Source organism: Pseudomonas sp. PHC1, assembly GCF_046487845.1.
Lineage (GTDB): Bacteria > Pseudomonadota > Gammaproteobacteria > Pseudomonadales > Pseudomonadaceae > Aquipseudomonas > Aquipseudomonas sputi.
The window spans coordinates 1-55,119 of sequence record NZ_JBJXHJ010000021.1; the positions used below are offsets into that span (position 1 = coordinate 1).

Annotated in this window: 58 protein-coding genes (1 of these 58 only partly in view); 29 read left to right on the forward strand and 29 right to left on the reverse strand. The window is 59.4% G+C overall.

The window, feature by feature from the left end:
- Positions 1-165 precede the first annotated feature (165 nt).
- The 7 genes from ACKJSM_RS22250 to ACKJSM_RS22280 all read right to left on the reverse strand — a co-directional run bounded on the left by ACKJSM_RS22250 (position 166) and on the right by ACKJSM_RS22280 (position 2,821).
- Positions 166-444, reverse strand: a complete 279-nt coding sequence (locus ACKJSM_RS22250) for a YrhB domain-containing protein (protein WP_410238865.1) — start codon at positions 442-444, stop codon at positions 166-168.
- On the reverse strand, positions 444-794 hold the full coding sequence (locus tag ACKJSM_RS22255; RefSeq protein WP_410238866.1) for a toxin glutamine deamidase domain-containing protein: 351 nt from the start codon (positions 792-794) through the stop codon (positions 444-446). Before ACKJSM_RS22255 ends, ACKJSM_RS22250 begins: the two co-directional genes overlap by 1 nt.
- Before the next feature lie 11 nt (positions 795-805).
- Positions 806-1,165 carry a hypothetical protein gene (locus ACKJSM_RS22260; RefSeq protein WP_410238867.1) on the reverse strand — a complete coding sequence of 120 codons (360 nt, stop codon included), beginning with the start codon at positions 1,163-1,165 and terminating at the stop codon, positions 806-808.
- 72 nt (positions 1,166-1,237) lie between these two features.
- Positions 1,238-1,528 carry a hypothetical protein gene (locus tag ACKJSM_RS22265; protein WP_064597220.1) on the reverse strand — a complete coding sequence of 97 codons (291 nt, stop codon included), beginning with the start codon at positions 1,526-1,528 and terminating at the stop codon, positions 1,238-1,240.
- The gene (locus ACKJSM_RS22270) at positions 1,528-1,947 is read right to left on the reverse strand and encodes a hypothetical protein (protein ID WP_410238868.1); all 420 of its coding nucleotides are present in this window, start codon (positions 1,945-1,947) and stop codon (positions 1,528-1,530) included. Before ACKJSM_RS22270 ends, ACKJSM_RS22265 begins: the two co-directional genes overlap by 1 nt.
- Positions 1,944-2,327 carry a contact-dependent growth inhibition system immunity protein gene (locus ACKJSM_RS22275; protein WP_236182191.1) on the reverse strand — a complete coding sequence of 128 codons (384 nt, stop codon included), beginning with the start codon at positions 2,325-2,327 and terminating at the stop codon, positions 1,944-1,946. Before ACKJSM_RS22275 ends, ACKJSM_RS22270 begins: the two co-directional genes overlap by 4 nt.
- On the reverse strand, positions 2,324-2,821 hold the full coding sequence (locus tag ACKJSM_RS22280; RefSeq protein ID WP_236182190.1) for a hypothetical protein: 498 nt from the start codon (positions 2,819-2,821) through the stop codon (positions 2,324-2,326). The genes ACKJSM_RS22275 and ACKJSM_RS22280 overlap by 4 nt, the downstream gene beginning before the upstream one ends.
- A gap of 263 nt (positions 2,822-3,084) precedes the next feature.
- On the opposite strand from ACKJSM_RS22280, the gene ACKJSM_RS22285 reads away from it, so the two are divergent.
- From ACKJSM_RS22285 to ACKJSM_RS22295, 3 genes are read left to right on the forward strand one after another with little or no spacing between them, the layout of a single operon-like run.
- Complete coding sequence (locus tag ACKJSM_RS22285; RefSeq protein ID WP_410238870.1) at positions 3,085-4,329, forward strand: exonuclease SbcCD subunit D C-terminal domain-containing protein; 1,245 nt, start codon at positions 3,085-3,087, stop codon at positions 4,327-4,329.
- Positions 4,326-7,967, forward strand: a complete 3,642-nt coding sequence (locus tag ACKJSM_RS22290; protein ID WP_410238871.1) for an AAA family ATPase — start codon at positions 4,326-4,328, stop codon at positions 7,965-7,967. Before ACKJSM_RS22285 ends, ACKJSM_RS22290 begins: the two co-directional genes overlap by 4 nt.
- Entirely contained in the window at positions 7,964-8,548 is a 585-nt protein-coding gene (locus tag ACKJSM_RS22295; RefSeq protein WP_410238872.1) for a glutathione S-transferase, read from the forward strand. The genes ACKJSM_RS22290 and ACKJSM_RS22295 overlap by 4 nt, the downstream gene beginning before the upstream one ends.
- A gap of 5 nt (positions 8,549-8,553) precedes the next feature.
- Here ACKJSM_RS22295 and ACKJSM_RS22300 read toward each other — a convergent pair whose 3' ends face one another.
- From ACKJSM_RS22300 to ACKJSM_RS22335, 8 genes are all read right to left on the reverse strand, one after another.
- Positions 8,554-8,811 carry a hypothetical protein gene (locus ACKJSM_RS22300; protein WP_236182186.1) on the reverse strand — a complete coding sequence of 86 codons (258 nt, stop codon included), beginning with the start codon at positions 8,809-8,811 and terminating at the stop codon, positions 8,554-8,556.
- The gene (locus ACKJSM_RS22305; protein WP_410238874.1) at positions 8,808-9,020 is read right to left on the reverse strand and encodes a hypothetical protein; all 213 of its coding nucleotides are present in this window, start codon (positions 9,018-9,020) and stop codon (positions 8,808-8,810) included. Before ACKJSM_RS22305 ends, ACKJSM_RS22300 begins: the two co-directional genes overlap by 4 nt.
- A 255-nt stretch (positions 9,021-9,275) precedes the next feature.
- Positions 9,276-9,455, reverse strand: coding sequence for a hypothetical protein (locus ACKJSM_RS22310; protein WP_011334602.1), 180 nt, complete (start codon positions 9,453-9,455; stop codon positions 9,276-9,278).
- A 156-nt stretch (positions 9,456-9,611) separates the two neighbouring features.
- Positions 9,612-10,787 carry a lactonase family protein gene (locus ACKJSM_RS22315; protein ID WP_410238875.1) on the reverse strand — a complete coding sequence of 392 codons (1,176 nt, stop codon included), beginning with the start codon at positions 10,785-10,787 and terminating at the stop codon, positions 9,612-9,614.
- On the reverse strand, positions 10,784-11,092 hold the full coding sequence (locus tag ACKJSM_RS22320) for a DUF5629 family protein (protein WP_236182183.1): 309 nt from the start codon (positions 11,090-11,092) through the stop codon (positions 10,784-10,786). The genes ACKJSM_RS22315 and ACKJSM_RS22320 overlap by 4 nt, the downstream gene beginning before the upstream one ends.
- Positions 11,093-11,190: 98 nt before the next feature.
- The gene (locus ACKJSM_RS22325; protein ID WP_236182182.1) at positions 11,191-12,771 is read right to left on the reverse strand and encodes an aldehyde dehydrogenase (NADP(+)); all 1,581 of its coding nucleotides are present in this window, start codon (positions 12,769-12,771) and stop codon (positions 11,191-11,193) included.
- A gap of 9 nt (positions 12,772-12,780) precedes the next feature.
- Positions 12,781-13,773, reverse strand: a complete 993-nt coding sequence (gene araD1, locus ACKJSM_RS22330) for an AraD1 family protein (RefSeq protein WP_410238876.1) — start codon at positions 13,771-13,773, stop codon at positions 12,781-12,783.
- Positions 13,774-13,795: 22 nt separating this feature from the next.
- Entirely contained in the window at positions 13,796-15,118 is a 1,323-nt protein-coding gene (locus ACKJSM_RS22335; RefSeq protein ID WP_236182180.1) for an MFS transporter, read from the reverse strand.
- A gap of 193 nt (positions 15,119-15,311) precedes the next feature.
- Here ACKJSM_RS22335 and ACKJSM_RS22340 point away from each other — a divergent pair, with 193 nt between their 5' ends.
- Both ACKJSM_RS22340 and ACKJSM_RS22345 read left to right on the forward strand, forming a co-directional pair.
- Positions 15,312-17,048 carry an IlvD/Edd family dehydratase gene (locus tag ACKJSM_RS22340; protein ID WP_011334608.1) on the forward strand — a complete coding sequence of 579 codons (1,737 nt, stop codon included), beginning with the start codon at positions 15,312-15,314 and terminating at the stop codon, positions 17,046-17,048.
- A gap of 124 nt (positions 17,049-17,172) precedes the next feature.
- Positions 17,173-17,892, forward strand: a complete 720-nt coding sequence (locus tag ACKJSM_RS22345) for a FadR/GntR family transcriptional regulator (RefSeq protein WP_039766869.1) — start codon at positions 17,173-17,175, stop codon at positions 17,890-17,892.
- Positions 17,893-17,974: 82 nt separating this feature from the next.
- Here the strand turns inward: ACKJSM_RS22345 and ACKJSM_RS22350 are convergent, their stop codons facing one another.
- Positions 17,975-20,359 carry an efflux RND transporter permease subunit gene (locus ACKJSM_RS22350; RefSeq protein WP_236182179.1) on the reverse strand — a complete coding sequence of 795 codons (2,385 nt, stop codon included), beginning with the start codon at positions 20,357-20,359 and terminating at the stop codon, positions 17,975-17,977.
- Positions 20,360-20,387: 28 nt separating this feature from the next.
- Positions 20,388-21,416, reverse strand: a complete 1,029-nt coding sequence (locus ACKJSM_RS22355) for a WD40/YVTN/BNR-like repeat-containing protein (protein ID WP_236182178.1) — start codon at positions 21,414-21,416, stop codon at positions 20,388-20,390.
- Positions 21,417-21,740: 324 nt separating this feature from the next.
- Here ACKJSM_RS22355 and ACKJSM_RS22360 point away from each other — a divergent pair, with 324 nt between their 5' ends.
- Genes ACKJSM_RS22360 through ACKJSM_RS22390 form a run of 7 tightly spaced genes read left to right on the forward strand, consistent with a single transcriptional unit; the run spans position 21,741 to position 26,987 of the window.
- Positions 21,741-22,331, forward strand: coding sequence for an amino acid synthesis family protein (locus tag ACKJSM_RS22360; protein ID WP_410238877.1), 591 nt, complete (start codon positions 21,741-21,743; stop codon positions 22,329-22,331).
- Positions 22,332-22,364: 33 nt separating this feature from the next.
- Positions 22,365-23,198, forward strand: coding sequence for an alpha/beta fold hydrolase (locus ACKJSM_RS22365; protein WP_236182177.1), 834 nt, complete (start codon positions 22,365-22,367; stop codon positions 23,196-23,198).
- On the forward strand, positions 23,195-24,676 hold the full coding sequence (locus tag ACKJSM_RS22370; RefSeq protein WP_339487798.1) for an aldehyde dehydrogenase: 1,482 nt from the start codon (positions 23,195-23,197) through the stop codon (positions 24,674-24,676). The genes ACKJSM_RS22365 and ACKJSM_RS22370 overlap by 4 nt, the downstream gene beginning before the upstream one ends.
- 12 nt (positions 24,677-24,688) lie before the next feature.
- Positions 24,689-25,174 carry a flavin reductase family protein gene (locus ACKJSM_RS22375; protein ID WP_410238878.1) on the forward strand — a complete coding sequence of 162 codons (486 nt, stop codon included), beginning with the start codon at positions 24,689-24,691 and terminating at the stop codon, positions 25,172-25,174.
- A gap of 47 nt (positions 25,175-25,221) precedes the next feature.
- Positions 25,222-25,611, forward strand: a complete 390-nt coding sequence (locus ACKJSM_RS22380) for a carboxymuconolactone decarboxylase family protein (RefSeq protein ID WP_007968634.1) — start codon at positions 25,222-25,224, stop codon at positions 25,609-25,611.
- Between the two features lie 58 nt (positions 25,612-25,669).
- The gene (locus tag ACKJSM_RS22385) at positions 25,670-26,422 is read left to right on the forward strand and encodes a GntR family transcriptional regulator (protein ID WP_011334614.1); all 753 of its coding nucleotides are present in this window, start codon (positions 25,670-25,672) and stop codon (positions 26,420-26,422) included.
- A 1-nt stretch (position 26,423) separates the two neighbouring features.
- Entirely contained in the window at positions 26,424-26,987 is a 564-nt protein-coding gene (locus ACKJSM_RS22390) for an NUDIX hydrolase (RefSeq protein ID WP_007957402.1), read from the forward strand.
- A gap of 57 nt (positions 26,988-27,044) precedes the next feature.
- Here ACKJSM_RS22390 and ACKJSM_RS22395 read toward each other — a convergent pair whose 3' ends face one another.
- Together ACKJSM_RS22395 and ACKJSM_RS22400 are read right to left on the reverse strand one after the other, a co-directional pair.
- Complete coding sequence (locus tag ACKJSM_RS22395) at positions 27,045-27,530, reverse strand: hypothetical protein (protein ID WP_410238880.1); 486 nt, start codon at positions 27,528-27,530, stop codon at positions 27,045-27,047.
- 136 nt (positions 27,531-27,666) lie between these two features.
- The gene (locus ACKJSM_RS22400) at positions 27,667-27,960 is read right to left on the reverse strand and encodes a DUF1330 domain-containing protein (protein WP_410238882.1); all 294 of its coding nucleotides are present in this window, start codon (positions 27,958-27,960) and stop codon (positions 27,667-27,669) included.
- Positions 27,961-28,025: 65 nt separating this feature from the next.
- On the opposite strand from ACKJSM_RS22400, the gene ribBA reads away from it, so the two are divergent.
- From ribBA to ACKJSM_RS22425, 5 genes are all read left to right on the forward strand, one after another.
- Positions 28,026-29,135: a bifunctional 3,4-dihydroxy-2-butanone-4-phosphate synthase/GTP cyclohydrolase II gene (gene ribBA, locus ACKJSM_RS22405; protein ID WP_410238883.1), complete on the forward strand. Its 1,110-nt coding sequence runs from the start codon at positions 28,026-28,028 to the stop codon at positions 29,133-29,135.
- A gap of 166 nt (positions 29,136-29,301) precedes the next feature.
- Complete coding sequence (locus ACKJSM_RS22410; RefSeq protein WP_210710399.1) at positions 29,302-30,327, forward strand: ABC transporter substrate-binding protein; 1,026 nt, start codon at positions 29,302-29,304, stop codon at positions 30,325-30,327.
- Positions 30,324-31,271 carry an ABC transporter permease gene (locus tag ACKJSM_RS22415; RefSeq protein WP_410238954.1) on the forward strand — a complete coding sequence of 316 codons (948 nt, stop codon included), beginning with the start codon at positions 30,324-30,326 and terminating at the stop codon, positions 31,269-31,271. Before ACKJSM_RS22410 ends, ACKJSM_RS22415 begins: the two co-directional genes overlap by 4 nt.
- Positions 31,272-31,277: 6 nt before the next feature.
- On the forward strand, positions 31,278-32,087 hold the full coding sequence (locus ACKJSM_RS22420; protein WP_410238884.1) for an ABC transporter permease: 810 nt from the start codon (positions 31,278-31,280) through the stop codon (positions 32,085-32,087).
- Between the two features lie 17 nt (positions 32,088-32,104).
- Complete coding sequence (locus ACKJSM_RS22425) at positions 32,105-33,259, forward strand: ABC transporter ATP-binding protein (protein WP_410238885.1); 1,155 nt, start codon at positions 32,105-32,107, stop codon at positions 33,257-33,259.
- 80 nt (positions 33,260-33,339) lie between these two features.
- Here the strand turns inward: ACKJSM_RS22425 and map are convergent, their stop codons facing one another.
- Both map and ACKJSM_RS22435 read right to left on the reverse strand, forming a co-directional pair.
- Entirely contained in the window at positions 33,340-34,131 is a 792-nt protein-coding gene (map, locus tag ACKJSM_RS22430; protein WP_410238887.1) for a type I methionyl aminopeptidase, read from the reverse strand.
- Entirely contained in the window at positions 34,128-34,388 is a 261-nt protein-coding gene (locus tag ACKJSM_RS22435) for a ParD-like family protein (protein WP_236182169.1), read from the reverse strand. The genes map and ACKJSM_RS22435 overlap by 4 nt, the downstream gene beginning before the upstream one ends.
- A gap of 433 nt (positions 34,389-34,821) precedes the next feature.
- Here ACKJSM_RS22435 and ACKJSM_RS22440 point away from each other — a divergent pair, with 433 nt between their 5' ends.
- The 5 genes from ACKJSM_RS22440 (at position 34,822) to yecR (ending at position 39,355) form a co-directional block, all read left to right on the forward strand.
- Positions 34,822-36,198 (forward strand): pyridoxal-phosphate dependent enzyme, encoded by a 1,377-nt coding sequence (locus ACKJSM_RS22440; RefSeq protein WP_236182168.1) that lies wholly within the window; start codon positions 34,822-34,824, stop codon positions 36,196-36,198.
- Positions 36,195-37,373 (forward strand): cystathionine gamma-synthase, encoded by a 1,179-nt coding sequence (locus tag ACKJSM_RS22445; RefSeq protein WP_236182167.1) that lies wholly within the window; start codon positions 36,195-36,197, stop codon positions 37,371-37,373. The genes ACKJSM_RS22440 and ACKJSM_RS22445 overlap by 4 nt, the downstream gene beginning before the upstream one ends.
- Before the next feature lie 657 nt (positions 37,374-38,030).
- Positions 38,031-38,453 (forward strand): hypothetical protein, encoded by a 423-nt coding sequence (locus ACKJSM_RS22450; protein WP_410238889.1) that lies wholly within the window; start codon positions 38,031-38,033, stop codon positions 38,451-38,453.
- Positions 38,454-38,671: 218 nt separating this feature from the next.
- A complete protein-coding gene (locus tag ACKJSM_RS22455) occupies positions 38,672-38,986 on the forward strand; it encodes a hypothetical protein (protein ID WP_236182165.1) in 315 nt (104 codons plus the stop codon).
- A 60-nt stretch (positions 38,987-39,046) separates the two neighbouring features.
- A complete protein-coding gene (gene yecR, locus ACKJSM_RS22460; protein ID WP_011334629.1) occupies positions 39,047-39,355 on the forward strand; it encodes a YecR family lipoprotein in 309 nt (102 codons plus the stop codon).
- Here the strand turns inward: yecR and ACKJSM_RS22465 are convergent.
- Complete coding sequence (locus ACKJSM_RS22465) at positions 39,327-40,964, reverse strand: hybrid sensor histidine kinase/response regulator (protein ID WP_410238891.1); 1,638 nt, start codon at positions 40,962-40,964, stop codon at positions 39,327-39,329. The two genes, yecR and ACKJSM_RS22465, sit on opposite strands and share 29 nt — an antisense overlap.
- A gap of 112 nt (positions 40,965-41,076) precedes the next feature.
- Here ACKJSM_RS22465 and ACKJSM_RS22470 point away from each other — a divergent pair, with 112 nt between their 5' ends.
- On the forward strand, positions 41,077-41,682 hold the full coding sequence (locus ACKJSM_RS22470; protein WP_410238892.1) for a LuxR C-terminal-related transcriptional regulator: 606 nt from the start codon (positions 41,077-41,079) through the stop codon (positions 41,680-41,682).
- Between the two features lie 15 nt (positions 41,683-41,697).
- On the opposite strand, the gene ACKJSM_RS22475 is transcribed toward ACKJSM_RS22470, so the two are convergent.
- Complete coding sequence (locus tag ACKJSM_RS22475; protein WP_410238894.1) at positions 41,698-42,696, reverse strand: bile acid:sodium symporter family protein; 999 nt, start codon at positions 42,694-42,696, stop codon at positions 41,698-41,700.
- A gap of 84 nt (positions 42,697-42,780) precedes the next feature.
- Between ACKJSM_RS22475 and ACKJSM_RS22480 the strand changes: the two genes are divergently transcribed.
- The 4 genes from ACKJSM_RS22480 to ACKJSM_RS22495 all read left to right on the forward strand — a co-directional run bounded on the left by ACKJSM_RS22480 (position 42,781) and on the right by ACKJSM_RS22495 (position 47,583).
- The gene (locus ACKJSM_RS22480; protein ID WP_236182160.1) at positions 42,781-43,569 is read left to right on the forward strand and encodes an AraC family transcriptional regulator; all 789 of its coding nucleotides are present in this window, start codon (positions 42,781-42,783) and stop codon (positions 43,567-43,569) included.
- Between the two features lie 138 nt (positions 43,570-43,707).
- Positions 43,708-45,420 carry an amidase gene (locus ACKJSM_RS22485; protein WP_236182159.1) on the forward strand — a complete coding sequence of 571 codons (1,713 nt, stop codon included), beginning with the start codon at positions 43,708-43,710 and terminating at the stop codon, positions 45,418-45,420.
- 221 nt (positions 45,421-45,641) lie between these two features.
- The gene (locus ACKJSM_RS22490; RefSeq protein ID WP_410238895.1) at positions 45,642-46,115 is read left to right on the forward strand and encodes a hypothetical protein; all 474 of its coding nucleotides are present in this window, start codon (positions 45,642-45,644) and stop codon (positions 46,113-46,115) included.
- Positions 46,116-46,605: 490 nt separating this feature from the next.
- Entirely contained in the window at positions 46,606-47,583 is a 978-nt protein-coding gene (locus ACKJSM_RS22495) for a TerC family protein (protein ID WP_410238896.1), read from the forward strand.
- Positions 47,584-47,624: 41 nt separating this feature from the next.
- Here the strand turns inward: ACKJSM_RS22495 and ACKJSM_RS22500 are convergent, their stop codons facing one another.
- Together ACKJSM_RS22500 and ACKJSM_RS22505 are read right to left on the reverse strand one after the other, a co-directional pair.
- Entirely contained in the window at positions 47,625-48,725 is a 1,101-nt protein-coding gene (locus ACKJSM_RS22500; RefSeq protein WP_410238897.1) for a polyamine ABC transporter substrate-binding protein, read from the reverse strand.
- A 252-nt stretch (positions 48,726-48,977) separates the two neighbouring features.
- Positions 48,978-50,384 carry a purine-cytosine permease family protein gene (locus ACKJSM_RS22505; protein WP_410238898.1) on the reverse strand — a complete coding sequence of 469 codons (1,407 nt, stop codon included), beginning with the start codon at positions 50,382-50,384 and terminating at the stop codon, positions 48,978-48,980.
- Positions 50,385-50,709: 325 nt separating this feature from the next.
- Here ACKJSM_RS22505 and ACKJSM_RS22510 point away from each other — a divergent pair, with 325 nt between their 5' ends.
- Both ACKJSM_RS22510 and ACKJSM_RS22515 read left to right on the forward strand, forming a co-directional pair.
- A complete protein-coding gene (locus ACKJSM_RS22510) occupies positions 50,710-51,195 on the forward strand; it encodes a flavin reductase family protein (protein ID WP_007950450.1) in 486 nt (161 codons plus the stop codon).
- Positions 51,196-51,262: 67 nt separating this feature from the next.
- Positions 51,263-52,306 (forward strand): LLM class flavin-dependent oxidoreductase, encoded by a 1,044-nt coding sequence (locus ACKJSM_RS22515; RefSeq protein ID WP_236197008.1) that lies wholly within the window; start codon positions 51,263-51,265, stop codon positions 52,304-52,306.
- Positions 52,307-52,409: 103 nt separating this feature from the next.
- On the opposite strand, the gene ACKJSM_RS22520 is transcribed toward ACKJSM_RS22515, so the two are convergent.
- The 4 genes from ACKJSM_RS22520 to ACKJSM_RS22535 all read right to left on the reverse strand — a co-directional run.
- Complete coding sequence (locus tag ACKJSM_RS22520; RefSeq protein WP_139831640.1) at positions 52,410-52,718, reverse strand: hypothetical protein; 309 nt, start codon at positions 52,716-52,718, stop codon at positions 52,410-52,412.
- A gap of 465 nt (positions 52,719-53,183) precedes the next feature.
- Positions 53,184-53,822 carry a hypothetical protein gene (locus ACKJSM_RS22525; protein WP_410238900.1) on the reverse strand — a complete coding sequence of 213 codons (639 nt, stop codon included), beginning with the start codon at positions 53,820-53,822 and terminating at the stop codon, positions 53,184-53,186.
- Between the two features lie 112 nt (positions 53,823-53,934).
- Positions 53,935-54,573 (reverse strand): hypothetical protein, encoded by a 639-nt coding sequence (locus tag ACKJSM_RS22530; protein WP_064380470.1) that lies wholly within the window; start codon positions 54,571-54,573, stop codon positions 53,935-53,937.
- 235 nt (positions 54,574-54,808) lie between these two features.
- Positions 54,809-55,119 carry the 3' portion of a hypothetical protein gene (locus tag ACKJSM_RS22535; protein WP_410238902.1) on the reverse strand. It continues 142 nt past the right edge of the window, so the window shows 311 of its 453 coding nt (coding positions 143-453); the start codon falls outside the window, past its right edge; its stop codon occupies positions 54,809-54,811.

Consider the following 55,119-nt stretch of genomic DNA (forward strand, 5'->3'; position numbering starts at 1 on the left):
TGACTACGCCTTTTAGCCGTTTCCATTACGTCCTCCTGAAAATAGATCAGAAGGTGTAAACCTTATTCAGGACGGGAAAATTAATTCAAATAAATCCGTCCCCTTTTAACCCCGCCCCCTTTTACCCTTTTTTTGCTTGCCCACTTTTTGTTTCTTTTTGTGAAACTAAATCTTACGCCGCTTCTTTTCGGAATACTCTTCCAAGTACTCTTTCGGAGGACGCGCAGTTCCAAAAGAATGCAACTCACCTGTATCCCTATCGACTAACAACGGTCCATTACCCGCCAATTGCGCGGAAAACTCCCCCGTTTCAACATATTCTTTCGAATCAAAACAGAACATCCAACCATCTAAAAACTCTTCCGAATAGGTTATCGCTAGCGGAATATTAGACTTCCGCAAGTACTCATTCACAATCTCTAGAGACTTTTCATAAGTAATCATTAATTTGTCCTCAGAAGCTTGAATGATACGAACTTATCGAGTTTGGCAACCTTCCCGGTCTGTCCGTCTAAGAATTTAACTTCCCCATTCTGATTCATAACATTAAACACATGCCCTGGCTGCCCCGGGCCATAAGAGCCATAGACTATACCTCGCGCGCCCGCCCCCGCATCAAGCATTTTCTGAGTAATGCTTTCCGAAGATGGCACCCCTAAAAATCTTGCTCCGTACTGCGTCTCCAACACCGTGATTGAGACTCCATCTGTTGACAGTATGGGTAATGCCGAAGCTGGATTTCCTGCCAGGGTTGCGTCAGTAGCAATTGAGCAGTTGACACAGTTAGAATACAAAGGGGACAGATTTATTTAATCCTTTTATCGTAAACATAGTCGTCTGGTATTTCTTGCCACTCGGCTTCTCTGACCAGTGCATCGAAATCATCAAATATTCCTCTAAAAAAATTTGACAGATCCAAAAAACCCGTACGTGCCCTTCCCGCCGCCACACACAACTCAACGTCATCTTTATTTTTCAATGCTTGCGCGACTCTCGAAACATCGGACACAGCGTTACCCATCAATTCCGACAGTTCGTCATTCCAATTCAGCCTATAGTCGGCCGCCCAACTCTCAGCCTCGAAAGTGCCCCACTTTTCGGCAATCAAGTCAATCAACGTCTTTCGGAACACTTCTCCATCCTTCATCGCAACCCCTGCGGTCATTTATCGCCTTTTTCGCTTTTCGATCCTGAGCAACGAGTTTCCACTTTTATCTGGCTCATTGTCTGTTAGCACCTACTTCATAAACTCGCCAGGAACCGCCCTTCCCGTTTCGATATCAATCTCATACATACCACCATCCCATCTATAACCTTTAAGCCCCCTCTCATTGAGGATGATATTTGTGAAGGGACCCGCATGGGCGTCAAAGTCAGAAAAGACTTGCCAAACCCTACGACCGGCTTCATCTATTAAATAGATATTTCTCGAGCACTCAGCCTCATCGAAAAGTGATTCCTGCCCAAGTCGATCAATCAGCACAACACTCAAGGATTCTGCGACCTTAATTACTTTTGAAGTCTTCATCAGGCGCGATAAAGCTCTACATACACAGCCTCGACGATGGCGTCATCTTCTTCGAAGTCAGGCACGTAAAACTTCAAACCCATATCAACAACATCAAAACCCGAGTTGTTGAAAACCAGCGTTTGTCCTCGGCTTTTCAGAAACCGCTGTATCACCAGAGCGTCTTCACCGACCAGTTTCTGATCCCCCCAAACAAGCTCACTCCACTTTAAAAATTCAACACCAACGACAATGAAACTCTCATCAAAGTACATGTGAACGCCTAGATCATCATAAGCATCCGTCGGCACTGCCGAATCTTCAGTCTTGAAAAACTCATCAAACTTTCCACCAAGGGTCACTCGGGACTGGTCTCGCGTCATACCAGCGCGAATCAATCCCAGATCACCGCGACCCAACAAGCTAAAAACCATAGTCATCTCAAGCAACCTGTCAGGGCTGAAGCAGCCTTTAACAGCTCGGCGTCAGCATTCAAGCGATTCACTTCTGCCACAGCAATAACAGCCTTGCGGGATGCTTCGACATTCTCGTGCCAATACACAGTTCTCAAACCCGCCAGCGCAACCAGCAGTTCTCCGTCATATCTATCGCCTTCCAGAACGTCTTCGGTCAGTAAAGCGATGCCAATGGGCAGCAGTTCCCGCACATGCAAATCCTGCCTCAATGCACGACAGACATCTCCCACACTCAAGCAATCCAAGGGTGTATCGCGCACGGACAAATACCATTCATCCAACGACGAGAGCTTTCCCGGGGTCCCGTAAACATCCGGTCCTTGCTCCAGATCCCGAAACCTCATGCCTCGGCTCCCGGACTCAACGATTCAACCTGGTAGAAAGTAATATCCGGGCCATAGTTCTGCTCCGAGTTCGACACCTCTACACAAAACACCTTCTCTGGAAATTTTTCTTTCATCACCATGCGCCACGCAAAACCCATCACATTGCACAATTGAAGAAACACGTCATCCGAAACACCAGCAGCAACTTGGCCAAAAACGTCATAGATCCTCACAACATTCAATAACTTTTCAGTCTTTGAAATATCACCAGAGGCAAGGCCAGAGCACCTATCAAACACTTCAGTCGAGAAATTCCGCGCTAAAAATACGCCACCCTCTTTCACCACAAAATCCGGGAAGAGCATTTTTGAAAACAACAGAATATGTTCGGGCTGGCATTGATCGAAGATGTACGAATAAACGTCCAGGCCTTCCTGATTCGACCACTGTTTTTTCCAGGAAAAATACGCTGGATTGTCAGTAACGGAAGGTATCGAATTAACCCGTTTCATTGCGCTTGCTCCAGACTCAATGTCTCTGTGAGCTATCGTGGCGTGCAGGTTGAAGCACGACGAGTCGCCAGACCCCAAAAACGATATCAATATAGTGGCGCGATGGTAGGTAACCGGTGCCGAGTCGTCAATTAATGGGCTCACCGAGATCGCGGCCCCCGCCCCCGGACAAGCCTACCCGGCGCAATAATCTGTAAACTCTCCCCTCTTTCGCCGCCCGCTCATCCCGGCGGCCATCACCTCTTTATATTGCGGAGTCAGCCTTGCGTCTGTTTCACACCTCCGACTGGCACCTTGGGCAGAACCTGCACGGCCAGGAACGCGATTTCGAGCACGCCTGTTTTCTCGAGTGGCTGCTGCGCCAATTGAAGCTGGCGCAGCCGGACGTGCTGCTGATCGCCGGCGACATCTTTGACACGGTCAATCCGCCGGTCAAAGCCCAGGAACGCCTCTACGACTTCATCGTCAGCGCCCACGAACAGCAGCCGTCGCTGACCATCGTGATGATCGCCGGCAACCACGACTCCGGTTCGCGGATCGAACTGCCCGCGCCGTTGATGCGGCGTTTGCGCACCCATGCGCTGGGCCGGGTGTTGTGGCTGGATGACGGGCAGCTGGATGCGGAACGTCTGCTGTTGCCGCTGCCGAATGCGTCCGGCGAGATCGCCGCGTGGTGCCTGGCGCTGCCGTTCCTGCGGCCTGCCGAAGTGACCGGCGCGCATCTGGGCGACAACTATCTGCGCGGGATTGGCCAAGTGCATGAATGGTTGATCGAAGCGGCCAATGCCAAGCGTCAACCGGGTCAGGCGCTGGTCGCCATCAGCCATGCGCACATGGCCGGCGGCTCGGTGTCGGAAGACTCCGAGCGCAGCCTGATCATCGGCAACGCCGAAGCGCTGCCCGCCAGTCTGTTCGGGCCGAGCATCAGTTATGTCGCGCTCGGCCATTTGCACAAGCCGCAGAAGGTCAACGGTGAAGAGCGGATTCGCTACAGCGGCTCGCCGATTCCGTTGTCGTTCTCTGAAATCGCCTATCAACACCAGATTCTCGACATCGTTCTGGACGGCGAAACCCTGGTCAGCGTCGAGCCAATGCTGATCCCCCGCTCCGTCAATCTGCAGCGCCTCGGCCCTGCGCCACTGGCGGAAATCCTGCTGCAACTGGCCGACCTGCCGAACATCGACCTGCTGGCCGAAACCCAGCGCCAGCCTTGGCTGGAAGTGCGGGTGCGCCTCGACGAGCCACAACCGGATCTGCGCCATCAGGTCGAAAGCGCCCTGCAAGGCAAGGCTGTGCGACTGGTGCGAATCGCCGCCGAATACGCTGGCAACCGGGGCGCTGACGGCGCCGAGGACGGCAGCGCGCTGATCGAACTGGATCAGCTCACACCGCAGGAATTGTTCAGCCGCGCCTGGCTCGATAACTACGGCAGCGAGGTCGACGAGCAAACCCTCAAGGACTTCGCCGAACTGCTGCAAGACGTACAAATGGAGGGCGAGCAGCCATGAAGATTCTCGCCATTCGTTTGAAGAACCTCGCCTCGCTGGCCGGCCCGTTCGAAATCGACTTCACCGCCGAACCGCTGGCCAGCGCTGGCCTGTTCGCTATCACCGGCCCGACCGGCGCCGGCAAAAGTACTTTGCTCGATGCGCTGTGCCTGGCGTTGTTTGGCTCTGTGCCGCGTTTGAACAACACTAGCCGTGACGCCAAGGTGCCGGACGCCGACGGCGAAATCGCCACCGGTGACCCGCGCACCCTGCTACGTCGCGGTACGGGCGAAGGCTTTGCCGAAGTGGATTTTGTCGGCGTCGACGGCCGTCGCTACCGTGCGCGCTGGGAAGCCAACCGCGCCCGGGAAAAGGCCGGCGGCAAGTTGCAGGCCAGCCGTCAGAGCCTGCGCGACATCGATCAGGATCAACTGCTCGCCAGCCAGAAAGGCGAATACAAGACTCAGCTCGAAGCCGCGCTGGGCCTGAACTTCGAACAGTTCACCCGCGCCGTGCTGCTGGCCCAGAGCGAGTTCAGTGCCTTCCTCAAGGCCGATGACAACGACCGCAGCGAACTGCTGGAAAAACTCACCGACACCGCGCTCTACACCCGCCTCGGCCGTCGCGCGTTCGACAAGACCAAAGAGGCCCGCGAAGCCCACAAGCAGTTGCAGGATCAGGCCACCGGCGTGACCCCGCTGGCCCCCGAGGCCCGCGCGGAGCTGGACGAGCGCTTCAATGCCGCCCAGCAACAACTGAAGTTGCAGCAGGCGCAGCTCAAGCAGATCGAGCAGCAGCACGACTGGCTCAAGGAACTGCTGCGGCTGCAAGACTCGCAACACGCCGCCGCCGAACAACTGCGCAGCGCCGAGCACGAACGCGAGTCGCTGGCCGATGAGCGTCTGAAGCTCACCCGCCTGGAACAGCTCGCTCCGCAACGGCACCAATTCGCCCGCAAAACCGAACTGGATGCACTGCTGACGCCGCTGGCGGAACAGATCAACGCGCACACCCGGCAACAAGGCGAATTGGCTGAGCGCCAGACACGACTGGAACAGGATCTCGCCGCCGCGCAGATCGCCCTGACCCAGGCGCAAACGCAGCAAAGCGACAGCGCACCGCTGTTGCGCCAGGCCTTCGATGAGCAAAGCACCCTCGCCCGCCTCGCCAAGGAGGTCGCGTCCGGCACCGAAGCCAAGCAAGCCGCTGAGCAGGCCTGCACCCAAGGCCAAAGCACGATCCAGACCCTGCTCGATCAGCAAAAACAAGTCGCCGAACGTTTGCAGCGCATCGCCGCCGATCTCGAGCAAAGCGCTCATCTGGCACCGTTGAGTGAAGCCTGGAATGCCTACCGTGACCGCTTGCAGCAACTGATGCTGATCGGCAATCGGTTGAACAAGGGTCAAAGCGAACTGACTTCTCTCGAAGAGAACGCCACCCGCGCCACCGAAGCGCTCGCCACACAGAAGCAGCAGCTGGAAGTGTTGTTCAAAGAGGCTGGCGCCGAACCGGACGCCGTCGCCGAACAGATCGGCATCCTCGGCACTCTGTTGCAGGACAACCGCAAGCAACTGCGCGCCGTCGAAGACCTGACGCGCCTGTGGGCCAGTCAGCAGGAGGTGGACAAACGCAGTTCCGAGCTGCAACAGCGCCAGCTCGATGCGCAACAGGAGCGCGAGCGCCTGACCCAGGACGGGGTGAAAACCAAGTCCGAGCTGACCGTTGCCGAGCAAACCCTCAACATCACCCGTGAATTGCTCGAGCGTCAGCGTCTGGCGCGCAGTGCCAGTGTCGAAGAGCTGCGTGCGCAATTGCAGGACGACCAGCCGTGTCCGGTCTGTGGCAGCAACGAGCATCCGTATCACCAGCCGGAAGCCCTGCTGCAAAGCCTCGGCCGCCACGATGAAAGCGAGCAGGCCAGCGCGCAGCACGCGGTCGATCAACTGAAAGAAAAGCTCACCGAGCTGCGCGCCAGCGTCGGTGGCGTGATTGCCCAACAGAAAGAGTTGCTGCAACAGCAGGAACAACTGGCCGCTCAGCAACAATCGCTGACGCCGAGCATCGAGGCGCATCCGCTCGCGGCATCGTTGCTGAATCAGGACAGTGACAAGCGCGCCGCGTGGCTCACCCGCCAGAACGATCAACTCAATCAAAGCATCACTCAGGACGAACAGCGCCAGACCGTCCTGCTCACGCTGCAACAGGACGCGGCGCGTCTGACCCAGCAATTGCGTCAGGCCGAGACGGCGCACCAGCAAGCGGCGCAGCACCTGAGCAATCAGCAACGCGAACTGAGCGCCGACCGCCAGCGCCTGGACGAAGAGCTGGCAGCCTTCGCCACGCTGTTGCCGAGCGACACACTCGATGCCTTGCGCGCTGAACCGGCTGCGACCTTCATGCAACTTGACCGGCAGATCGCCGAACGTCTGGCGCAAGTCGATCAGCAGAAGGAAGAACTGGCCGAGCAGCAACAACGCCAGCAGACGCTTGAGAAGGAACAGGATCGCCAACAGGGTCGTGTGCAGCAGCTGCAAAACGCTGAACAGCAACTCAACACGCTGACCGAACAGCAACTCGCCAGCCAGCAGAAGCTTGCGCAATTGTTGGGCGATCACAGCGGCGCCGAGCATTGGCAGCAGCAACTGGAGCAGGCGGTGGAACAGGCGCGCAACGCCGAATCCACGACGACTCAGGCGCTACAGGAGGCGCGTACGCAGCTGGTGCAAATCACCGCCGAACTGAAAGCGCAGCAAGAGCGTCTGCAAGCGCTGGAAACCGAAGACCGTGATCTGGCCGGCAAGATTGCCAACTGGCGCGCTCGCCATCCGGAGCTGGATGACGGCGGCCTGGAAGACCTGCTGCGGATTGATGATGCACAGGTCGACCAACTGCGCCAGCGCTTGCAGCGCAACGAAAAAGCCGTTGAACAGGCCAAGGTGTTGTTGCAGGAACGCGATCAACGCCTGCTCGAGCATCAGGCGCAACACAACGGCAACCTGGATGCAGAACAACTCGCCAGCGCCCTCGCCGACCTGCAAAACCAGTGCACGGCCAGCGAACAGCAATGCGCCGAACTGCGCGCCGAGCAGGCCGAAGACCAGCGCCGCCAGAACGCCAATCAGGCGCTGGCGCAGCAGATCGCCGACGCCTATGCCGAGTATCAGCGCTGGGCGCGACTCAATGCGCTGATCGGCTCGGCCACCGGCGACACCTTCCGCAAGATCGCCCAGGCCTACAACCTCGACCTGCTGGTGCATCACGCCAACGTGCAGCTGCGGCAACTGGTCAAGCGCTATCGCCTCAAGCGCGGCGGCAGCATGCTCGGCCTGCTGGTGATGGACACCGAAATGGGCGACGAACTGCGCTCGGTGCATTCGTTGTCCGGCGGCGAAACCTTCCTGGTGTCGCTGGCCCTCGCCCTGGGTCTGGCCTCGATGGCGTCGAGCACGTTGAAGATCGAATCGCTGTTCATCGACGAAGGTTTCGGCAGCCTCGATCCGGAATCCCTGCAACTGGCCATGGACGCCCTCGACGGCTTACAGGCGCAGGGCCGCAAGGTCGCGGTGATTTCCCACGTGCAGGAAATGCACGAACGGATTCCGGTGCAGATTCAGGTACAACGTCAGGGCAACGGTTTGAGCACCCTGGAGGTGAAATGAACACGCTGTATTCCTTCCGCCGCTGCCCGTACGCGATGCGGGCACGGATGGCCCTGCGTTATTCGGGCGTGCCGGTGGACATCGTCGAAGTCAGCCTCAAGGCCAAACCCGCCGAAATGCTGGCGATCTCGCCCAAGGGCACGGTGCCGGTGCTGGATGCAGGTGGTCAGGTGATCGACGAAAGCCTGGAGATCATGCGCTGGGCGCTGGCGCAGAACGATCCGGATGAGTGGTTGCTGGGGGGCGATTCAAGGATCGCCGAGTTGATTGAAGCCAACGATCAAGTGTTCAAGATTCACCTGAATCACTACAAGTACGCCGAGCGTTATCCGGAACAGCCGATGGAGGTTTATCGCGCGGAAGGTGCGTTGTTCTTGCAGCGGCTTGATGAGCTGCTCGAGGGTCGCGATTACTTGTTGACCGCGCATCCGAGCCTGGCCGACATCGCGCTGTTGCCGTTCGTTCGCCAGTTCGCCCATGTTGATCGTGACTGGTTCGCGCAGACGCCTTACGTGCGGTTGCAGGCCTGGTTGCAGCGGTTTCTGGAATCGGAGCTGTTCACCGGCATCATGAAAAAGTAGGCGCGTTACGCCAGCACTTCACACATGCCGATGGCCGAGCAATCCACCTCGAACGGACCGAGAAAACCGCTGGGGGTTTTCATCGGTGGATTGCCGGCCAGCAACCCCAGCACATTGGCCCGTTCGATGTTGTGCGCGATGTTATGGTTGGCCTCTATGGCCCGGGCGAGTCCGCCGACCGAACCCTGGCCGTATCCCAACAGGGAAGCGCCGTTGGTCATGAACGCCAGTCCGGCAATGACCCAAAGTCTGTAACCTTTCATGCTCCGCCGACTCCCGCGAGTTCAGCTGAGTCCACCGCCGCGTTTTGCGAACGGAGTTCGAACTGGATGCCGGGATGGGCGACGTCGATCGGTGCTTCGAAGCTGTGTTGCGACTGCGACGCCAGACTGACAAACAGCACCATGACCAGGTACAGACCGATGGCCAGGTAGGCGCCGCGTTTGGCGGAAGTGATGATTGAACTGGCCATGATGTGTGCTCTGTGGACAATGTTTCGAGGTCCACAGAATCGATCAAAAAAGCCGGGGTAACCACTCAGGGTTTGGCATAGTAACCATCAGCTTCGTTGATTATTTAGCCGGTCTATCTCGCCGTTTGAAAATAGCTATCGCCGGTCATTACGCAGGCAAAAAGCTGCCCAAGGCTGCGATCTTTTGATTTTGCTTTTTGAGAAACAAGATCAAAGGATCGCAGCCTTGGGCAGTTCCAGGGCGTGACGGAAATTTCAGTGTTGAGCTTTGTGATCCAGCGCGGCGTAGAAGTTGGCGCTTTGTTGCAGGTATTTCTGGGTGTAGCTCTGGGTGTGGGATTTTTTGTCGCTGATTTCAACGTTGGCACTGGCTGGCAGAGCCACGGTGGCGGAGATGGCGGAAGCGGCGATGATCGAGAAGAGATTGAAGTTCATGGCGGTAACCCTCGTGTTCAGTTGGCTTGCTTGCCCGGTTGGGCCGTGAAGCAAACTTAACGCTCGAGGGTCGATCGCTTGAAATGCTTTGCAACATTACCTGTTATCAGCAGGATTAATACAAAGCTTCAGGCCCCGCAGACCGGGGCCTGCGGCTTATTGACGCACGAGAAACTTGAGGTCACTCGGCGCATCCATCGGCAGTTTTTGTACGGTTTTGCCCAGCAGACCGGTCTTGCCGTCGCGCTCGACCACGACAATCTGGTTGCTCTTCTGGTTGGCGATCAGCAGGAATTTGCCGCTTGGATCGAGGCTGAACTCACGGGGGTGATCGCCTTCCACCGAACGTCGCTGCAGCTCCTTGAGCTGGCCGCTGGCCGGGTCGATGGCGAACACCAGCAGCTGATTGGCGGTACCACGGTTGCTGACGTAGAGGAACCTGCCGTCGGCGGACGCGTGCAGCGCAGCAGCGGCCTTGTCGGAAGTCGGCTGGCCGGCGGCCAGGTCGACCAGTTGCGTCTGGGTCAGCACGCCGTCGTGGTAATCGAACACCGCAACCTGGGCGCTCATTTCCATGGTCAACCAGGCATGTTTGCCATCCGCACTGAACAGCAGATGACGCGGGCCGCTGCCGGCGGGCAGTGGCACCGACGCGGTTTTCGCCGGGGTCAGCGGCAGATCCGGATTGGCTTTCGGGTCGAATTGATAGATGAAGACCTTGTCCGCACCCAGGTCATTGGAGAACACGTAACGACCGTCCGGCGAGGATACCGTCGAGTGCACGTGGTTCGAGGCCTGACGCTCGGGGTTGACCCGGCTCGCCGGGTGCGCGCTCATCTGCACCACCGGTTTGAGTTTGCCGTCGCTGTCTACCGGCAATACCGCGAGAGTGCCGCCCGGATCTTCAACCACCGAGTAATTGCTGACGAACAGATGGCTGGCGTCGCCGCTGAGGCTCGAATGGGTCGGTTCGTTGCCCAGGCTCTGCACCTGATTGATCAGGGTCAGGGCGTGAGTCTTCGGATCGATGGAATAACTGCTGACGCGGCCGACCGGGTCTTTCTGGCCCGGGCCGTTTTCGTTGACCACGAACACCCGGTGCTGATCCTTCGACAGGGTCAGCCACGACGGGTTTTCGCTTTTGATCACTTGCAGCGGTTTGGCGTCTATTTGGCCGGTGGCGCTGTCGAAGTTCATCCGGTAGAGGCCTTCGCTGGTGCCGGCGGTGTAGGAACCCACCAAAAACTGGAAGCTCTCGGCCGAGGCACTGGAAAGGCCCATCGCGCCGACGCTGCCGGCCATCAGCAATGGCCAGAATTTACGCATGTTCATTCGGTTTCATCCTCGTCGTCGGCGCTGCTCAGTACATCACCGAGGCAGACCAGACGGTGTTCGCCGACGGTTTGGGTGTCGCTGGCAAAACCGACGATCAGCCAGCTCTGCAGGTCTTCGTCAAACGTCGCCGCCGCCACCTGAGCCGGGGTGAACTCCCAATGCTTGGCGGCCCGGCCATCGATGCATTCGATGTGCAGGTTATCGTCTTCGTCGAGGGCGAATTCGAAAGCGTGCAGGCCGTCGATTTCGACCATACCGCAGTGTTCGAGGGCGTTGAGAAGGGTGTCGGTTACGGCAGTCATGGCAATCATGTCTTTCAGGGGGAAAGGGCCAATGATAGCTCAAAGCCCCGCTCTTGATCGTTCCCACGCTCTGCGTGGGAACGATCATGGGGTGTGAGTTAAAGGGCGTCGCGCGATGGCTTGCCATCCACCAAACGCTGAATGCGCAGCGGGTTGGCGTTTTTCAGCGGTTCCGGCAACAGGCTGTCGGGATAGTTCTGGAAGCACACCGGGCGCAGGAATCGATCGATCGCCAGCGTACCGACCGAAGTGCCACGGGCATCGGACGTCGCCGGATATGGCCCGCCGTGAACCATCGAATCACAGACTTCGACACCGGTTGGATAACCGTTGAGCAGGATCCGCCCGACCTTCTGCTCGAGCAACGGCGTCAGCTCCGGGAAGCGCTCGAAATCCGCCTGCTCGCCGATGATCGTCGCCGTCAGTTGCCCATGCAGGCCCTGCAACGCCGCGCTCAACTGCGCCTCGTCAGCCACTTCAACGATCACCGTGGTCGGGCCGAACACTTCTTCCTGCAGCACTTCATCGCCATTAATCAGCAGGCTGACATCGGCCTTGAACAACTGCGGCTGCGCCTGATTGCCCTGCTGCGGATTACCCGCCAGATGCTCGATGCCGGCGTGCGCCAGGAGTTTTTCCAGACCCTTGCCGTAGCTACCGAGGGTGCCGGTATTGAGCATGGTTTGCGCCGGTTGATCGCCGATCAGCGCTGCGACTTGCTCAACGAACGCGGTGAATTGCGGCGAGCGAATGCCGATCACCAGGCCCGGGTTGGTACAGAACTGACCGCAGCCCTGCACCACCGACGCGGTCAGATCGCGGGCGACGGTTTCCGAGCGCACGGCCAGGGCCTGGGGCAACACGATCACCGGGTTGATGCTCGACATCTCGGCAAACACCGGAATTGGCTGAGGCCGGGCGGCGGCCATGTCACACAGCGCCCGTCCGCCGCGCAGCGAGCCGGTGAAACCCACGGCCAGAATCGCAGGATGCTTGACCAGCCATTCGCCGACGCCACCACCGTAGATCATGTTGAACACGCCGGCGGGCATGGCCGTTTTTTCCGCTGCACGAATCAGCGCATCGGCGACAAGTTCGGCGGTAGCCATGTGGCCGCTGTGCGCCTTGAACACCACCGGGCAACCGGCGGCCAGCGCCGACGCGGTATCGCCGCCGGCGGTGGAGAATGCCAGTGGAAAATTGCTCGCGCCGAACACCGCCACCGGCCCCAGGCCGATGCGGTACTGGCGCAGATCCGGACGGGGCAGCGGCTGACGATCCGGCAACGGCAGATCGATGCGCGCACCGTAGAAATCGCCGCGCCGCAGGACTTTGGCGAACAAGCGCATCTGGCCGCTGGTGCGCCCCCTTTCACCTTGAATGCGCCCGGCCGGCAGTGCGGTTTCGCGACAGACCACCGCGACGAAATCATCGCCCAACGCATCCAGTTCATCGGCAATCGCATCGAGAAACTGCGCGCGGCGCTCGGCGCTGAGGCTGCGATACGCCGGATACGCGGCGGCGGCGGCTTTGGCGGCAGCATCCACTTCCGCTTCCGTGGCCTGAATAAAATCGTGGGGCAGTACTTCGCCCGTGGTGGCGTCGACGCTTTGCAGCTTGACGTTGCCCGCCGCGCTGCGACGACCGCCGATGTAGTTGTGACCGAGAATCTGAGTCATGGGATCTCCTTAAAGGGTGCCGATGCTGTCCGGTTCGAATGCTGCTGCAACCGGTGCGATGCCGTTGACCAGCGGTGCGCCGAATTCGGCCTGGCTGATTTCGAACACGTCGCCCGGTTGAGTGCGGATGCCATCGGCGAACGACAGGGTCGCGGTGCCGAAAAAGTGAATGTGCACATCGCCAGGACGCAGGAACTGGCGGTACTTGAAGTGGTGGTATTCGAGGTTCGCCAGGCTGTGGCACATGTTGGCTTCGCCGCTGAGGAACTCGTTCTGCCACAGCACTTCGCCGTCGCGCAGGATGCGACTGGTGCCCGCCAGGTGTTGAGGCAAATCACCCGTGCGAAGTTCCGGGCCGTAGCTGCAGCTGCGCAGTTTCGAGTGGGCCAGGTACAGGTAATTCTTGCGCTCCATGACGTGATCGGAAAACTCGTTGCCCACCGCAAAACCGAGGCGATACGGCTTGCCGTCGTGGCCGATGATGTAGAGGCCGGCCATCTCCGGCTCCTCCCCGGCGTCTTCGGCAAACGGCGGCAACGGGAACGGCTGGCCAGGACGCACGACAATGCTGCCGTCACCCTTGTAGAACCACTCCGGCTGCACGCCGGCCTGCCCCGCCGCCGGTTTGCCGCCCTCCACGCCCCACTTGAAGATGCGCATGGTGTCGGTCATCGCCGCTTCATCGCCGGCCTGCTGGTGCATCTTGTCCCGGGCCGACGCGCTGCCCAGGTGCGTGAGGCCGGTGCCGCTGACCAGCACGTGCGCCGGGTCCGGGTGATCCAGTGGCGGCAGGATGCGCAGGTCTTTTAGTAACTGCGCGTAATCATGGCTGATGCCCAGTCCCAGGGTTTGCACTTGCTGCGCGAGGGTGCTGCCCGCCTCGATTGCGGCCAGGGCGAGATCGCGAACCGTGCGCGCATCCTGCACTTCACGCACCAGACCGTCCTCGACCACCCCGACACGGCGCTCGCCGCTACTCAATTCGAATTGAACCAGATGCATGTTGTTCTCCTGTTAAAACAAATCAGGTGCGCGTCGCACCGCGTGCGCTCGCTGCAAATTGGTCAACCGGGAGCACATGCTTGCGCTCCAGCACGCGATAGACGACGCCCGTCAGAATCAGCCCGAACACCATCACCCCGGACAGGAAGTACAGGCCCGAAGCGAGGTTGCCGGTGTACTCCTTCAGCGCGCCGATCACGAACGGGCCGATGTAGCCACCGAGGTTGCCCACCGAGTTGATCAAGGCGATCCCGGCCGCCGCACTGGCGCCGGCAAAGAACCGCCCCGGCAGCGTCCAGAACACCGCCGTGCAGGAAAACAGCGCGAACGCCACCAGACACAGCGCCGCCAGTTGCGCCACCGGCAACGACAGCCAGGCGCTGAGGAACAGGCCGATGGCACCCAGCACATACAGCACCGCCAGATGGCCGTAACGATCATTCAAACGGTCTGAGCTGCGCGGAATAATCAGCAGGCCGATGATCCCGAAGATGTAGGGCACCGATGACACAAAACCGGTCACCAGATCACTGCCGCCGAACTGTTTGATCAAGGTCGGCAGCCACAGGCCCAAGCCATAGATGCTCAGGGTCACCGGCAGGTAGAACAGCGCCAGCAGCAACACCCGTTTGTCCTTGAGGGCATGCAGCGGATTGCCGTGACGGGTCTGGCCGTATTCCTGCAGATCTTTTTTCAATTCACCGGTCAGCCAGTCCTTTTCGGCCTGGTCCATCCATTTCACTTGCTGCGGGCCGTCCGGCAGCCAGCGCAATACCGGCCAGGTCAGCAGGATCGCCGGGGTGCCGATGACGATGAACAGCCACTGCCAGCCGTGCAGACCGAGGATCCCGTCCATGCCCAGCAGACCGCCGGACACGGGGCCGGTGATCATCATCGCAATGGGTTGGGAGAGGATGAACAGCCCGAGGATCTTGCCGCGATGGCGCACCGGGAACCATTGGGTGATGTAGTACAGAACGCCGGGAAAGAACCCCGCCTCCGCCGCGCCGAGTAGAAAGCGCATCACGTAGAAACTGTGCGGGCCCTGGACGAAGGCCATGCCGATGGTGATCGCCCCCCAGGTGATCATGATCCGCGCGAACCAGCGCCGTGCGCCGAAGCGTTCGAGCATCAGGTTGCTGGGGATTTCAAACAGAAAGTAGCCGATGAAAAACAGCCCGGCGCCGAGGCCATAGGCGGCATCGCCGATGCCGATGTCGGCGCCCATGTGCAGTTTGGCGAAGCCGACGGCGGAGCGATCCACGTAGGCGATCAAGTACAGCAGGATCAGGAAGGGAATCAGTTTCAGCGTGATGCGCCGGACAAGCCGCAGTTCCTGGCTCATGAGATCGGTCTCCGATTGTTGTTTTTATGGAACCTTGGGGGACGCCTCTCGCGGAAAACCGCCAGGGCCATCCCTCCGTCGAAATCGACTATATAGTAATACTAATTACGCAACAACACTTCCAAACCGTCGATTTTGCGCTTATGTTTAACCGAAGCTCGCAAACAATAGTCTTACAATAAGAGAATCGATCATGTCTGATAAGAAACCCACCCTGCGCTCCGCCCAATGGTTTGGCACGGCCGACAAGAACGGCTTCATGTACCGCAGCTGGATGAAGAATCAGGGCATCGCCGACCATCAGTTCCACGGCAAGCCGATCATCGGCATCTGCAACACCTGGTCGGAACTGACCCCGTGCAACGCGCACTTCCGGCAAATTGCCGAGCACGTCAAACGCGGGGTGATCGAGGCCGGTGGCTTCCCGGTGGAGTTCCCGGTGTTCTCCAACGGTGAATCGAACCTGCGCCCGACCGCCATGCTGACCCGCAACCTGGCGAGCATGGACGTTGAGGAAGCGATTCGCGGCAACCCGATTGACGGCGTGGTGCTGCTGACCGGTTGCGACAAGACCACCCCGGCTCTGCTGATGGGCGCGGCCAGTTGCGACGTGCCAGCGATCGTCGTCACCGGCGGGCCGATGCTCAACGGCAAGCACAAGGGCAAGGACATCGGTTCCGGCACCGTGGTCTGGCAACTCAGCGAACAGGTCAAGGCCGGCACCATCACGATTGACGATTTCCTCGCGGCCGAGGGCGGCATGTCTCGCTCGGCCGGTACCTGCAACACCATGGGCACCGCGTCGACCATGGCCTGCATGGCCGAAGCACTGGGCACGTCCCTGCCGCACAACGCGGCGATTCCGGCGGTGGATGCGCGGCGTTATGTGTTGGCGCACATGTCCGGCATGCGGGCGGTCGAGATGGTGCGTGAGGATTTGAAACTGTCGAAGATCCTGACCAAGGAAGCCTTCGAAAACGCGATCCGGGTCAACGCAGCGATTGGTGGGTCGACCAACGCGGTGATCCACCTCAAAGCCATCGCCGGGCGCATCGGCGTCGAGCTGGATCTGGACGACTGGACCCGTATCGGTCGCGGCATGCCGACCATCGTCGACCTGCAACCGTCCGGCCGTTTCCTGATGGAAGAGTTCTACTACGCGGGCGGCTTGCCGGCCGTGTTGCGTCGCCTCGGCGAGGCCAATCTAATTCCGAATCCGAATGCGCTGACCGTCAACGGTAAATCCATCGGCGAGAACACCAAGGACGCACCGATCTACGGTGAAGACGAAGTGATCCGTACCCTCGACAATCCGATCCGCGCCGACGGCGGCATCTGTGTATTGCGCGGCAACCTGGCCCCCCTGGGCGCAGTGCTCAAACCGTCAGCCGCCACGCCGGAACTGATGCAGCACCGGGGCCGCGCGGTGGTGTTCGAGAACTTCGACATGTACAAGGCGCGGATCAACGACCCGGAACTGGACGTCGATGCGAACTCGATTCTGGTGATGAAGAACTGCGGGCCGAAGGGTTATCCGGGCATGGCCGAAGTCGGCAACATGGGGCTGCCGGCCAAGCTGCTGGCGCAAGGCGTGACTGACATGGTGCGCATTTCCGATGCGCGGATGAGCGGCACCGCGTACGGCACCGTTGTCTTGCACGTCGCCCCGGAAGCAGCGGCCGGCGGGCCTTTGGCGGCGGTGAAGGAAGGTGACTGGATCGAACTGGACTGCGCCAGCGGGCGTTTGCATCTGGATATTCCGGACGCTGAACTGGCAGCGCGGATGGCGGATCTGCAACCGCCGCAGCAGTTGTTGGTGGGTGGGTACCGTCAGTTGTACATCGACCATGTGCTGCAGGCGGATCAGGGTTGCGACTTTGATTTCCTTGTTGGTTGCCGAGGGGCTGAAGTCCCGCGCCACTCCCACTGACACCGCCGTCCCTGCGGGAGCGGGCTTGCTCGCTCCCACATTTGGCGTGTGTATCTGCCTCAAGATTGTGTCGTGCCTGCTATGATGCGCGGCATCTCCATCGCTCAGGATCGCGCCACTACCCATGGATTACCGCAAACCTTCCGACCGTAAAAGCATGCACTCGCGCATCGTCCAGGAGCTGGGCATGCAGATTGTTTCCGGACGCTTTCTGCCCTGCGACAAACTGCCCGCCGAAGCCTTGCTCTGCGAGGAGTACGCGGTCAGCCGGCCGGTGTTGCGCGAAGCCACGCGGGTGCTGGTCGCCAAGGGGCTGGTGTATTCGAAACCGCGCGTCGGCACTGTGGTCAAGCCGCGCCGCGAATGGCACATGCTCGACCCGGACGTACTGCACTGGCTGATGCAAAGCAGCCCGCAGAACGAGTTCTTCAACGTCCTGACCAGCGTGCGCAGCATCATCGAACCGGCCGCCGCCGCCCTCGCCGCCCAGCACGCGACCGACGCCGACATCGCGTCGATTGCCGAGGCTTACCAGCGCATGGAAGCCGCACCGACCCCGGAAGCCTTGCTGCAACCGGATCTGGACTTTCACAGCCGGATCGCCGACGCGACCCACAACGATTTGCTGGCCAACCTGTGCAACATGCTTGCGGTGGCGATTGCCGAGGCGCTGAAGCACTCCAACCAGCGGCCGAACCTGCATGAGCTGGCGTTGCCTCGGCACAAGGCGATTTTGACGGCCATCGAGAATCGGGATGCGTTGGGGGCGCGGCATGCGACGTTGGTGCAGCTGGATGATGCGCGCAGTGCGCTTAGCGTCGTGCTGGGCACCGAACTTTCTTAAGCCTTCAGACCGCTTGCCCTCATCGCAGGCATAAAAAAGCCGCAACCCTAAGGTTGCGGCTTTTTCATTTCAGCCAAATGGATCAGTGAGCAAACAGAGAATTGCCCTTCTGCCCCGCCAGTTTCTCCGGCTTGATCAGGAACTTGGCCAATGCCGGCAGCAGCCACAGCGCACCGAACATGTTCCACAGCAGCATGAAGGTCAGCATCAGGCCCATGTCGGCCTGGAACTTGATCGCCGAGAAAATCCAGGTGCACACACCAATGGCCAGGCACAGACCGGTGAACAGCACCGCCTTACCGGTGGATTTCAGGGTCTGGTAATAGGCTTCCTGCAACGGCAGGCCGGCACGCAGGAAACTTTCCAGACGGCTGTAGATGTAGATGCCGTAGTCCACGCCGATGCCCACGCCTAGCGCCACCACCGGCAGCGTCGCCACTTTCACGCCGATGCCCATGAACGCCATCAGCGCGTTGCCCAGCACCGAGGTCAGCACCAGCGGCAGCACGATGCACAGGGTCGCCGCCCACGAGCGGAAGGTGATCATGCACATGACCGCGACGCAGATGTACACCAGGATCAGGATGGTCAGCTCGGACTTCTTGATCACCTCGTTGGTGGCCGCCTCGATCCCGGCGTTACCGGCGGCAAGGATGAATTCCAGGCCTTCCTTGTTGTTTGCCTTGGCGAAGTCCTGCACCGCATGCACCGCGCGATCCAGGGTTTCGGCCTTGTGGTCGTTGAGGAACACCAGCACCGGCGCCAGCGAGCAGCTGTTGTTGTACAGGCCGTCGGCCCGGGCGATGGAGTTGTTCAGCACGTCCGGGTTGCGCGACAGGGTTTCCCATTTCAGGTTGCCCTCGTTCATGCCCTTGATCATCTGCTTGGACACGGTTACCAGCGAGATCGCCGACTGCACGCCCTCGGTGTTCTGCATCTTCCACATCAACTCGTCGATCGGCGCCATGGCTTCATAGCGCGAGCAGCCTTCGGACTTGGTCTTGACCATCACCACCAGCACGTCGGAGCTGGTCGAGTAGTTGCTGATGATGAAGTTGTTGTCCTTGTTGTAGCGCGAATCCGGACGCAATTCCGGCGCGCCCTGGTCGAGGTCGCCGATCTTCAGGTTCTGGCTGTACCAGAGGCCACCACCGAAGGCGAGCAGCGCCAGGGCGACGGAAATCGGGGCCACTTTCGGGTTGGCGAAGTTCGACAGCAGGCGCCAGAACGGATGTTCGCGGTGCGCGTCCTTCTTGCTTTTGGCGATGGCGCGCTTGCTGATGCCGACATAGGAAATCGCCACCGGCAGCAGGATCAGGTTGGTGAACACGATCACCGCCACGCCGATGGAAGCGCCGATGGCCAGCTCGCGGATCACGCCGATGTCGATGATCAACAGCGTGATGAAGCCGACGGCGTCCGCCAGAATCGCGATCATCCCCGGCAGGAACAACTGACGGAATGTCCGCCGTGCCGCCGTCAACGCGTTGTCCGCCTCACCGGATTGGAGGGCGATACCATTGATTTTCTGCACGCCGTGGGAAATCCCGATGGCGAAGATCAGGAACGGCACCAGCATCGAATAAGGGTCGAGGCCGAATCCGAAGAAGTGCATCAGCCCGAGCTGCCAGATCACCGCCACCAGCGTGGTGCTCAACACCGCCACGGTGCTGCGCAGGCAGTTGGTGAACCACAGCAGCAGGATCAGGGTGATGACGAAGGCGATGCCGAAGAACATCACCACCATCACCAGGCCATCGATCAGGTCGCCGACCTTCTTGGCGAAGCCGACGATGTGGATCTTGACGTTGGGGTTCTGCGCTTCGAACTTGTTGCGGATCTTGTCTTCAAGCTCATGGGAAAACTTGCGGTAGTCCAGCGCCAGCAGCTTGCCCTGATCCTGCGGGTCCGGGTAGGACTCCAGCAGCGGGATGTCGACGATGCTCGACTTGAAGTCGTTGGCCACCAGACGCCCGACCTGACCGGACTTGAGCACGTTGTTGCGCAGCAGATCGAGGCTGTCCTGGGAGCCGTTGTAGCTCTGCGGGATCACTTCGCCGCCGGCAAAACCCTCCTCGGTCACTTCGGTCCAGCGCACGCTCGGGCTCCACAGCGACTTGAGGCCGGAACGGTCGACGCCGGAGATGTAGAACACCTCGTCGTTGATCTGACGCAGGGTCTCCATGTACTCCTTGGAGAAGATATCGCCGTCCTTCGCCTCCACCGAAATACGCACGGTGTTGCCCAGGTTCGCCAGATCGTTGCGGTGCTCCATCATCTTTTCAATGAACGGATGCTTGAGCGGGATCATCTTTTCGAAACTGGTGGACGGGCGGATCAGCGTGGCCTGCCAGAACAGGAAAATGCTGACCAGCAGGCAGATCACGATCACTGCCGGGCGATTGTTGAAGATCAGACGCTCGAGAAACGTCGCCTTGTCCTGATGATGAGTGCTCAAGGAAGTCATAGCCCCGCCTTCTTATTATTGATTCGGCTCATTTGCTCAGCTCGGCGCCATTCGGCGCAGTGACCCGAACGCCACCCTGCCCGCTCAGGATCAGATTGCCGTTGCCGGCGGCGGTGACCGACGACAGCGAGATGCGATCCGGACGGTTGAACACGCTGAAGGTTTCGCCGTTGTCGCTGCTGCTGACCACCGAGCCGCCGTTACCGACGATGACGATGGAGCCGTCCGCGAGCAGTGTGGCACCGGACAGGCCGAACTCCAGCGAGCCGCGCGCGGCTTTCAGTTCGACCTGCTCCCAGGTGCTGCCGAAATCGGTGGAGCGGTAAAGGTTGCCGCGCAGACCGTAGGCCAGCAGGGTCTGTGGCTGCGCCGTGCCGATCACGCCAAACAGCGACCCTTCGTACGGGCCTTCGAGCTTTTCCCAGGTCTGGCCCCAGTCGGCGGAGCGGAACATGCTGCCCGACTCACCGACGATGAACAGGCCGGCGTCTTTTACCGCGCCAATGGCGTTGAGGTGGAACTGGTCTTCGTTGTCGAGGCGATCACTGACGTCTTCCCAGTGCTTGCCGCCGTCGGTGGTTTCCAGCAGCGCGCCGTACGCACCCACGGCCAGACCGCTGTTGACGTCCTTGAACCAGACGTCGAGCAGCGGTGATTCGCGCTTGAGGTCTTCGAACTGTTTGGTCCAGGTCAGGCCGCCGTCTTCGCTGGCGAGTATCTGTGCATCGTGGCCGACGGCCCAGCCGTGCTTGTCATCGACGAAATACACGGCGGTCAGCAACTGGCGGCTCGGCACCTTGGCCTGAGTCCAGGTCTTGCCCTGGTCCTCGGAATAGAGAATGTGCCCGCGATCCCCGACCGCCACCAGCCGGGTTCCGGCGTGAACGACATCGAGCATCAGGCTTTTCGAGGCCTTGGCCGATTCGATGGCATAGACCACGTCGGCAGGCGCTTCGGCGGCGAGAACCGGCGCCGACAATGTGGCAAAGCCCAGCAGAGAGAGTGCTGTGGCCAGCAACGCGGTGTTGCGTAACGCCGGCGGGCGGCAACGACTCATAGACCTTCCCCTGTTTATTATTGTTGGTCATGGACCTTAAGGGCGCCGCAAGGGTGCTCACGGTGACTGCCTGGTCACAAGCATAGTCCTGAAACCCGCCGTCCAGAGCCCCTTCGGAAGCTGGCTCATCCTATCGGGCATTCGAAACGTCTGACAATCGGCGCAACGTTATCTTTTGTTAACCGAAAGGGACTACAGCGGCGGCTGAATGCGCAGGCATTCGTCCGACTGATGGCAGGGAAACATGCGAGGGGGACTTGCACGATCGGTATTATGGTATACCATCAGACGCACAGACACTCTTTATCCCCTACGGAGCAGCTCATGAGTTTCGAAATTCGCAAGATCGTCAGCTATGTCGAAGAGACCTTCATTGAAGGCGGCAAGGCGTCCGACACCCCGGTGACCATGGTCGGCCTGGCCGTCGTGATGAAAAACCCGTGGGTCGGCAACGGCTTTGTCGAAGACCTCAAGCCGCAGATCCGCGCCAATTGCTCGGACCTCGGCGCAATGATGGTCGAGCGTCTGGTGGGCATCATCGGCGGCGCCGAGAAGATCCAGGCTTACGGCAAAGCCGCGGTGGTCGGCGCCGATGGCGAAATCGAGCACGCGTCGGCGGTGATCCACACCCTGCGCTTCGGCAATCACTACCGCGAAGCGGTCAAGGCCAAGAGTTACCTGAGCTTCACCAACAAGCGCGGTGGTCCAGGCACTTCTATTCAGATCCCGATGATGCACAAGGACGACGAAGGCCTGCGCTCGCACTACATCACCCTGGAGATGCAGATCGAAGACGCCCCGCGTGCCGACGAAATCGTCGTGGTGCTCGGTTGCGCCGACGGTGGTCGCCTGCACCCGCGCATTGGCAACCGCTACATCGATCTGGAAGAACTGGCCGCCGAAAAAGCCCAGTAATCACAATAAAAAAAGGCATTGCAGGAGCGCTCCATGATTCGGCTCACCGCTGAACTCACCCCGGCCGGCACCAGTTATCTGGCGACAGGCGTTGGCCAACCCGTGGTGTTGATCCACGGCGTGGGCTTGAACAAAGAAATGTGGGGCGGCCAGATCGTCGGCCTGGCCACGCAATACCGGGTGATCGCCTACGACATGCTCGGCCATGGCGCCAGCCCGCGACCGGCCAGCGGCACCGCCCTGCTCGGCTATGCCGATCAGTTGCTGGAGCTGCTCGACCACCTGCAATTGCCCCAGGCATCGGTGATCGGCTTTTCCATGGGCGGTCTGGTGGCGCGGGCGTTTGCCCTGCATTACCCGGAACGCCTGAAAAGCCTGGTGGTGCTCAACAGCGTGTTCAACCGCAGCGCAGAGCAGCGCGCCGGGGTCATCGCGCGCACCGCGCAGGCCGCCGAACACGGGCCGGACGCGAATGCCGAAGCGGCGCTTTCGCGCTGGTTCAGCCGCGAATATCAGGCGGCCAACCCGGCGCAGATCGCCGCGATCCGCCAGACCCTGGCCGGCAATGATCCGCAGGGATACCTGACCACCTACGAACTGTTCGCCACCCAGGACATGTACCGCGCCGACGACCTGGGCAGCATCCAGGCGCCGACGCTGATCGCCACCGGCGAGCTGGACCCCGGATCGACCCCGGAAATGGCCGAGCAACTGGCCGCGCGCATTCCCGGCGCTAAGGTTGCCGTGCTGCCCGAGCAACGGCATATGATGCCGGTAGAGTCGCCACGGCTGGTGAACCAGACGCTGCTGGAGTTTCTCGACACCGCACACGCCCGACAAAACCATATAAAGGGGATCGTTGCATGACGCTCGCACGCTTCCAGATGTGCATCGGCGGAGAATGGGTCGACGCCCTCTCCGGCAAGACTTTCGAAAGCCTCAACCCGGCACTGGCCGAGCCATGGGCCGAGCTGCCCGACGCTGACGAGGCCGACGTCGAACGCGCCGTACAGGCCGCGCAGACTGCTTTCGACAGCCCGGCCTGGCGTGGATTGACCGCCACCGCACGCGGCAAATTGCTGCGCCGCCTCGGTGACCTGATCGCCGAAAACAAGGAACAACTGGCGCAACTGGAAAGCCGCGACAACGGCAAACTGATCCGCGAAACCCGCGGTCAGGTCGGTTATCTGCCGGAGTTTTTCCACTACACCGCCGGCCTTGCCGACAAGCTCGAAGGCGGCACCCTGCCGCTGGATAAACCGGATCTGTTTGCCTACACCGTGCATGAAGCCATGGGCGTGGTCGCCGCGATCATTCCCTGGAACAGCCCGCTTTACCTGACCGCGATCAAACTGGCGCCGGCATTGGCGGCGGGCAACACCATCGTGATCAAACCCTCCGAGCACGCCTCGGCGACCATTCTGGAGCTGGCGCGCCTGGCCCTCGAAGCCGGGATTCCGCCAGGTGTGGTCAACGTCGTCACCGGTTATGGCCCAAGCACTGGCGCCGCCCTCACCCGCCATCCGCTGATCCGCAAGATCGCCTTCACCGGCGGCGCGGCGACGGCCCGGCATGTGGTGCGCAGCAGCGCCGAGAACTTCGCCAAGCTGTCGCTGGAACTGGGCGGCAAGTCACCGAACATCATCTTTGCCGACGCTGATCTCGACAGCGCGATCAACGGCGCGATTGCCGGGATCTATGCGGCGTCCGGGCAGAGTTGCGTATCCGGTTCGCGACTGCTGGTGCAGGACGAAATCTACGACGAATTCGTCAGCCGACTGGTGGAACGCGCCCGACGCATCCGCATCGGCAACCCCCAGGACGACAGCAGCGAAATGGGCCCGATGGCCACCGCGCAGCAATTGGCAGTGGTTGAAGGTCTGGTGGCCGATGCCATCGCTGAAGGGGCGCGTCTGCGTCTGGGCGGCAAGCGCCCGAATGGCGTGGGTGACGGCTGGTTCTACGAACCGACGCTGTTCGAATGCGACCGCAATTCGATGAAGATCATGCAGGAAGAAGTCTTCGGCCCGGTGGCCTCGGTGATCCGTTTCAAGGACGAAGCCGAAGCGCTGGCGATTGCCAACGACTCGCAGTTCGGCCTCGCCGCCGGCATCTGGACCCGCGACCTGGGCCGCGCCCATCGTCTGGCCCGGGACGTGCGCTCGGGCATCATCTGGGTCAACACCTACCGCGCGGTGTCGGCGATGGCACCGATCGGCGGCTTCAAGAACAGTGGCTATGGACGCGAAAGCGGCATCGATTCGGTGCTGGCCTACACCGAACTGAAAACGGTGTGGATCAACCTCTCCCAGGCGCCGATGCCTGATCCGTTTGTGATGCGTTAGGAGGCCTGCGAGATGATCGAACCCGGCATTTACAAAGACGTCATGAGTTCGTTTCCGTCCGGGGTCACGGTGGTCACCACCCTCGACCCGGATGGCGGCATCGTCGGCATCACCGCCAGCGCCTTCAGTGCACTGTCGATTGACCCGGCGCTCGTGCTGTTCTGCCCCAACTACGCCTCCGACACCTACCCGGTGCTGCGCGACAGCAAGCGTTTCGCGATCCATTTGCTGTCCGCCGACCAGACCGCCGAGGCCTACGCGTTCGCCGGCAAAGGCAAGGACAAGGCCAACGGCATCGACTGGCACTTGAGCGAGCTCGGTAACCCGATCCTCGCCAAGGCCACGGCGATCATCGAGTGCGAACTGTGGCGCGAGTACGATGGCGGCGACCACGCGATCATCGTCGGCGCGGTGAAGAACCTGATCCTGCCGGCGCAACCGGTCACGCCGATGATCTATCACAAGGGCAAGCTCGGGCCGTTGCCGACCCTGGCCTGAAAGATTCACACAAATCTCACAAGGGAATTGCGGTGACTGGAGGATTTATGAGTAACGAGAAGTATGAAAAGGGCCTGAAGATCCGTACCCAGGTACTGGGCGAAGCCTATGTGCAGCGCTCGATCGAGAACGCCGACGACTTCACCCGCCCGCTGCAGGAAATGGTCACCGAATACTGCTGGGGCCACGTCTGGGGACGTGAAGGCCTGTCGCTCAAGGAGCGCAGCATGATCAACCTGGCGATGATCTCGGCGCTCAACCGTCCGCACGAACTGAAACTGCATGTGCGCGGCGCCTTGCGTAACGGCCTGAGTCGTGAGCAAATACGCGAAATTCTGCTTCAGGTCGGTATTTATTGCGGCGTCCCGGCAGCCGTGGACAGTTTCCGGCTCGCCCGTGAAGCCTTCGCCGAAGCCGACGCCGAGGCCTCCAGTTAACCCCTCGGCTGTTTTGATGCCCGTCTGGCATGGACAGCCACCTTAAAGAGCGGACCCCATGAAACGCCTGCCACTCGACGACAGCTTCAAGGTCAATCGCAACCCGGTCACCCTGCGCGAAATCGTGCTGGATAAACTGCGAAGCGCCATCATGAACTTCCAGCTGCTGCCCGGCGATCGCCTGGTGGAGCGCGATCTGTGCGATCGCCTGGGTGTGAGCCGTACGTCGGTGCGTGAAGCCTTGCGTCACCTGGAATCCGAAGGTCTGGTGGAGTTCGCCGACGCCAAGGGCCCGCGTGTAGCGATCATCACCCTCGCCGATGCCGTCGACATCTATGAACTGCGCTGTGTGCTCGAAGGCCTGATCGTCCAGCTGTTCACCCTGCGCGCCAAGGCCAAGGACATCAAGGCCCTGGAAAAAGCCCTCGACGAGAACCGCAAGGCGCTCAAGGACGGCGAGTTGCAACAGGTGATCGACTCGGTGCAGGGTTTCTACGACGTATTGCTGGAAGGTTCGGGCAACCATGTCGCCGCCACGCAGCTGCGTCAGTTGCAGGCACGCATCAGCTACCTGCGCGCGACCTCGGTGTCACAGGAAAACCGTCGCGGCGCGAGCAACCAGGAAATGGAAAAAATGGTCGAGGCGATCAAGAGCGGTGATCCGCTCGCGGCGCATCAGGCGTGCGTCGATCACGTTCGCGCTGCGGCTGCCGTGGCCCTCGACTACCTCAAGCGCAAGCAGGAAGAGACCGGCGCCACACCGCCGATCACCCTGCCCATCGCGCTGAAAGAACCGCGCATAGGTCACTGACATGTTCAGCCCGAGCTTTTGCCCGAAATGCGGTGGCGCTGACCTCGGTCAGCAGGTGCCGCCGGGCGATACGCACGAGCGCCTGATGTGCCGCGGCTGCGGCTACATCCACTACGTAAACCCGAAAATCATCGCCGGCTGCATCATCGAGCAGGACGGCAAATACCTCCTGTGCCAACGGGCGATCCCACCTCGCCCCGGCACCTGGACCCTGCCAGCGGGTTTCATGGAAAGCGGCGAGACCACCGAACAGGCCGCCCTGCGCGAAGTCTGGGAAGAAAGCGGCGTACGCGCGGAAATCGTCTCGCCGTACTCGATCTTCAGCGTGCCAAAGATCAGCGAGGTCTACATCATCTTCCGCGCCCTCGCGCTGGAAATCACCGGCCAGTACGGCCCGGAAACCCTCGCCTGCAAATTCTTCGCCCCCGAAGATATCCCGTGGGAGCAGATCTACTACCCGGCGATCCGGCAGATCCTCGAACGCTACATCGAGGAACGCCAGGCCGGGGTGTATGGCATGTACATGGGGAATGATGACAGCGGCAAGATTCATTTCATGCGTTGATCAGCCGTCACTTGCAGGAAATACAGAGTCCGGCCCGATTCCTCGGTAAATTGGTGCTCAGTCCGGCATCGCACGAATGATATCCGCCAGATCATCTTTGGTGATTTCATTGGCTTTGAGAGCAGCGGAGATATCTTTTTTGGACAGAGGGAAACGCTTGAAAATGTCTTTCAAGGTATCGGCATCAATATTGGCCAGCCAAAGAGGATCGATAAAAGAACCGCCATATTCAGGCTTCATTGGGACCTCTTCGTGGGCAATGGCACCTTTGTGATTCAGATACACCACATAACGATCGTGCCCTTCAGGAAAGCTTTTATCGTGATATAGCGTTGTTCCCATCGGCAGGACATAGTAATTGTCATCGCCACCTTGCCCTTCGATCAGCAGGGGTTCTGTGGTTTTAACCCTCTCCAGATCGCGTCCCTTCGTACTGTTCCCAAAAATCAGAAAAGCCAGAAAGATCGCATTTACAAATAAAGCCGCCACTATCCAGAGGCTTACTCGCCAACCTGCAAACATTCCTTTTTTCATCGTGCGCATCAAACTCCCTAAAGCACATCGTGTAAAACCGCAGGCAGAAAAGTCCGTCCGGCGGACGATTTCCTGATCCAGAAAAATATCAAAAGATCGCGGCCACGTTCGATTCTGTAGTTCCCGCGGGTTTACAGGCAAGCCGTTACGGAGCCATCCCTTCAACGATGACGATCTCCGCCCTCGCCCACTCCTCGCGAAAACTCTTCGCCTCCTGATACGCCGCCGAGCGGTAGCACGCCACCGCCTGCTCATAACTGTCGAATTCAATCACCACGCTGCGCTGCGGCGTCGCCCGTCCTTCCATTGCTTCGCTGCGCCCGCCTCTGGCCAAAAACCTCGCGCCGAATTCGGCGAACGCTTTCGGCGCGCGCTGGGTGTATTGGCTGTAGTGATCGGGATCGGTGATGTCCACGTGTGCAATCCAGTACGCCTTCATAGTGACCTCTTGGTTGAATTTGTATTATGGTATACCACGAATTTCATCCACATCGAGAGTCCAGCATGGCCTTCAACAGCATCGAAGAAATCATCGAAGATTATCGTCTTGGCAAAATGGTGTTGCTGGTCGATGACGAGGATCGGGAAAACGAAGGTGACCTGCTGCTGGCCGCCGACCGTTGCACGCCCGAGGCAATCAGTTTCATGGCCCGTGAGGCTCGCGGTCTGATTTGTCTGACGTTGACTGACGATCATTGCCAGCGTCTCGGGCTGGAGCAGATGGTGCCGAGCAATGGCAGCGTGTTCAGCACCGCGTTCACGGTTTCCATCGAAGCGGCGGTCGGCGTGACTACCGGCATTTCCGCAGCCGATCGCGCTTGCACCGTTGCCGCCGCCGTGGCGCCGAACGCTCGCGCAGAAGACCTGGTGCAGCCCGGCCACATCTTCCCGCTGCGCGCCAAGGAAGGTGGCGTGCTGACCCGCGCCGGTCACACCGAGGCCGGTTGTGATCTGGCGCGGCTGGCCGGGTTCACGCCCGCCTCGGTGATCGTCGAGGTGATGAACGACGACGGCACCATGGCCCGCCGTCCGGATCTGGAAGTCTTCGCGCGCAAGCACGGAATCAAGATCGGCACCATCGCCGACCTGATCCACTATCGCCTGAGTACCGAACACACCATCGAGCGCATCGGCGAACGGGAGCTGCCGACGGTGCATGGCACGTTTCGTCTGATCACTTTTGAAGACCGCATCGAGGGCGGCGTGCACATGGCGATGGTCATGGGCGAGCTGCGCCGTGAGGATCCGACGCTGGTGCGCGTGCATGTGATCGATCCGCTGCGCGATCTGGTCGGCGCCGAGTACAGCGGGCCGACGAACTGGACGTTGTGGGCAGCGCTGCAACGGGTCGCGGCCGAAGGGCATGGCGTTGTGGTGGTGCTGGCCAATCATGAGTCTTCCCAGGCGTTGCTGGAGCGCATTCCGCAACTGACACAGCCGCCCCGGCAGTTCAGTCGCTCGCAATCGCGGATCTATTCGGAGGTCGGCACCGGGGCGCAGATTCTGCAGAACCTGGGCGTCGGCAAGCTGCGTCACCTGGGGCCGCCGCTGAAATATGCCGGTTTGACCGGCTACGATCTGGAAGTAGTCGAGAGCATTCCGTTCACCGAATAACCCCGTTTGCCAGATAGCCGGTACGGCAAAGTGCTTGCACAAAGTTTGGAATACCATAATATGATATTCCATAGACCGGACGACTTGAAAAACCGTCCAGCTACTGCTCCCGACAGGCGGGCAACAACGCAAGCCCGCTCAAAAACACAACAATGAGGGCGTAAAAATGGTGTTGAACAAAGCTGCAACCGCGATTTTTTTTGCGGGACTGCTGAGCGTGACCGGTCAGGCCGCGATGGCCGCCGAGAGTGTGAACTTTGTCAGCTGGGGCGGTAGCACCCAGGATGCGCAGAAACAGGCCTGGGCCGATCCGTTCAGCAAGGCCAGCGGCATCACCGTCGTGCAGGACGGCCCGACCGACTACGGCAAACTCAAGGCCATGGTCGAAAGCGGCAACGTGCAATGGGACGTGGTCGATGTCGAAGCCGACTTCGCCCTGCGCGCCGCCGCCGAAGGCCTGCTCGAACCCCTCGATTTCAAACAGATCCAGCGCGACAAGATCGACCCGCGTTTCGTCAGCGACTACGGCGTCGGTTCGTTCTTCTTCTCCTTCGTCCTCGGCTACAACGAGGGCAAGCTCGGCGCCAACAAGCCGCAGGACTGGAGCGCGCTGTTCGACACCAAGACCTTCCCCGGCAAACGCGCTCTCTATAAATGGCCGAGCCCCGGCGTGCTTGAACTGGCCCTGCTCGCCGACGGCGTCGCAGCCGACAAGCTCTACCCGCTGGATCTGGATCGCGCCTTCAAGAAACTCGACACCATCAAAAAAGACATCGTCTGGTGGGGCGGCGGCGCGCAGTCGCAGCAACTGCTGGCCTCCGGTGAAGCGAGCATGGGCCAGTTCTGGAACGGCCGGATTCACGCCCTGCAGGAAGACGGCGCGCCGGTCGGCGTGAGCTGGAAACAGAACCTGGTCATGGCCGACATTCTGGTGGTGCCAAAGGGCGCGAAAAACAAGGACGCGGCGATGAAGTTCCTGGCCAGCGCCAGCAGCGCGAAGGGCCAGGCCGACTTCTCCAACCTGACCGCCTACGCCCCGGTCAATGTCGACAGCGTGGCGCGTCTGGACTCGACGCTGGCCCCGAACCTGCCGACTGCCTACGCTAAGGATCAGATCACTCTTGATTTCGCGTACTGGGCCAAGAACGGCCCGGCCATCGCGACACGGTGGAACGAATGGCTGGTCAAATGAAAATGGCGGCCACCGCGTCCCGTCCCTCCACGGCCACCGGGAGCGCCGCGAGCGCTGCCGGCCTGGCTGAAGGAAAAAAGGCGAGTGCCATGGCGCAAGCCCCGTCCCTCAAGCAACGCTGGCGCGGCGCCGGCAATCTCGCGCCGGCGCTGCTGTTCCTCGGCCTGTTCTTTCTCGCCCCGCTGATTGGTTTGTTGCTGCGCGGCGTGCTGGAGCCGGTGCCGGGCCTCGGCAACTATGAACAACTGTTCGCCAACTCGGCCTACGCCCGGGTGCTGTTCAACACCTTTTCGGTGGCGGGACTGGTGACGGTATTCAGTCTGTTGCTGGGCTTTCCGCTGGCCTGGGCGATCACTCTGGTGCCGCGCGGCTGGGGCCGCTGGATCCTCAACATCGTACTGCTCTCGATGTGGACCAGCCTGCTCGCCCGCACCTATTCGTGGCTGGTGCTGTTGCAGGCTTCGGGTGTCATCAACAAGGCCTTGATGGCCATGGGCATCATCGATCAACCGCTGGAAATGGTGCACAACCTGACCGGCGTGGTGATCGGCATGAGCTACATCATGATCCCGTTCATCGTGCTGCCGTTGCAGGCGACCATGCAGGCCATCGACCCGATGATCCTGCAGGCCGGTTCGATCTGTGGCGCGAGCCCGTGGACCAACTTCTTCCGGGTGTTCCTGCCGCTGTGCCGGCCGGGGCTGGCGTCCGGCGGGCTGATGGTGTTCGTGATGTCGCTCGGTTACTACGTCACCCCGGCGCTGCTGGGCGGAGCGCAGAACATGATGCTGCCGGAATTCATCATTCAGCAGGTGCAGTCGTTCCTCAACTGGGGCCTGGCCAGCGCCGGCGCCGCGTTGCTGATCGTCATCACGCTGGTGCTGTTCTACATCTACCTGAAGCTGCAGCCGGAATCCCCGGTTGGCGCCAGTCACGCGAGGTAAGCCGAGATGCTCCTGACGCCCAATGCCATGAGTCGCCGGATGCGCTTCGGCCTGTATTTCACCACCGGGCTGATCGGTCTGTTCCTGCTGTTGCCGATCGTGTTCATCGTCCTGTTGTCGTTCGGTTCGTCCCAGTGGCTGGTGTTCCCGCCACCGGGCTGGACGCTGAAATGGTACGTGCAGTTTTTCTCCAATGCCGACTGGATGAGCGCAGCGCTGGCCAGCCTCAAGGTCGCGGTGCTGACCACGATCTGCGCCGTCGCCCTCGGATTGCCGACGGCCTTTGCGCTGGTGCGCGGACGCTTCCCCGGCCGGGAAATGCTCTACGGCCTGTTCACCCTGCCGATGATCGTGCCGCTGGTGATCATCGCCGTGGCGGTGTATGCGCTGTTCCTCAAGCTCGGCTACACCGGGACGATGTTCGCCTTCGTCGTCAGCCATGTGATCGTCGCGCTGCCGTTCACCATCATCTCGATCATCAACTCGCTGAAGCTGTTCGATCAGTCGATTGAAGACGCGGCGGTGATCTGCGGAGCGTCACGCGTGCAGGCGGTGTTCAAGGTGACCTTCCCGGCGATTCGTCCGGGGATGGTGGCCGGCGCCCTCTTCGCCTTCCTGGTTTCGTGGGACGAAGTGGTCCTCAGCGTGATGATGGCCAGCCCGACCCTGCAAACCCTTCCCGTGAAAATGTGGACCACCCTGCGCCAGGACCTGACGCCCGTGATTGCCGTCGCCTCGACGCTGCTGATCGGCCTGTCGGTATTGGTCATGGTGATCGCCGCCGCCCTGCGCCGGCGCAACGAAATCCGCGCCTGAGCGCCCAGGAGTACGACATGAGTGCCGTGATCAAAGACGCATCCCAGCAGAACGACAAACCCCTGGTCAGCCTGCGCAACCTGAACAAGCACTACGGCGATTTCGCCGCCGTGGACAACATCTCGCTGGACATCAAGGACGGCGAATTCCTGACCTTTCTCGGCTCCAGCGGCTCGGGCAAAAGCACCACGCTGTCGATGCTCGCCGGCTTCGAAACCCCGAGCAGCGGCGAGATCCTGGTCAACGGCCAGTCGCTGGTGAACGTGCCGCCGCACAAGCGCGACATCGGCATGGTGTTCCAGCGTTATTCGCTGTTCCCGCATCTGTCGGTGCGTGACAACATCGCGTTCCCGCTGGCGATCCGCAAACTCGCTGCGGCCGAACGGGACAAACGGGTCGATGCGATGCTGAAACTGGTGCAGCTCGAACAGTTCGCCCATCGCCGCCCTTCACAACTGTCCGGCGGCCAACAGCAACGGGTCGCCATTGCGCGGGCGCTGGTTTACGAGCCACGCATTCTGCTGATGGATGAACCCCTCGGCGCACTGGACAAGAAACTGCGTGAAGACTTGCAGGACGAACTGCGCCAGCTGCACCGTCGCCTCGGCATCACCATCGTCTACGTGACCCACGACCAGGAAGAAGCCATGCGCCTGTCCCAGCGCATCGCGATTTTCAGCCACGGCCAGATTGTCGGGCTCGGCAGCGGTTATGACCTGTACCAGAATCCGCCGAATGCGTTTGTCGCGTCGTTCCTCGGCAACTCGAATTTCCTCAAGCTCAAGGCACAAGGCAACGCGGCGGCGAGTTTTGAGGGGCAGTCGCTGTCGATCCGCCTGACTGCCGGATTGCAGACCGGGCAGGACGTGCTGCTGATGGTGCGCCCGGAAAAGGCGTTGGCGCTGAGCGTGCAGCAAGCGATCGATGAACCGTTGGCGGCGGGCTGGAACGAGGTGTCGGCGAAGGTGGTCGAGGTGCTGTTTCTGGGTGAGAGCCAGACGTGCAGTGTGGTGACGTCAGGCGGGACTTCGATGACGGTGAAGGCGTTGTCGGCGGCGGGTATGCCGTTGAAGGCCGGGGATCCGGTTCGGGTGCGCTGGGCGACGGCGGATGCCTGCGTCTACACCGAATGGGCCGAGAGTGATTTGAACAAAGCTGCCGGCGCTCACTGAAAACGCGTCATTTGTTAAATCCTGCCCCCGCCCTCTCTCTCCGGGAGAGGGCGGGAGTGAGGGCCAGCAGGCGACTCGGACTACCTGATCGGCGCAAACCCATCAATTTCGTCGGGCCAGGCCGTCAACACTTCAAACCCGTCTTCTGTCACCGCCACCATGTGCTCCCACTGCGCCGACAACGACTGATCCTTGGTCACCACCGTCCAGCCATCCGCCAGGCTCTTCACATGCCGCTTGCCGGCATTGAGCATCGGTTCGATGGTGAAGATCATCCCCGCCTTCAGCTTCAGCCCCTGCTGCGGATAACCGTAATGCAGCACCTGCGGCTCATCGTGATAAACCTTGCCGATCCCGTGACCGCAGTACTCGCGCACCACGCTGAAGCCCTCCTTCTCCGCCAGGCTCTGAATCGCATGGCCGATGTCGCCCAACGTGGCACCCGGCCGCACGACGCGGATACCGGCACACATGGCGTCATAAGTGGTCTTGATCAGGTGTCGCGCCTCGGGCGTCGGTTCACCGACCACGTACATGCGGCTGGTGTCGCCGAACCAGCCGTCCTTGATTACCGCGATATCGAGGTTGACGATGTCGCCGTCCTTCAGCACGCGCTTCGACGGAATACCATGGCAGACCACTTCGTTGACCGACGCGCAAACGGTCTTCGGGAAGCCGTGATAGCCAACGTTGGCTGGAATCGCCTTCTGCACGTTGACGATGTAGTGGTTGCACAACTGGTCGAGCTGATCGGTGGTGACCCCGGCCTTGACGTGCGGCACCAGCATCGCCAGCACCTCGGCGGCCAGTCTTCCGGCCTCGCGGGATTGGGCGATTTCGGCCTGGGTGTTGATCTTGATCGGGTTTCTCATGCCTTGTCCGCCTCTTTGACCGAGGCGTTCTGCGCGGCATCCGCCAGTGCGCAGACGTGTTGCAGATCCAGACCGCCCGACTGCTCGGCGCGAATCAGCAATCGGCAAATGGCGTGGTGATCAAGGTCGGGATACAGCTCGGCGAGCATGCCGATGCGCATCCAGTGTTCGGCCTGCGCGTTGATCGAGCGGCTGAGTGCGTTGCTGGAGATGCGCAGATTCTCGTGCATGTCCTCTGAAATCTTTACGATGCCCATGGCAATATCCGATACGAAGTGTATATGGATCGTATATTAATCGTGCATCGTCCGGGATTGCAAACGTTGCGTGCCCGGTAAATCGCGGGCAAAAAAAAGCTGCCCGGCATCTGAGATTGGTATGACGTGACTTTGCGGCGGTGTGCATTTCACATTCTGACGAGCAATCAATCAGCATTTTTCGCTGCAAGATTTTTACTACCGGATCAAGCGCTTCGTAACGCTGAAGACGCCCTTTCAATACTCGATGACGCCTGCGTATAAACCCCTGCAAATCACTGCCTGCCCCTCGCTGATTTCGTTCTATCGTTAGATCGAAATGGCAGTGTTTCCGGCCGTTTAAAGGTTGCGACAGCTCAGGTCTGAGCCTATGTTGCACGCGTGCTTTTTCCCCGCGAATGGAACGCGATCAACACCACAAAGAGGTGAAGAGATGTCAAAGGATTCACGCCCTGCCGTACTTGGGCTGATCGGCAATACACCGCTGGTACAAGTCACCCGCTTCGATACCGGCCCCTGCACACTGTTTCTCAAACTCGAATCACAGAACCCCGGCGGCTCGATCAAGGACCGTATCGGTCTGGCCATGATCGACGCTGCTGAACGCGACGGTCGCCTGCAACCCGGTGGCACGATTGTCGAGGCCACCGCCGGCAATACCGGTCTGGGCCTGGCCCTGGTCGGTCGCGCCAAGGGCTACCGGGTGGTGCTGGTGGTGCCGGACAAAATGTCCACCGAAAAAGTCCTGCACCTCAAGGCCATGGGCGCCGAAGTGCACATCACCCGCTCCGATGTCGGCAAGGGTCATCCCGAGTATTACCAGGATGTCGCTGCGCGTCTGGCCAAGGACATTCCCGGCGCCTTCTTCGCCGACCAGTTCAACAACCCCGCCAACCCACTGGCCCACGAGTGCAGCACCGGACCGGAAATCTGGGCCCAGACCGAGCATGACCTGGACGCGATCGTAGTGGGGGTCGGTTCAGCCGGCACGTTGACCGGCCTGACCCGCTTCTTCAAGCGCGTGCAACCGGATCTGGAAATGGTCCTGGCCGATCCGGTCGGTTCGGTGATGGCTGAATACAGCCGCAGCCAGCATCTCGGCACCGCAGGTTCGTGGGCGGTGGAAGGCATCGGCGAGGACTTCATTCCGTCGATCACCGACCTGTCGAGCGTGCGCAGCGCCTACTCGATCAGCGACGAAGAAAGCTTCGATCATGCGCGCCAATTGCTGAAAGCCGAGGGCATTCTCGGCGGTTCGTCCACCGGCACCCTGCTCGCCGCCGCACTGCGTTACTGCCGCGAACAGACCGAGCCGAAACGTGTGGTCAGCTTCGTCTGCGACACCGGCACCCGTTACCTGTCGAAGGTTTACAACGATCAGTGGATGACCGATCAGGGCCTGTTGCAGCGCAAGCGCTACGGCGACCTGCGCGACCTGATTGCCCGACGCTTCGAAGACGGCAAAGTCGTCAGCGTTGGTCCGGACGATACGCTGATGACCGCGTTCCAGCGCATGCGCCTGGCCGACGTTTCACAACTGCCGGTGCTGGTGGATGGCAAACAACTGGTCGGCGTGATCGACGAATCGGACATTCTGGTGCGCGTGCATGAAGATGCCTCGCTCTTCAGCAAAGCGGTCTCCAGCGCGATGACCGACAAGTTGCAAACCCTCGCCCCCGGCGCCACGCTGGCTGAACTGGAAGCCGTGCTCAGCAGCGGCCTGGTGGCCATCATCGCCGACGCATCAGGCTTCCACGGCCTGATCACCCGCGTCGACATGCTCAATCAATTACGGAGATCCCTGGCATGAGCCAGCACGACAAAAACGCCCGTCAACAGGGTTTCGCCACCCGCGTGATCCACGCCGGGCAAACGCCGGACCCGACCACCGGCGCGCTGATGCCGCCGATCTACGCCAACTCCACCTACCTGCAAGACAGCCCCGGCGTGCACAAGGGGTTCGACTACGGTCGTTCGCACAACCCGACGCGTTTTGCCCTGGAGCGCTGCGTGGCGGATCTGGAGGGCGGCACCCAGGCGTTCGCCTTCGCGTCCGGGCTGGCGACGATTTCCACCGTGCTCGAACTGCTCGACGCCGGCTCGCACATCGTCTCCGGCAATGACCTGTACGGCGGCACGTTCCGCCTGTTCGACAAAGTGCGCCAGCGCAGTGCCGGGCATCGGTTCAGCTACGTCGATCTGGCCGATCTGTCGGCCTTCGAAGCGTCGCTGCAGGACGACACGCGCATGGTCATGGTCGAGACCCCGACCAACCCGCTGCTGAGCCTGTCCGACCTCGCCGCCATTGCGCGCATCTGCAAGGCGCGCGGGATCATCTGCGTGGCCGACAACACCTTTGCCAGCCCATGGATTCAGCGTCCTCTGGAACTGGGCTTCGACATCGTGCTGCACTCGACCACCAAGTACCTGAACGGTCACTCCGACGTGATCGGCGGGATCGCGGTAGTGGGCGACAATCCTGCGCTGGCCGAGCGCCTGGGCTTCCTGCAGAACGCCGTCGGCGCCATTTCCGGCCCGTTCGACGCGTTCCTCACCCTGCGCGGCGTGAAGACACTGGCGCTGCGTATGGAGCGTCATTGCAGCAACGCGCTGGAACTGGCGCGCTGGCTGGAGCAACAGCCGCAGGTCAAACACGTCTATTACCCGGGTCTGGAATCGCACCCGCAGCACGCACTGGCCAAGCGGCAGATGCGTGGTTTCGGCGGGATGATTTCCCTGGATCTGAACAGTGATCTGGCGGGCGCCCGGCGCTTCCTGGAGAACGTGCAGATCTTCGCTTTGGCCGAAAGCCTTGGCGGTGTGGAAAGTCTGATCGAGCACCCGGCGATCATGACTCACGCAACCATTCCGGCCGAAACCCGCGCCAAACTTGGCATCGGTGACAGCCTGGTGCGTCTGTCGGTGGGCGTTGAGGACATCGAGGACTTGCGTGCGGACCTGGCGCAGGCGTTGGCCAGTATCTAAAGCCGGAAAACGTCAAAGCCCGCGCGAGGCGGGCTTTGGTATTTGAGTAGGCGGCCAGTGCTGGTCTCTGGCTTACGAGGTTTCTCAGGACTCCCACAGTACAGGCAATGTGCTCTGCTGCTTCACACGGCATAAGGGCTGGAACCCAGCGCGGGGTTCTTTCTAACCGTGTACCCTTCGGAACGCGCCCAACGCTTCCTCGCTATCCGCTTGCGCATCAGTCTGCGTCTTCGCCTACATTCTTGAGCCTAGCAAACACGCGGCATTGCGCTACGCGGTTTTTAGACTGATTGTTTTCTAACGCAGGCCTGCAAGGAAGCTAACCGACTATCGCCTTCACGTCCCTTCGGCCCGCCTCCCGCCAAGGGCGAACTATACTTCTCAGCTCGCTTTGCGGATTTCCTGTAAACCGTCGACACCCGTGCACCTTCCGGTGCCCCCGTGCCACTCACCAATCTGGTTGACCCCGGGCCGACGAGCCTTCCGTCAATGATCGAATGACGGGTAGAGCTCGGTTGCTGTGTGGCTGATGGGGCGTGGAGAACATCATGAAGTACACGCTTTGGCCGGGCCTTGTCCTGGCAGTTGCGGCAACAGTGGCAATGCCCAGTGTCTGGGCTGCGCAGGCACAGGCATTGGCGTCGGATGGGGCGGATCATGTCGGCGCCGGAGCAGTTGCTTCTGACGGCGCGGATCACGTCGGCGCTGGAGCAGTCGCCTCTGACGGCGCGGATCATGTCGGTGCTGGGGCTGTTGCTTCTGATGGCGCGGATCACGTCGGAGCTGGCGCCGTCGCCTCTGACGGTGCCGATCATGTTGGCGCCGGAGCCGTCGCCTCTGATGGCGCGGATCATGTCGGTGCTGGCGCCGTCGCCTCTGACGGTGCCGATCATGTTGGCGCCAGAGCAGTTGCTTCTGATGGGGCGGATCATGTCGGTGCTGGCGCCGTTGCCTCTGACGGTTCCGATCACGTCGGCGCAGGCGCCCTCGCCGCCGATGGCGCAGACAAGGTCGGCGCCAGCCGGCTCGCCTATTCCCGCGCAGGCGTCGGTTCGGATCAGGTGGCTTCCGCCCTCATGAGCGGCAGCTATTCCGACCAGTTCAACAGCCCGCAATAACCGCTATCGGCGCAACCAGCCCACCGCTGGTTGCGCCGCACTAGCACATTTGTGCTAATCGACCACCCCGTTCCCTGGCGTTATATTCCCTCGCAACCCCCGACGCTCCCCAACATTGCCGCTGTGCAGTGCGCGGGATCGTTGTGCCTGGAAAAACAACAACACCAAGGAAGAAACACCATGAAACTGCAGCTCAGCCTCGCCAGAATCTCGATTCTCGGTGCCCTGCTCCTCGGCGCCAGCGGTTGCCAGACCGCCAAACCCACCGAAGACAGCATGCGCGAACGTGCCCAGACCGTCATCGGCCAACCGGTCACCAGGATCGGCAACATCCGCAACGACAGCACGCTGACCTATTACACCGCCTACACCGCCGCTGGCGAATACAACTGCGAGCTGCCCAGCGGCGCGATCATCGCAGTGGCCAGCATGGGCATCATGACGCCTCCGCTGTCCTGCCTGCCCAAAGGCGCATCGCCGATTCCGTACCAGTAATCCGGCGCAGAAAAACCGTTCCAACGCCTCTTCTCATCCGGTAAAGGATTGCGTTCAATCATGAAAACACTCATCGCCACCCTCAGCCTCGCAGCCGTCGTTCTGACCGGTTGCGCCACCCCCAAGCAATGGGAAGCCACCGGCGGCAGCAAGACCGACGGCGTTGTCCAGGTCTCCTATGAACTGGGCCAGTTCGAAAGCGGGCAAACCTCCGCCGCTCAAGGGTTGGCCGCGGCTGAAGGACGTTGCAAGGTCTGGGGCTACAAGAGCGCCGAAGTGTCGGGCTCGGAGAAAAACATCTGCCGCACCATGGGCCAGTACAACTGCCTGCAAACCACCATCACGCAAGACTATCTGTGTAAGCGCTGACCGCTTCGGTCTGCCGGTCGCGCAGCGCACGCAAGGTCGCGCGCAGCTCGGCCGGGCGGACCGGCTTGGACAGAATGGCGATCTGGCGATCGTGCAGGGCCGCCTGAATTTTTTCGATGTCGTGCCCGGTGATGATCATGGCCGGCACCGCATAACCGCGCTGACGGCGAACCTCGTCGATGCATTCGATGCCGGTACTGTGGGAACCGAGGTCATAGTCGGCAACGATGATGTCGCAGTCCGTGACCAGACCCTGCCCGCTCAGTTCAGCCTGCACGACGCAGCCCCAACGCTCGAGCAACGCCGAGGTCGCCAACAGAACGTTGCGATCATCCTCTACCAGACACACCTTCAACCCCGTCAGTAGACCGACCAGACGAGCCTCCTCACGATTGACCGGCACCTGCGGCGGCGCCAGCGGCAGCCCATGCAAGGTCACCGCCGTGCCACGCCCAAGCCGTGAGCGGATCGTGACGTCAACACCGATCAACTGCCCCAGGCGCCGGACAATCGACAGCCCCAGCCCCACGCCTTCAACGTCTTTGTCGCGCAACTGGCGAACCCGATAAAACTCCTCGAACACCTTGGGCAAATGCTCTTCGGCGATGCCGCTGCCCCGGTCATAGATCGCGATGGCCAAACCCGCGCCGCGCTTGCGCACACCAATCAGCACCGGCCGGTGGGCGCCGTATTTGAAGCAGTTGGAAAGCACGTTCTGGACCATGGTTGCCAGCAACGCCGGATCGGTGCGTACCCAATGTTCACAAGGCCGCAGACGCAACTCCACACCTGCCCAGCGTGCGGCTTCGGCATTCTGGCGGATCAGATCCGCCAGCCACTCGCCCAGTTCAAGCGTCTGCAACCGGGGCAGAATCCGCCCGTTATCAAGGGTGTAGAGATCGAGAATCGAGCGAAACAGCTGCGACACGTTGAGCAGCGAACGGTCGATGCTGTCCACCAGCCGCCGCTCTTCCTCGCCCAGCCGTGACTCGCGCAGGCACGCGGTAAACAGACCGATGGAGTGGATCGGCTGGCGCAGGTCATGACTGGCCTGGGCCAGGAAACGTGATTTCTCCAGATTGGCGGCGACCGCTTCTTCAGATGCCTTGCGCGTGCGTTCCAGCAGCAGGTGCGCATACACCGGAATCACCGTGCTGGTGATCATCAGCATCAACACCATGAACGGCTGCGCCTGCCAGTACGGCGTCAACCGATAAACCGCCAGCAGTGCCAGCAACGCCAACACCGTGGCGATCGCCAGGTAGCGCGAGCCGTAGCGCATGCCATTACCGAGATTGACCCAGACCATGACGGCATAGATGGGCAACGCCGCTTCACCGCCGACCACCAGCCCGAAACTGGTGCCGGTGTAATCGTGGAGCATGCCGAAAATCCGCCGCGCCGGATAATGCCCCGGCCAGCGCACGATGGCCTGACGTAGCACGACAGAGGCCAGCAGAAACAGGGCAATGTAGGTGACCACCGGCAGATAAGTATCGAAGCGCTGGCCCGGCAGGAAACCGAGCACGGCCATGTAAACCAACGCAATACTGGCGATGATGATGCGCAGATTGGCCTGATCGAGCTCGGTGTTCTTTTCGAACTTCATGGGGGAACGTCCTTGTGCGGCAGTCGTCATAACGCACGAATCAACAGGCAATGCCTTCGCCCGGTGCTAAGGTGCATGCCGTGAGCAATACTGACCCAGGGAGGGTTACGCCATGGCATGCCGAATCATCATAGCCGACGATCACCCGCTGTTTCGCGAAGCGCTGCTGCGCACCGTCCAGCGTTTGCTGCCCGACGCCCTGATCGAAGAAGCCGGCGACCTCGACAGCGTGCTCGCCCTGCTGCCGTCCGGCGACGAGCCCGACACCTTGATCCTCGACCTGCGCTTTCCCGGCCTGACCTGTGTCAGCCAGCTCGCAGAACTGCGCCGGCGTTTGCCGCGAACCACGCTGATCGTGGTGTCGATGGTCGATGACGAAGCGCTGATCGGCGAGGTCATGGCCGCCGGCATCGATGGTTTTATCGGCAAGAACATCGCCCCCGACGAGATCGGTCAGGCGATCCGCGCGATTCGTGAAGGTGAGGTACTGGTGAAATTCGCCCCGTCCGGCCTGCTGCCGCTGGACACCGGCACCGCCCTCACCCCGCGTCAGCAAGAGGTGCTGCGGCTGATCGCCCAGGGCAAGACCAACAAGGAAATCGCCCGCGAACTGGATATATCGCCGTTCACGGTGCGGATTCATGTGTCGTCGTTGTTGCGGGTGCTCAACGTGCCGTCGCGCGCTGCGGCGGCAGTCAAGTATTCCGGTGCGGGGTAACGCTGGAAGCCGAGATCAAGGATCAACCTGCGCCATCAGTTCAGGCACCGATTCCTGGCGTTTCGCATAGCGTTGCGCCAGCACCGCACAAACCATCAATTGAATCTGATGGAACAGCATCAGCGGCAGAATCAGCACGCCGATGGTGCTCCCAGCGAACAATACCTGCGCCATCGGCACACCGGTGGCCAGGCTTTTCTTCGAGCCGCAGAACAGGATGGTGATGCGATCCTCCTGACTGAAACCGAACGCCCTGCCCAGCAGCGTGGACGCCAACAGCACCAGCGTCAGCAGAATGCAGCAGACCACCACCAGCCCCAGCAGGTCGCTCACCGGAATCTGGTGCCAGATGCCCTCATTCACGGCTTCGCTGAACGCGCCGTAAACCACCAGCAGAATCGAGCCCTGATCGACGAATCTCAGCCAGTTCTTGTTGCGACCGACCCAGGCGCCGATCCAGCGGCGGGCGATCTGGCCGGCAATGAACGGCAGCAGCAATTGCACGCTGATTTTCACGATGGCGTCGAGGGTCGAACCGCCGTCACCGTGAACGTTCAGCAGCAGCGTCACCAGCAGCGGTGTCAGGAAAATCCCGAACAGACTGGACGCCGCCGCGCTGCAGATCGCCGCCGGAATATTGCCCCGCGCCAGCGACGTGAAGGCAATTGCCGATTGCACCGTGGCCGGCAGCGCACACAGGTAAAGCATGCCCATGTACAGCTGATCGCCGATCAATGGCGACAGCAGCGGCTTGAGCGCCAGTCCCAGTAGCGGGAACAGGACAAAGGTCAGGCCGAACACCAGCAAATGCAGGCGCCAGTGGCCGGCGCCGGCGATGATCGATTCCCGCGACAGCTTGGCGCCGTGCAGGAAAAACAGCAGCGCGATGGCGATGTTGGTCAGCCAGCCGAAACCGGTCGCGACCTGGCCGCTGGCGGGCAGGAAGCTGGCCAGCAGCACCACGCCGATCAGGGTCAGGGTGAAGTTGTCGGGCAAAAATCGTGGGCGCGTCATGGTTTGCTCATCCGGGGGTTGCCAGTACGTGGCAGCGACTCTAACGTGACTGGAAATTACCGACTAACGCCGAAGAACCCACAGATGCCGCCAAAAGGACATGACAAAAGCGTCAGACGCAGCATTCCCGGGCTTCCAAGCCTGCCGCGCCCGCTCTACGGGCGCACCGAATCGCTGCCCAATCGCGCGCTGACCCGCCGTCACAGTCATCCGTGGGTGCAGTTGTCCTACGCGATCCAGGGTGTGCTCGAAGTGCAGACCGCCGTCGGTCGCTTCGTTGCGCCGCCCGAGCGGGCGGTGTGGATTCCGGCGGGGGTGCCGCATCGGGTATTCAGTTCGCCGCACACCGAAATGCGCAGCCTGTATATCGATTGCAGCGTCGCCAACTGGGCGCCGGAGCGTTGTCATGTGCTCGGCGTCAGTGATCTTTTGCGTGAGCTGATTCGGGCCTTCAGTCAGATTCCTGTCGAATATGACCAGAGCGGCCCGCACGGGCGTCTGGCTCAGGTGATCCTCGATCAACTGGCCGATGCACAGCCCATCGATCTGATGCTGCCACTGCCGCAGGACAGTCGCTTGCGCCAGATCTACCAGAGTCTGGAGCAACATCCGGAACAGCAGACCACCCTGGCGCACTGGAGCGAAAAATTCGGCGTAACCGAGAAAACGCTGACTCGGCTGTTCCTGCGCGACACCGGTTTGACCTTCCGCACCTGGCGTCAGCGCCTGCGTCTGCTGGGTGCGCTGACGCCGCTGGAACGCGGCGAACGCGTCACCGACGTGGCTTTGGCCTGTGGTTATGACTCGACGTCGGCCTTTATCGCGGCGTTTCGCCAACAGTTCGGCGAGACGCCTGGAGAGTTTTTCCGATGAAATTAACCGATATTTATCGACTTTGTGCATGCCAATGGGTCCATTTCAGGGTAGAGTTTCGTCCATCAAGAATCTTTGACATCTTTCGACGATAACAATGAACAACCACCCTTTAGCGAACCTGTCGGCGGTAACAGCATGATCGAAGTCACTGAAGTTTCCATTGCCCAATTGCGCGCGGCGCTCGAATCCGGCCAGACCACGGCGGTTGAACTGGTGCAGGCCTATCTGGCGCGCATCGACGCCTTTGACGGGCCGGACACCGCCACTGCCCTGAACGCAGTGATCGTGCGCAACCCCGACGCGCTGAAAGAAGCGCAGGCCTCCGATGCCCGCCGTGCCAAAGGCGAAACTCTTGGCCCGCTGGACGGCATCCCCTACACCGCCAAGGACAGCTATCTGGTCAAAGGCCTGACCGCCGCGTCCGGCAGCCCGGCGTTCGCCGATCTGGTGGCCCAGCGCGATGCGTTCACCATCGAGCGCCTGCGTGCGGGCGGCGCTATCTGCCTGGGCAAGACCAACATGCCGCCGATGGCCAATGGCGGAATGCAGCGCGGCGTCTATGGCCGGGCTGAAAGCCCGTATAACGCTGATTATCTGACTGCACCGTTTGCTTCCGGCTCGTCCAACGGTGCCGGCACTGCCACCGCTGCCAGTTTCTCGGCCTTCGGTCTGGCGGAAGAAACCTGGTCGAGCGGTCGCGGCCCGGCGTCGAACAACGGCCTGTGCGCCTACACGCCGTCGCGCGGCGTGATCTCGGTACGCGGCAACTGGCCGCTGACGCCGACCATGGACGTGGTGGTGCCCTACGCCCGTACCATGGCCGACCTGCTGGAAGTCCTCGACGTGGTGGTCGCCGAAGACACCGATCCCCGTGGCGACCTGTGGCGCCTGCAACCCTGGGTGCCGATCCCGAGCGTCGCCTCGGTGCGCCCGGCTTCCTATCTCGATCTGGCGGTGAAAAGTGATGCCCTGGCCGGCAAACGCCTGGGCGTACCGCGCATGTACATCAACGCCGACCCTGAGGCCGGCACCAGCGACGAGCCGGGCATCGGCGGCCCGACCGGGCAACGTATCAACACCCGCGCCTCGGTGATCGATCTGTGGAAACAGGCACGCCAGGCCCTGGAAGCGGCCGGTGCCGAAGTGATCGAAGTGGATTTTCCGCTGGTCTCCAACTGCGAAGGTGATCGTCCGGGCGCGCCGACCGTGTTCAATCGCGGCATCGTCTCCAAAGAGTTCATGCACCATGAACTGTGGGACCTGTCGGCCTGGGCGTTCGATGATTTCCTGCGTGCCAACGGTGATCCGAAACTCAACCGTCTGGCAGACGTCGACGGGCCGAAGATCTTCCCGCACGACCCGGGCACCCTGCCCAACCGTGAAGGCGACCTCGCTGCCGGCATGGACGAATACGTGCGCATGGCCCAGCGTGGCATCACGCCGTGGGATCAGATCCCGACCCTGCCGGACGGCCTGCGCGGCCTGGAGAAAACCCGCAAGCTCGACCTCGAAGACTGGATGGATCGCCTCGGCCTGGATGCCGTGCTGTTCCCGACCAATGCCGACGTGGGCCCGGCCGACGCCGACGTCAACCCGGCCTCGGCGGACATCGCCTGGAGCAACGGCATCTGGGTCGCCAATGGCAACCTCGCGATCCGCCACCTCGGCGTGCCGACCGTCACCGTGCCGATGGGTGTGATGGCGGATATCGGCATGCCGGTCGGGCTGACGTTTGCCGGGCGTGCTTATGACGACTCGGCGCTGTTGCGGCTGGCGGCGGCGTTTGAAGCGACCGGATCAAAGCGTCGAGTCCCGCCTCGTACGCCGGCATTACACATTGAACAGTAAAATATCTATTGGTCGCTGACGCCTCTGAGCTTGAATAATGCCGCAAGGTACTTAACCCAAGAACACTCACCAACGAAAAACACACATCTCTACAAAAAGCGCAACTGTCAAATCTGACAGTTGCGCCATATAAAACAAAACACTAACGTCGAGCTTTAACGGGTAAGCATTTTGCACGCCCATTATATTAAATTCCAACTCGACGAATGGTTGAAAACCTCATGGACAACACCCAATTAATAGCCACTCCTGAACTCGACAAAATCCTCGGAAAGACATCTTCCGGGCAAGAATTCACGTCAAAGGTTTTATACTTCAAGGCAGGTTTTACACCTGCTCATCCAGACATAGGAGAGACATTCGACGCTACCCGATTCCTCTATAAATCCCTGGTTCCCGGCAAAATCAGCGTATTGGGATGGATTGTGTTACCTGATGGAAACAAGAACCAGATCGGGGTCGTTTTTCCCGAAGATACTGCGAATGGCACCCACCCTGTCTCCAATGATACTGATAAAATATATATTGTAGTTTCTGGAGACTTCACAGCCCATATTTCACGTGAAGGCTCCATCACAATCCTCCGCGACCTCGCAAACAAAACCATTGCGGCGGAATTTGAATTCTACATCGTTATCAATGATGTAAAATTCACCATTACAGACGGAAAACTTTACTTGCCAGAAACTCCATAATCGAAAAATCGTTCGAGAGATGCTTTATCAATATTTATAAAGCATCTCGGAAGCTGCTTTACTCATTCATTAAATATGCAGCGGGCTTTTAGTTAAATTTGATTCAGGAATTATCGAGAGAGTGACCTCGCGCTGATTTACATCAATACCTTTTTTCGCTCCCACTCCGCCAATCCCTCCAGCAAATCCGCCGAACGCACAAAGAACAAACGCCCCGTCACCGCCGTACTGAAATCCAGCAGCCGGTCATAGTGGCCGAGATGTGTAAACGGCGCGCCACCCTTCTACGCCGAACTCGCGAAAGTCATGCAAGGACGCCGGTCGCGGACTGCTGAACAGTCGATCCCGCGCGCCGGAAGAAAACCCGCAAAACATCCAACACTTCGTTATTCACGAACAATACCCACGAAATAAACGATTTTTCTTTGTCGGAAGGCTCCTACTAGCATGGCCCCGTCTACCCGAAAAACATAACGACAGGGAGAACGGCATGCACCCCATCAACATCGGCGAACCCTGGATGTGGGTCGCCTTCATCGTTTTTGTCTTCGCCATGCTGGCGATCGATCTGTTCGTACTCGGTGGGCGCAAGGCGCATCGAGTCTCGGTGCGCGAGGCATCCGGCTGGGTGATTGCCTGGTGCATGCTGGCGATGGCTTTCGCCGGATTGCTCTGGTGGTATCTGAACGGCGAATTCGGGCCGGAAATCGCCAAGGTCAAGACCCTGGAATTCCTCACCGGCTACCTGATCGAACAGTCGCTGTCGATCGACAACATGTTCATTTTCGTGATGATCTTCAGCTATTTCGCCGTGCCGTCGGAACTGCAGCGCCGGGTGCTGCTGTACGGCGTACTGGGAGCGATTGTGATGCGCGCGGCGATGATCTTCGCCGGCGTATGGCTGGTGTCGCAGTTCACCTGGCTGCTGTACGTGTTCGGTGTATTCCTGATCATTACCGGGATCAAGATGTTGATGTTCGCCGATCAGCAGCCAGATCTCGAAAGAAATCCGATTGTGCGCTGGGCCCGTGGACATTTACGCATCACCCATAGCTTCCATGGCGAGCGCTTTTTTGTGCGGCAGAACGGTGTGCGCTGGGCCACGCCGATGTTTCTGGTGCTGGTGCTGATCGAGGCCAGTGACTTGATGTTCGCGGTCGACAGCATCCCGGCGATCTTCGCGGTGACCACCGACCCGTTCATCATCTTCACCTCGAACATCTTCGCGATCATGGGCCTGCGGGCGCTGTACTTTTTGCTGGCAGACATGGCCGACCGCTTTCATTTGCTCAAGTACGGTCTGGCGCTGGTGCTGGTGTTCATCGGCGGCAAAATGACGGTGATGCCGTGGTTTCACACGCCGGTGGAGTGGTCGCTGGCGATTGTCGGGGGGCTGATTCTGGCGTCGGTGTTGTTGAGTCTGATCCTGACGAAAGACAAATCGCCTGAAGAGAACCAGGCGAAATAACGGCCGAGGGAGCAAACGCGGTTCGCTCCCTCGCCTTGAACTTATTTATCCGACTTGATGCTGGTCCACACCCGCGTCCGCACCCGCTCCAGCTTCTGCGGCAACGGTTGCACCACGTAAAGCTTCTTCAGTGCTTCGCTGGTCGGCGTCAGGTTCGGGTTGCCGGTGATGTCCTTGTTGATCAGCGGCAGCGAATCCTTGTTGGCATTCGGGTAGCCGAGGAAGTCGCTGATCGACGCGATGACTGTCGGATCGAGCAAGGTGTTGAGGAACTCGTGGGCCTCCTCAACGTTCTTCGCGCTCTTCGGAATCGCGAAAGTATCGAACCAGATCGGCGCACCTTCCTTCGGCAAGCGCCAGTCGACCACCACGCCGTTGCCTGCCTCTTTGGCGCGGTTGCCGAACTGGTAGAAGCTGCCGGAATAACCGATGGCCACGCAGATGTCGCCGTTGGCGATGTCGGTCATGTACTTGGCCGAGTTGAAGTAGGTGACGTAAGGGCGAACCTTGAGCATCAGGTCCTTGGCTTTCTCATAGTCGGCCGGGTTCTGGCTGTTCGGATCGAGGCCCAGGTAGTGCAGAGCCAGCGGCAGGATTTCCGACGGCGAATCGAGCATTGCCACGCCGCAGGATTTCAGCTTTTCCATGTTCTCCGGTTTGAACACCAGATCCCAGCTGTCCACCGGCGCGTTCTCGCCGAGGGCAGCCTTGACCTTGGCCGGGTTGAAGCCGATCAGCACCGTGCCGACCATATAAGGCACGCCGTACTGGTTGCCCGGGTCGTTGGCGTCGAGCAACTTGAGCAGCGCCGGGTCCTGGTGACTCCAGTTAGGCAGTTTGGACTTATCGAGTTTCTGGAACACGCCAGCCTTGATCTGAGTATCGAGAAACTGGTTCGACGGCACCACCAGGTCATAGCCGGAGTTGCCGGTCAGCAGTTTGGCTTCGAGGGATTCGTTGGTGTCGAAGGTGTCCCAGGTCACTTTGATGTTGCTTTTGGCGGCGAAGTCCTTGGGCACCGACGGCAGGATGTAATCCGCCCAGTTGTACACCCGCAGTTCGCGCTGTTCGGCCTGTACGGCGCTGGCCAGCAGCGTCAGCCCGAAAACAGTAGCGCCCAGAATGCGTTTCATCGTGACCATGTTGTGTTTCCCCGAATGCAGCGTGAGTCGATGGTTTTTATGTTCTGTACACGGCAGCGGCTGTCAGGTCAGCCAAGGGCAAGTAAGATGCAGCGTCTTGTTGTGGCTTCGATTCTTGCTGACAGCGTAGACGCAGCACAGTAGCCGGTTGGCCAAAAGGGGATCGAAACGGCCAATTTGCGTGACCGCCGGGATGCGGAAACAACAATGCCCGACGATGTGCCGGGCATTGTTTGGACAGCCAGCGAACGGTCAGTCGGTAAAACCCAACCGCGTCGCCCTGCTCTGCTGCGCCTGCCCACGGGTCGCCAAGCAGTAATACAACGGGCATGTGACGATCAGGCCGACCAGCCACGACAGATCCGCACCTTCCACCAGATTGGCATACGGCCCGACATACAACGATGTGTTGGCGAACGGCAGCTGCACGATGATGCCGATGAAATAGGCGATGATCGCGTGCAAGTTGAAGCGCCCATAAATCCCGCCGTCGGCGCGGAAGATCGAGGCGATGTCGTAGCTGCCACGCTTGATCAGATAGAAGTCGATCAGGTTGATCGACGCCCACGGCACCAGCACCAGCAGCAACGCCAGAATCAATCCGATGAACTCGGAAATGAAATCCGCCGACGCCCCCAGCGCCACCACGCAGCAACCCGCCAACACCACGCTCGACAAGATCACCCGCAACTTGATGCTTGGCGTCCACTGGCTGGCGAAGGTCTGGATCGAGGTGATGATCGACAGCACCGCGCCATACAGATTCAGCGCGTTGTGGCTGATGATATTGAGCAGGAACAGCACCATCAGAATCGGCCCGAGCCAACCGGTGGACTGCTTGACCGCCGCCATCGCCTCGGTGCCTTCCGGCGTTGCCAGTACCGCCACCGCGCCGAACGTGAACGACAGAATCGTGCCCAGCGTGGCGCCCAGATAAGTCGCGATAAATGGCTTGCCGATACCGATGTCCGCCGGCAGATAACGGGAATAGTCAGACACATACGGCGAAAAGCTGATCTGCCAGATGATCCCCAGCGACACTGTCGCCAGCCACCCGGAGAGGTTGAAGCTGCCACGGGTAAAGAAGTCCGCCGGCAACTCATGGGCAAAGATGTAGATGAACCCGGCCAGCAACGCGCTACCCATCACCCAGGTGCCGATGCGATTGAGGGTGTGGATGAAGTTGTAGCCGATCACGCCGATGGCCGTGGCGCTGAGGGCGCCGATCAGGATGCTCAACGGCGCCGGCACCGACGGGGCAATGCCGACGATGGATTTGCCGGCCAGCACGATGTTGGAAATGAAGAACCCGATATAGATGATCGCGGCGAAGAACACGATCAACAGCGCGCCGTAACGCCCGAACTGTCCACGACTCTGCACCATTTGCGGAATGCCCATGCGCGGGCCTTGCGCCGACGCCAGGGCGATCACCACCCCGCCGATCATGTGCCCCAGCGCAATCGCCAGCAACCCCCATAACAGGTCGAGATGAAACACCTGAACCACCATGGCGCCGGTGACGATGGGCAGTGGCGCAATGTTGGTGCTGAACCAAAGCGTGAACAGGTCGCGGGCCTTCCCGTGGCGTTCCGCGAGTGGGACGTAGTCGACCGTGTGATTCTCGATCAACGGATCTTGCCGGGACATCTGGGACATAAAAATGAACTCGATTGGGTCTGTTCTTATCGTTGTATGAAGCCAAACCGGGGGCGCTTCATGGCCGCCCCTCAGATGGAGACCATATTATGGTATTCCAACTTTTTCACAAGACTGATCCGCTGTTTGCGACGGTGTCTGATCCGGCATCCTCCCTGATAGCCAGCGTTCACGGCTAGAGCAAAGCCCCGTAAATGCTGAGTTTCCGACGAGTGAACCACGTTTATCGTTTCACCAAAAAAGCGCTTGCAATCGATGTATTACGGTATACCATCAGACCCATAAACACATAAAAACACGCTTCACCGCACTCGAGGATTGACCAATGATCGATGCTGCCGTCTACAAACAAGTCATGGGCTCGTTCCCGTCCGGCGTTACCGTCATCACCACGCTGGATGACGACGGCCAGATCGTCGGCCTGACCGCCAGCGCATTCAGTTCGCTGTCGATGGATCCGGCCCTGGTGCTGTTCTGCCCCAACTACAGTTCCGATTCCTACCCTGTCCTGATCAAGAACAAACGCTTTGCCATTCACGTCCTGTCCGGCGGTCAGCAAAGCGAAGCCTACGCCTTCGCCCGCAAAGGCAAGGACAAGGCGCAAGGCATCGAGTGGACGCTAAGCGAACTGGGCAACCCGATCCTGGCCAACGCGACAGCTATCATCGAATGTGAGCTGTGGCGCGAATACGAAGGCGGCGACCACGCGATCATGGTCGGCGCGGTGAAAAACCTCATCGTCCCTCAGCAGGACGCCGGCCCGCTGGTGTACTGCCACGGCAAGATGGGCGCCCTGCCCGCCTTCGCCTGATCCGCACGATTGCACTTAAACAGGCCGGCAAGCGACCGGCCGACCACAAGAGATTCGAGGTAGCGTCATGAAATTTTCCCTGTTCGTACACATGGAACGCTGGGACGAAAGCGTCAGCCACCGTCAACTGTTCGAAGACCTGACCGAACTGACGTTGATGGCCGAGGCCGGTGGTTTCAGCACCGTGTGGATCGGCGAACACCACGCGATGGAATACACCATCTCGCCGAGCCCGATGCCGCTGCTGGCCTACCTCGCGGCCAAAACCACCACCATTCATCTGGGCGCCGGCACCATCATCGCGCCGTTCTGGCATCCGCTACGGGTCGCCGGTGAATGCGCCCTGCTCGACGTGATCAGCAATGGCCGGATGGAAGTCGGCCTGGCGCGTGGCGCCTATCAGGTGGAATTCGACCGCATGGCCGGCGGCATGCCCGCCTCATCCGGCGGTCAGGCGCTACGGGAAATGGTCCCGGTGGTCCGCGCCCTGTGGCAAGGCGACTATGCCCACAACGGCGAGATCTGGAAATTCCCCACCTCCACCAGCGTGCCGAAACCGATCCAGAAGCCCAACCCGCCAATGTGGATCGCCGCCCGCGACCCGGACTCGCACAACTTCGCCGTTGCCAACGGTTGCAACGTGATGGTCACGCCGCTGATGAAGGGCGACGAAGAAGTCCTCGACCTGAAGAACAAGTTCCAGACTGCGCTGGACAACAACCCGGATGTGCCGCGTCCACAATTGATGGTGCTGCGTCATACCCACGTGCATTCAGCGGATGACCCGGAAGGCTGGAAGGTAGGCGCGAAAGCCATCTCACGTTTCTATCGCACGTTCGATGCGTGGTTCGGCAACAAAGAAGTGCCGGTGAACGGCTTCCTCGCCCCGAGCCCGGAAGAGAAGTTTGCCGGGCGGCCGGAGTTTGAGCTGGAGAGCCTGCACAAGACCGCGATGATCGGCACACCCGAAGAGATCATTCCGCGGATCAAGTACTACCAGGAACTGGGGGTGGATGAGTTCAGCTTCTGGTGTGACAACAGCTTGCCGCATGCGCAGAAGAAGAAGTCGCTGGAGTTGTTTATCAAGCATGTGGTGCCGGCGTTCAGATAAACCTGCCGCCCGGCATACAAAAACGCCCCGAACAGCTCGGGGCGTTTTCATTTGGGGTTTCAGCTCTGGGAGGGAGGCAACGATGGCTCTATCGGATCAGTCGCTAATACTGGTAATCCAGAAAGAAAAATACGGCGTATAGAAAGAAGGCAAAGGCCGCCAAAGCCGCACGCCATTCGGGATCTGCATCTCTTCCCAACCCACCCGGGGCAATGGAAATGCTCGCACCGCAGAAGTAGCAATAGACCCCCTGCGCAAACCACAGCTGAACCGCGAGCACAGTGAAAAAACGTCCCCAACTGCCATTGAACTGAAAATAACCATTTATGAGTGCCGCCGCCAACAAGGCAACACCTACACCGTGGCGATATTTGGAAAGCGCTGCAACTACGGAATTTGGGGGTTTACACATCAACCGCTCCATTAGCAGGATCGTGCCTGGGGTCTCGTTCCCAATAATGATGAAGAAAAGAACCGCCCCTTTTCATCTTTCCTTTCAAACCCTATAACCCGCGGACCTCATCAGAGCAAGCACGGTCACATCAAATTGTTCGTCAGACATTCCTCTAATTGATCTGACGCTTTTCCAATGCCATATCGCAGGCAGAACCTTACTGTCCAAGCGATCAAATCTCGTCAGGAAAACATTAGCTAATTCATACTTATCCATACCGGGATCAGCCTCTAGCACCCTATTTAATACCGTGCTTGGCAGTTTTCCCTCCAAAATTTCCATTAAAAATTTTGCAGTTTCCGAGGGTGACATATGCATTCCCATCAAATGCTAAAAGCATGAAACAAAAGGTTTTCAAAACAAGGGGAGCATATTTATTAAATAGAATCCCCCCTCCCAAGCTAGACCGCCATCAGCTTTGACTCAGGGGGGGGGGGGGGGGCTAAAATCATCAATAGACATATTTTTACTTTTCAATAAAGACACGACAAACTCCGAATCGAAAGTCATAAAAAACTCCAGAGCATCATAAATTTTCCAACGATGCACCTCTGGATGATCAATTATCGACAAAAGATACTGCTTTAGTGGCGCCAAGTATTCTATATAGTTTTCACGCCTAACAAAGCGAAGCATTTCGGAAATCTCGAAAGGCCTCACTCCGGCCAACGCAACAATCTTCAAAAGAAGATCGCAAACCTGTACCCTTGCGACTTCTTTCCCTTCTTTATCAGCGACATTTGCAAAGTACATTGTCACCGCCATTAATATATGGCGATAGGTATCATCATAACCATGTAACCGGTGAACATATAGCCGTTCAAAAACTTCAGGTTTACTCATAAATTCTTCTAAGGCAACCAGGCCTTCACGAGCGCCCCAGCTCGTTAACAGCTTTGCAGCATAAAATCGTACTAATTCATCATTCGATTCACGAAGTAGCTCTTTCACAGAGTCGAGTCTATCCTGTGGAATATCCTCAACATCCAGATCTCCTGCTTCTGCGGCATAGTCTGCATTTTCTGGAATACCATTGAGCAATTCATAGATTCTCGGATCCATTATTAAACCTTCTGCTTTACAATTGCAGATGCATTCCGTAATGCATAAAAGCATTGATCAGTGTATTCCTTGCCCCCCTTTAACTTAGACCGCGTCGACTGCCGATCTTCATTCAACGTGCCACTGACGGTCTGAAATCTTCAACCGTCTTATTTTTTTCTTTCAGGAGAGACATAACAAACTTCGAATCCAGCTTCAACAAGCACTCAATAGCATCATAGATTTTCCAGCGATGAATATCTGGATGATCGATTATCAAGGAAAGGTGATTCCTTATATAATGCAAATATTCAAGATATTTTTCATTAACGACAAAATCAAAAATTTTCCCTATCTCAAAGGGTTTGCTATTCGACAATTCAATAATTTTCGTCAAGGGAGAAAAAACCTGCGCTCGCGCCAAGTCTGTATCTCCCCTATCAGCCACATTGGCAAAATATCTAGTCACAGCCATTAGTATCTGGCAATACGTATCGTCATATCCACGCAGCCGATGACTGTATGTACCTTCCAAACTCTCCGGGCTCTCCATACTTCTTTCAAGAGCAACCAGACCTTCATGAATTCCCCAACTGGTCAGTAGTTTCGCTGCAAAAAATCGCTCGTCATCACCGACTGTATCTAGAAGCAATTCCTTCACAGCTTCAATTCGGTTTAGTGGTATGTCTTCTGGATCAAGATCCCCTGCACTCACCGCATAATCTGCCTCCTCCGGAATACCGTTAAGCAACTCGTATACTTTTGGGTCCATCCCAATCACCTATTTATCGACGGGTTTAACATTACAAAAAAGGGGATGAATTTATTAAATCAAATAAATCTGTCCCTTTTTACTTCTTTTTACTTCTCCAAAATTCCCATTAAAAATTTTGCAGTTTCCGAGAGTGACATATGCATTCCCATCAAATGCTAAAAGCATGAAACCGCAAAAAAGTGGACAGATTTATTAATCGAATAAACCTGTCCACTTTTCCTTTGGCTAATGACTAGTCTTCTTGCTTTTCCCGTTTGAGCTCAATATCCAACGGTAAAACCATGCTAAGAGCATGCATCGAGGATTGAAAAATACAATGCCTCACTTGATCTGGAAGATCCGACAACTTTAAAGGAACGACCGGCTTAGCGATCAGCTTATATCCTCCATCATTAAAAACATCATAGCTAAAGACCCCTCTACCGGCCATTTCAGAAAAAGACTTCAAATAACGTTGGCGCTCTATATCGCTATTAAACCCTGGTAGATTTTTCTCAACAATTTCAACACCACAACCAGCAGATATTGAAAAAATATAATCAT

Excerpts from the sequence above, each read along its gene's own strand:
- ACKJSM_RS22375 (WP_410238878.1), top strand. The coding sequence starts at position 24,689 with ATGATCGAACCCGGCATTTACAAAGACGTCATGAGTTCGTTTCCGTCC.
- ACKJSM_RS22380 (WP_007968634.1), top strand. The coding sequence starts at position 25,222 with ATGAGTAACGAGAAGTATGAAAAGGGCCTGAAGATCCGTACCCAGGTA.
- ACKJSM_RS22320 (WP_236182183.1), bottom strand. The coding sequence starts at position 11,092 with ATGACTGCCGTAACCGACACCCTTCTCAACGCCCTCGAACACTGCGGT.
- ACKJSM_RS22525 (WP_410238900.1), bottom strand. The coding sequence starts at position 53,822 with ATGGATCCGAGAATCTATGAATTGCTCAATGGTATTCCAGAAAATGCA.
- ACKJSM_RS22250 (WP_410238865.1), bottom strand. The coding sequence starts at position 444 with ATGATTACTTATGAAAAGTCTCTAGAGATTGTGAATGAGTACTTGCGG.
- ACKJSM_RS22485 (WP_236182159.1), top strand. The coding sequence starts at position 43,708 with ATGATCGAAGTCACTGAAGTTTCCATTGCCCAATTGCGCGCGGCGCTC.
- ACKJSM_RS22410 (WP_210710399.1), top strand. The coding sequence starts at position 29,302 with ATGGTGTTGAACAAAGCTGCAACCGCGATTTTTTTTGCGGGACTGCTG.
- ACKJSM_RS22450 (WP_410238889.1), top strand. The coding sequence starts at position 38,031 with ATGTCGGCGCCGGAGCAGTTGCTTCTGACGGCGCGGATCACGTCGGCG.
- ACKJSM_RS22530 (WP_064380470.1), bottom strand. The coding sequence starts at position 54,573 with ATGGACCCAAAAGTATACGAGTTGCTTAACGGTATTCCGGAGGAGGCA.
- ACKJSM_RS22295 (WP_410238872.1), top strand. The coding sequence starts at position 7,964 with ATGAACACGCTGTATTCCTTCCGCCGCTGCCCGTACGCGATGCGGGCA.
- ACKJSM_RS22350 (WP_236182179.1), bottom strand. The coding sequence starts at position 20,359 with ATGACTTCCTTGAGCACTCATCATCAGGACAAGGCGACGTTTCTCGAG.
- ACKJSM_RS22370 (WP_339487798.1), top strand. The coding sequence starts at position 23,195 with ATGACGCTCGCACGCTTCCAGATGTGCATCGGCGGAGAATGGGTCGAC.
- ACKJSM_RS22305 (WP_410238874.1), bottom strand. The coding sequence starts at position 9,020 with ATGGCCAGTTCAATCATCACTTCCGCCAAACGCGGCGCCTACCTGGCC.
- ACKJSM_RS22495 (WP_410238896.1), top strand. The coding sequence starts at position 46,606 with ATGCACCCCATCAACATCGGCGAACCCTGGATGTGGGTCGCCTTCATC.
- ACKJSM_RS22480 (WP_236182160.1), top strand. The coding sequence starts at position 42,781 with ATGCCGCCAAAAGGACATGACAAAAGCGTCAGACGCAGCATTCCCGGG.
- ACKJSM_RS22390 (WP_007957402.1), top strand. The coding sequence starts at position 26,424 with ATGTTCAGCCCGAGCTTTTGCCCGAAATGCGGTGGCGCTGACCTCGGT.
- ACKJSM_RS22365 (WP_236182177.1), top strand. The coding sequence starts at position 22,365 with ATGATTCGGCTCACCGCTGAACTCACCCCGGCCGGCACCAGTTATCTG.
- ACKJSM_RS22385 (WP_011334614.1), top strand. The coding sequence starts at position 25,670 with ATGAAACGCCTGCCACTCGACGACAGCTTCAAGGTCAATCGCAACCCG.
- ACKJSM_RS22445 (WP_236182167.1), top strand. The coding sequence starts at position 36,195 with ATGAGCCAGCACGACAAAAACGCCCGTCAACAGGGTTTCGCCACCCGC.
- map (WP_410238887.1), bottom strand. The coding sequence starts at position 34,131 with ATGAGAAACCCGATCAAGATCAACACCCAGGCCGAAATCGCCCAATCC.
- ACKJSM_RS22435 (WP_236182169.1), bottom strand. The coding sequence starts at position 34,388 with ATGGGCATCGTAAAGATTTCAGAGGACATGCACGAGAATCTGCGCATC.
- ACKJSM_RS22355 (WP_236182178.1), bottom strand. The coding sequence starts at position 21,416 with ATGAGTCGTTGCCGCCCGCCGGCGTTACGCAACACCGCGTTGCTGGCC.
- ACKJSM_RS22420 (WP_410238884.1), top strand. The coding sequence starts at position 31,278 with ATGCTCCTGACGCCCAATGCCATGAGTCGCCGGATGCGCTTCGGCCTG.
- yecR (WP_011334629.1), top strand. The coding sequence starts at position 39,047 with ATGAAAACACTCATCGCCACCCTCAGCCTCGCAGCCGTCGTTCTGACC.
- ACKJSM_RS22490 (WP_410238895.1), top strand. The coding sequence starts at position 45,642 with ATGGACAACACCCAATTAATAGCCACTCCTGAACTCGACAAAATCCTC.
- ribBA (WP_410238883.1), top strand. The coding sequence starts at position 28,026 with ATGGCCTTCAACAGCATCGAAGAAATCATCGAAGATTATCGTCTTGGC.
- ACKJSM_RS22475 (WP_410238894.1), bottom strand. The coding sequence starts at position 42,696 with ATGACGCGCCCACGATTTTTGCCCGACAACTTCACCCTGACCCTGATC.
- ACKJSM_RS22290 (WP_410238871.1), top strand. The coding sequence starts at position 4,326 with ATGAAGATTCTCGCCATTCGTTTGAAGAACCTCGCCTCGCTGGCCGGC.
- ACKJSM_RS22520 (WP_139831640.1), bottom strand. The coding sequence starts at position 52,718 with ATGTGTAAACCCCCAAATTCCGTAGTTGCAGCGCTTTCCAAATATCGC.
- ACKJSM_RS22300 (WP_236182186.1), bottom strand. The coding sequence starts at position 8,811 with ATGAAAGGTTACAGACTTTGGGTCATTGCCGGACTGGCGTTCATGACC.
- ACKJSM_RS22345 (WP_039766869.1), top strand. The coding sequence starts at position 17,173 with ATGGATTACCGCAAACCTTCCGACCGTAAAAGCATGCACTCGCGCATC.
- ACKJSM_RS22275 (WP_236182191.1), bottom strand. The coding sequence starts at position 2,327 with ATGAGGTTTCGGGATCTGGAGCAAGGACCGGATGTTTACGGGACCCCG.
- ACKJSM_RS22400 (WP_410238882.1), bottom strand. The coding sequence starts at position 27,960 with ATGAAGGCGTACTGGATTGCACACGTGGACATCACCGATCCCGATCAC.
- ACKJSM_RS22310 (WP_011334602.1), bottom strand. The coding sequence starts at position 9,455 with ATGAACTTCAATCTCTTCTCGATCATCGCCGCTTCCGCCATCTCCGCC.
- ACKJSM_RS22510 (WP_007950450.1), top strand. The coding sequence starts at position 50,710 with ATGATCGATGCTGCCGTCTACAAACAAGTCATGGGCTCGTTCCCGTCC.
- araD1 (WP_410238876.1), bottom strand. The coding sequence starts at position 13,773 with ATGCATCTGGTTCAATTCGAATTGAGTAGCGGCGAGCGCCGTGTCGGG.
- ACKJSM_RS22465 (WP_410238891.1), bottom strand. The coding sequence starts at position 40,964 with ATGAAGTTCGAAAAGAACACCGAGCTCGATCAGGCCAATCTGCGCATC.
- ACKJSM_RS22325 (WP_236182182.1), bottom strand. The coding sequence starts at position 12,771 with ATGACTCAGATTCTCGGTCACAACTACATCGGCGGTCGTCGCAGCGCG.
- ACKJSM_RS22470 (WP_410238892.1), top strand. The coding sequence starts at position 41,077 with ATGGCATGCCGAATCATCATAGCCGACGATCACCCGCTGTTTCGCGAA.
- ACKJSM_RS22395 (WP_410238880.1), bottom strand. The coding sequence starts at position 27,530 with ATGCGCACGATGAAAAAAGGAATGTTTGCAGGTTGGCGAGTAAGCCTC.
- ACKJSM_RS22500 (WP_410238897.1), bottom strand. The coding sequence starts at position 48,725 with ATGGTCACGATGAAACGCATTCTGGGCGCTACTGTTTTCGGGCTGACG.
- ACKJSM_RS22515 (WP_236197008.1), top strand. The coding sequence starts at position 51,263 with ATGAAATTTTCCCTGTTCGTACACATGGAACGCTGGGACGAAAGCGTC.
- ACKJSM_RS22425 (WP_410238885.1), top strand. The coding sequence starts at position 32,105 with ATGAGTGCCGTGATCAAAGACGCATCCCAGCAGAACGACAAACCCCTG.
- ACKJSM_RS22315 (WP_410238875.1), bottom strand. The coding sequence starts at position 10,787 with ATGAACATGCGTAAATTCTGGCCATTGCTGATGGCCGGCAGCGTCGGC.
- ACKJSM_RS22260 (WP_410238867.1), bottom strand. The coding sequence starts at position 1,165 with ATGACCGCAGGGGTTGCGATGAAGGATGGAGAAGTGTTCCGAAAGACG.
- ACKJSM_RS22265 (WP_064597220.1), bottom strand. The coding sequence starts at position 1,528 with ATGAAGACTTCAAAAGTAATTAAGGTCGCAGAATCCTTGAGTGTTGTG.
- ACKJSM_RS22360 (WP_410238877.1), top strand. The coding sequence starts at position 21,741 with ATGAGTTTCGAAATTCGCAAGATCGTCAGCTATGTCGAAGAGACCTTC.
- ACKJSM_RS22440 (WP_236182168.1), top strand. The coding sequence starts at position 34,822 with ATGTCAAAGGATTCACGCCCTGCCGTACTTGGGCTGATCGGCAATACA.
- ACKJSM_RS22280 (WP_236182190.1), bottom strand. The coding sequence starts at position 2,821 with ATGAAACGGGTTAATTCGATACCTTCCGTTACTGACAATCCAGCGTAT.
- ACKJSM_RS22335 (WP_236182180.1), bottom strand. The coding sequence starts at position 15,118 with ATGAGCCAGGAACTGCGGCTTGTCCGGCGCATCACGCTGAAACTGATT.
- ACKJSM_RS22455 (WP_236182165.1), top strand. The coding sequence starts at position 38,672 with ATGAAACTGCAGCTCAGCCTCGCCAGAATCTCGATTCTCGGTGCCCTG.
- ACKJSM_RS22270 (WP_410238868.1), bottom strand. The coding sequence starts at position 1,947 with ATGACTATGGTTTTTAGCTTGTTGGGTCGCGGTGATCTGGGATTGATT.
- ACKJSM_RS22340 (WP_011334608.1), top strand. The coding sequence starts at position 15,312 with ATGTCTGATAAGAAACCCACCCTGCGCTCCGCCCAATGGTTTGGCACG.
- ACKJSM_RS22505 (WP_410238898.1), bottom strand. The coding sequence starts at position 50,384 with ATGTCCCAGATGTCCCGGCAAGATCCGTTGATCGAGAATCACACGGTC.
- ACKJSM_RS22415 (WP_410238954.1), top strand. The coding sequence starts at position 30,324 with ATGAAAATGGCGGCCACCGCGTCCCGTCCCTCCACGGCCACCGGGAGC.